Here is a 55,688-nt window from a genome sequence, read left to right on the forward strand (position 1 = left end):
AGCTGCCGATCGTTATTGTGCAAATTGGATGTCACTTCTTCCACTCTAGGAGGGCAGGAGAGATACGTGCGCGGATACGATCTTCCAGCCTTCGGGCAGCCGTATCCATAGCTGGCTCTGGCGTCCACGGACGGTCTTGCCGGGCAGTTGGCGAGTGAACTCTAAGGTGATGCTGCCGGTATCGCGGCCGAATGCGACGATATCGAGCCGGTCAATGGTGCGAGCAAGGTTCGCGCCGGGGCGCGCCTGGCGGAATGCGGCGATCTCGGCCGAGCCGTGCAGATTTTCAGTCGCGCCGAAGCGGAGAGCGTGGGGCGAATCCCAGAACATCTCGGTCAGAGTGTCTGCATCGTTCGAAACGAGCGCCTCTTCGTAACGGGGATAAAGGGCTGCAAGCTCGGCGACGACTTCCGGATCATTGATAACCATGAGGCTCCTGGCTTCGGGTTAGAAGAGACTGCGCGCAGGCAAGATCGATTTCGGCAGGGCGGCAGCGACGGTGACCATCGGCTCGTTGACCACCTGGCTGAGGCGCAGATCCATGGCGACGCTGCACAGGATATACGCGTGCTCGGGCAGTATGCCCCAGTGCGAGGCGATCAGGTCGATTATGCGTGAGGTGGCATTGCGTGCAGCGGTGGCTGCATCGGGATGCGATTCGACGACGATCCACTCTCCCTCCGGATGCGCGCGCCGCGGGGGAGCTTCGAGTATGGGGGCAGGAATCGACTTGCCTTTATGCAGGCGGAAGCGAAGCGTTGCCTCCGACGGGCACTCGATGCCGTTGATGCAGACTTCGCCGTCACCCTGCGCGGCATGCGCATCGCCGCAGGAGAAGAGAGCGCCAGCATTGAAGATTGGAAGATAGAGCTTCGCGCCGGTGCTGAGGTCGCGCACATCCATGTTGCCGCCGAAAGCGCCCGGCGGCCGGGTGCGGAATTCGCCCGGTTCGGGTGGCGCAACGCCCATCACGCCGCAGAAGGGACGCAATGGCACGATGGCAGGCGCGAGCGAATGCGAGACTTCGCCCTCGAGCTGCCAGTGAAAGAGATACGGCTGCGTGAAGCGCTCTTTCAGAAAGCCCAGGCCGGTGATGATGCTGGTCCATCCCCAACCGAGATGCCGAACCTCGAGGATGTCGACCTCGAGCACATCGCCGGGCTCTGCTCCGTGGATCGCCACCGGGCCGGTGAGCGCGTGGATCCGCGTGCGGTCAATCGCAGTGAACTCTTCGGCCGTCATGCCGGGGTGGACCTGGCCACCACTCGCGTCGGTGCAGTGAAAATGCACGGTGTCGCTAGAGTCGATGGTGAGGCGCGGCGCAAGATCGCGGTTCCAGACAGAGTGCGTAGGCTCGGCAGAGAGCGTGTATTCGGCCATCGATCAGGCCTCCGTGATCTCGACGGTCATCTGGATTTCGACGATGGCGTTGCGCGGCAGCGCAGAAACGCCGACGGCGGCGCGGACGTGCTTGCCTGCTTCGCCGAAGATGCGAATGAGCAGATCGGAAGCGCCATTGATGACCTTCGGTGAGTCTGGGAATCCGGCCACGGCATTCACATAACCATTCAGGGAAACTACCTGTTTTATGCGGTCGATCGTGCCGAGAGTGTTCTGCAGAACCGCGAGCTGTGTGAGCGCGCAGCGGCGCGCGGCCTCGTAGCCTTCCTCGATGGTGCGGTTGAGGCCGACGGTGCCGGTGAGCACGCCGGATTCATCGCTCGACACGACACCGGCGAGATAGACGAGGTTGCCGACGATCTTGGCGGAGAGATAGTTGCCTCCGGGCGCGGGTGCTGGCGGCAGCGTGTACTGGAGAGAGTGCAGCGTTCCTTCGGCGCTCATGTGGCTGACTCTATCACGCAGATGCTGCAGCGCAGGCCGTGAAGAATTTGCGTGCAATGGAAGCGGGATCGCAGGTTAGGATGGGCAGACATGATCCACCTTGTGCCCAGGGTTGCGCTGCTGCTTGCTGTGCTCACTCTTCCTGTGCCATCGCGGCTGGAGCTGCGGCAGGCGGCGAATTCGCCTGCAGATCTGAAGGTCGATGGCGTGTTGCCCGCTGTGCCTCCGGGCGCGGTGCGCTTTGTCCGGCGCAGCGATCTGGAGCAGTTGCCGATGGTCAGCTACCACGTGACCGACGATGCCAACTTCCCCAAGCCAGTGGACATTCGCGGTGTGCCGCTCGATACGCTTCTGCACGCCCTCGGCATTTCTGGTGGCGGCATAATCGTGGCCGCGGTATGTGATGACGCCTACGAGGCGCACTACAGCGACACCTATCGAGCGGCGCATCATCCGATCCTGGTGACGCAGGTGAATGGCAGGGAGATCCACGGTGGTGGCCGCTCGAGTGACGATGGCGCATATGGTCCTTATCTCGTCTCGCATGCCAGCTTTCACCCGTCGTATCGCGTGCTGGGACACGACGAGGAGGCTCAGATTCCGAATGGTGTCGTCGAGCTGCGTATTCTGCGAGAGAAAGATGTGCTGGCGGCGATCGCGCCGCGCGGGCACGAGGCTCCAGGCTCCGAGATAGAGCAAGGGTATCGGTTGGCGAGCCAGTACTGCTTCCGCTGCCATAACGCGGGTGAGTATGGCGGGCACAAGGCAAATGTGCCGTGGAGTCAGATTGCGAATGAGGCTGCGCGCGACCCGAAAAGCTTCATCCGGTGGGTCAAGAATCCGCAGGCCGTGGACGCGACGGCGGAGATGCCTGCCAGCACGGATTACAGCGACGCAATGCTGCACGCGGTGACCGCCTACTTCCAGACTTTTGCCGCGCCCGCTCAGGGGAAAAGGTGACGACACGATGATGCTTCGCCTGGGCAAGCTCGCGCTGCTGGCCGCGATTGCGTTCTTCTATACGCTTGTGGTCTTCAATAACATCACGGACTATGCCTCGAACTACCAGTTCGTGCATCACGTGCTGCTGATGGACACAACCTTTCCTGGCAACCATGGCATGTGGCGGGCTCTCCATCCGGCGATATTGCAGACGCTGTTCTACGACGGCATCATCGCCTGGGAGGCGATGACGATGGTGCTCGCGTGGGTCGCAGTTGTGAAGCTGGCGCGCGCATTGCGTGCGCCGGCTGCTGCTTTTCATCACGCCAAGACGTGGGCCTTTGCAGCGCTCACGGCGGCGGAGTTGCTATGGTTCGTGGCCTTCATCAGCGTGGGCGGGGAGTGGTTCCTTATGTGGCAGTCGAAGATATGGAACGGGCAGGACGCGGCCTTCCGCATGTTCACCTGCGTTGGCATTGTCTTCCTGCTGCTGGCGCTCCCGGAGCCAGTGACGGAACAAGAGTGAGGTATAGTCATCCATCTTACGGTGGATGACTATATAGGGAGTCGTCCATTACGCTTCGTTTTCAGGATCCGGGGAAGAGAACGATGGTGCATTTGAGCGCGTTTCAGAAGCGGGCATGGAGATTCAACCTGCTGCTGGCTGCAGTGGTGTGGGCCGGATGGCTGTTGTTTGGAGGCCAGTTTGCCTTGCACAGCATCGTGAAGAACTGGCAGGTGGCGCTCACCATGATCTTCGGCTCGCTGGTCGGCGGCGGCACGAGTGAAGGGGGAGGCGCGGTGGCTTTCCCGGTCTTTACCAAGGTGCTGCACATCCCGGCTGCAGAGGCGCGTGTCTTTGCCTTCGCCATTCAGAGCATCGGAATGACTGCTGCTTCGATCAGCATCCTCTATCTGAAGATTCCGATTGAGAAGCGCGTGCTGGCCTGGGCCGGCGGCGCGGGCATCCTCGGCCTGCTGTTGAGCACCTTCTTCATCGTGCCGCACGTGCCGGCGCCTCTGGTGAAGATTTCATTCACGGTGATGGTCTCGAGCCTCGCCGTGGCTCTGCTGGTGATGAACCGGCGCGAAGGGAACTATCGCAACCTGCTCTGCCCTGTCTGGGGCGCGCGGGAGAAGCTTCTGATCGTGGCCGCAGGCCTGATTGGCGGCTTGATGAGCGGTCTGGTGGGATGTGGCGAAAACATCGTCACCTTTATGGTGATGGTGCTGCTCTTCCGCGTCAGCGAAAAAGTGGTGACGCCGACCACGGTCATCCTGATGACGATGGTGACGCTGGTCGGCTTCGCGCTGCATGCCTTCGTGGTGAAGGATTTTCCGCCGAAGGTGGAGGGGTACTGGCTGGCCGCGGTGCCGATCGTCTGTGTTGGAGCTCCGCTTGGGGCTCTGATCTGCTCCATGCTGACGCGGCGCACGATTGCAAACATTCTCATCGGGCTGATCACGATGGAATTTGTGAGCACGATCGTACTGATCCCCATGTCGTGCGCAGTGGCTCTGACGGCAGGCGGCACACTGGTTATCTCCGGCCTGTTGAACTGGTGGATGAGCCGCGTACAGCTGTATCGCCCGAAAGACGAACCGAAACAAAGGACGAAAGACCAGGTGGGTTCGGCCTGGGCCTCCGGATCGGCTTCTTAAGGGCAAGCCAAACATCGGGCCTGGCTGGTATGCTTCCTTCGCTCAAGGATTTGTTCGAGAAAAGCGATTTTCTCGGATGTCCTGAGTAAATCCGGAACGAAACCTGGCCCATGCTGATTCGCAAGATTGCTGCCTTTCTCCTTCTGACGACGCCGCTCGCGGCGCAGAATCTGAACACACCTGCCCAGCCAGAGCGCGAGATCGTTATAGATGCGTCCCGCGTCGCGGGGCCTCACTCGGCTACTCCGCTGATGACCGTGGGCGCAGGTCGCGCCAATGAAGGCCTGCGTGCCGACTGGCAGGCGCAGCTCGCCACCGTGCAGAGGGAAATCGGCTTTCGCTATCTGCGTTTTCATGGCCTGCTGCATGACGATATGGGGGTCTATGCCGAAGACTCCGCCGGCCATCCGATGTACAACTTTCAGTACGTCGATGCGCTTTACGATGCGCTGTTGGCGCAGCATATTCGGCCCTTCGTCGAACTTTCCTTTATGCCCTCCGCGCTCGCGAGCGGGACAAAGACAGTCTTCTGGTGGAAGGGCAACATCACCCCGCCGAAGGATATGGAGAAATGGAATGGCCTGATTCGTGCGCTGATGGAGCACTGGAAAGAGCGCTACGGCGAGAGCGAGATCGCGCAGTGGTATTTCGAAGTGTGGAATGAGCCGGATCTCGATGGTTTCTGGGCCGGAACGCGCGAGCAGTATTTCGATCTCTACAAGAACACAGCCACGGATGTGAAGGCGGTTTGCGCGGCATGTCGCGTCGGTGGGCCAGCCTCTGCGCGATGGGAGATCGAGCCGGCATGGCTCGACTTCATTGCGAAGAATCATGTTCCCGCGGATTTTCTATCCACGCATACCTATGGCGTGGTGCAGGGATCGTTTGACGCCGACGGTCATGCGGGCACGGTTTTGGATACAAAGCCAGACTCGATTGTGGGCAGGGTGCGCGACTCGCGTGAGCGGATTCTCCACTCGGCAACGCCGCAGCTGGAATTGCACTACACGGAGTGGAGCACGAGTTATACGCCGGCCGATCCGATTCACGATCAGTACATCTCGGCGCCATTCATCCTGGAAAAGGTGAAGGCGACGTCCCCGCTGGCGCAGTCGATGTCCTACTGGACCTTCACGGATATCTTCGAGGAATCAGGGCCGAGGTTCACGCCTTTCCACGGTGGCTTCGGGCTGATGAATTACCAGGGCATCCGCAAGCCCTCCTACTTCGCATACAAATTTCTCGCAGAGCTGGGACCGGAAGATGTTGCGACGAACGACGCTGAGAGCTGGGCGACGCGCAGGCAGGATGGCTCGGTGCAGGCGCTCTTCTGGAACTACACGGCGATTGCTCCTCCTGGGAAAGAGACCGACCAGGTTTTCTATAAGCGTGAGCAGCCATCGCGAGCAGCCGCTCCAGTGAGTCTGAAAGTAAATGGACTGAAGGATGGCCTCTATCGGATGCAGGTCTTCCGCGTGGGTTATGAGGCGAACGATGCCTATACCGCGTACCTGCACATGGGGTCTCCGGATCAGCTCACGCGCGCGCAGGTGGCAGCACTGCAAACTGCCGCAAGCGGCGATCCGGTGAGGACAGAGACGGTAGAGGCGAAGGAAGGCAGAATCGTTGAGGGTTTTCCCATGCGGGAGAACGATGCGGTGCTGGTCACTTTGACGCCCGAATAGCCCGTTCGTTGGCAAGCAGAATTCGTAACTGTAGAAGTAGCAAAACGAGAATGACAATGCCGCCCGGCGTGAATCTCACTCCGGGCGGCATCATTTCTTAGTTCTGCATGGGACGCGGATGCAGCACCATCCAGTTGATGCCGAACTTGTCGCGAAGCATGGCGAAACGGAAGGCGAAGAATGTCTCGGCTATCGGCATAAAGACCTGGCCTCCATCGGAAAGTGCCTTGTAAATGCGCTCAGCCTCTGCGATGGAATCGACCGAGAGTGCGACGTAGGCGCTGCGCATGGGCTCGTAATGGGATGGAGCGACGTCGTTGCCCATGATGTGCGTATCTCCCAGGCTCACATGCGCGTACATGATGGATTTCGGGTCGAAGTCCGGAGGCGTGGGATTGCCCGGAGGGGCCTGGTCGAAGGTCATGGAGAAGAGAAGTTTGGCTCCGAGGTGTTCTTCGTAGTAGCGCAGAGCCTCGGCGCAGTTGCCGCCGAAATTGAGATAAGCGTTGACGTGCATGGGCATGGCGCAAATTCTCCTGGAGAGTGAGGCGTGTGCTTACGCCTGTTCGGCGCAACACGTGTGCGGCTTGGCTGCGTTCTCGTACTCATCATGGCGCCGGACAAAGTCCATGATGCTTTTCTCGTTGCGGCCTTTCGGCGCCCTGTCGAGGATCATCAGCGTTCCAATCCACTCCTCGGGACCACGAGCATAGCTGGAATAGGTGTGATAAACGCGGCCGTCGTCATCCCGGAAGAAGCTGCTCATACCCGGCAGTTCGGTGTTCTCGTCGGTGACGGCAAAGGGCGTCTCGGTGAAGTTGTAATTGACGGAGCCGTTGGCACCGGGCTTTGGCAGGAAGGACACATGATAGTCGAAGTTGAAGTCGCTGCTGTGAGATGAGACCCACGGGAAATGCCAGCCCATACGCCGCTTGTACGCTTCAATCTCGGAGAGCATTGCGCGGGATACGGCAGTGAACGTGACGTCGTGATGGTTGAGGTGTGCGAGCGTGCCGTCGAAGTGATCTGCAAGGAACGAGCAGCCGGGGCAGCCTGCGGCCCATCCGGGCGCAAGCATGAAGTGGTAAACGATAAGCTGGCTGCGGCCTTTGAAGAGTTCGGCAAGCGAGCGCCGTCCGGTCGGAGTGTCGAAGATGTATTCCTTCTCGACGAGAACCCAGGGAAGCGCGAGACGCTGGGCGTTGACGGCATCGCGCAGGTGCGTCTCTGCTTTCTCGCGGGTGAGCAGAGCCTTACGCGCGGTGAGCCATTCTTCACGGGAGACGACGGGGTGCGTATGCATGACGAGCTCTCCTTTTCTGGGACGGTATTTCACGCCGGGGAGTGGTCGGTCTTGCTTGACGGCATACGTTGATATCAACATTATGAAGAGATGTCAAAGGCCTCCGGTCCGGTTACGCGTTCGGCTCCCCGTCCTGTGCCCTTCGAGACCACACTGCTGGTCCGGGATTGCTGCCTCTGCCTGCACGTACAGAGGGCAGCGCGAGCGCTGGCTCGGCGTTTCGATGTGGCGCTGCGGCCTCTGGGGCTCACAAACGGGCAGTTCTCCCTGCTGATGTCTCTGAATCGTCCCCATCCGGCGCGGATGGCTTCGGTCGCGGAGTTGTTGGCCATGGACCGCACGACGTTGACGGCAGCCCTCAAGCTGCTGGAAACGCGCGGGCTGGTGCGAATTACTCCCGATCCCGAGGATCGGCGGAGCCGGCTGCTGGAGCTGACACGCCCCGGCGAGAAGCTGCTGGCGCGCGCCGTACCGGTGTGGGAGCGGACACACGCGGAGGTAGAGGCGCAGCTTCCCAGGGGAGGAGGGACCAGGCTGAGGAAAAATCTTCAGAAGGTCGTGTAGAAAGACGATCGCAGTTCCGTAAAAATGAGATCGGGTGACAAGAGATGGAATGGAATCAGATCGCATCTTCTGCGATACCGGCAAAGGCTCGCGTTCCTGCATCGGTGGGCGCTCTTTACTGGCTGCAGGGTATCACCATACTCTGGATGCTGACCGAGCTCGGCGTATCTACGTATGCGGCATGGTCGGCGAAGAGTTCGGCCATGCTCGCCTTCGGCGCGGACTCTCTTGTCGAGGTCCTTTCGGCCTTCATGGTGATGTTGCAGTGGGTTCCGGGCATACGGCTCTCGGAACGTAAGGCTGCGCGCGCTGCGGCGTTCCTGCTGTTCATGCTTGCGGGCGTGGTCGGTGTTACAGCCGTGGCATCGCTTGTCTTCGGAGTCGAGGCGGAGACCTGCGGCGCGGGGCTGGCGATCACCGCCGCGGCGCTGGTTGTGATGCCGCTGCTCGCTATGTGGAAACGCCGCGAGGCTCGCGCGCGCCACAATGCGGCCCTGGCAGCGGACGCGGCGCAGTCGTCGACCTGCGCGTACCTGGCCCTGACTGCGCTCCTGGGCATGGGGCTCAACCGGGCATTTCATCTGCCCTGGTTTGACAATGTTGCCGCTCTGGCCTGCTTGCCGCTGCTGGTTCGCGAGGCCCGGTCCGCTTGGAACGGCGCCGTTTGCGGTTGCTGCCGGGTCTAAATCCGGGGAGTGGACGGACCTGTAGACGTCCACGAGTACTGTTGCATAGCAAAAAGCCCTGTGGTACATATGAATCATTCAAGTTTGCTCTTAGGAGCGAGCCTGAATTTCATGAAGAGTGGCTGAGGGACGGGCCCTGTGACGCCACGACAACCGGCTCAGGCAATCTGAGACATCGGTGTCAACTCTCTCCTGGGAAACCGGGGAACATGAGATTCGGGGATGCAATGCAGTAGCGCATCTCGCCAAATCCCAAGCAGGACCGGACACGCGTCCGGGCAATTTGCAGTACCTGATGTTGCAGCAGAGTACGTCACGCATGCCCGTGCATTTGTACCCATAGGGGAAAGTCCCCGATGGGCCCTGAAGCGACTCTCGGAATCGAGGGGTTTCATGGCGCAGGCCTATGCATTGCAATGTCGGGAGTGTGGAAAGACGTATCCCAACGTCCCGCTTTCCATCTGTGATGAGTGCTTTTCTCCGCTCGAGGTGAACTGCGATCTCGAGGCGGCTCGCGGAAGCTTCACTCGCGAAAAGATCGCGCAGGGGCCGGACAGCATGTGGCGCTACAAGGCGCTGCTGCCGGTGCCGGAGGATTATGTCTCGGCAACGCCTTCCGGCTGGACTCCATTGCTCAAGGCTCCGCGGCTGGCGAAACGCATCGGCGCCACCAATCTCTACATCAAGAACGACGCGGTATGCGTGCCCACGCTGAGCTTCAAGGATCGCGTGGTGGCCACGGCACTTGCGAATGCACAGGCCTTCGGTTTCGATACGGTCGGCTGCTCCTCGACCGGCAATCTGGCGAACGCGGTGGCTGCGGGCGCTGCGCGTCTTGGTCTCAAGACCTACATCCTTGTTCCGGCAGACCTCGAGCCGGCGAAGATCCTGAATACGCAGGTCTACGGCGCGAACCTGGTGCGCATCGACGGCAACTACGACCATGTGAACCGCCTGTGCTCGCAGATTGCAGACCGCTATAACTGGGGCTTCGTGAATGTGAACCTGCGGCCTTACTACGCCGAGGGCTCGAAGACTGTCGGTTACGAGATCGCAGAGCAGCTCGGCTGGCGTCTGCCCGACAACGTCGTGGTGCCCATGGCCGGCGGCTCGCTGATCACGAAGATCCGCAAGGCCTTCAAGGAACTGGTCGCGCTCGGCCTGGTGGAAGACAAGGATGTTCGCTTCTTCGGAGCGCAAGCCACGGGCTGCTCCCCGATTTCGACCGCGGTAAAGACCGGCGCCGACCACATCGAGCCGCAGCGCCCGGCGACGATCGCGCGTTCCCTCGCGATCGGTAATCCGGCTGACGGTGTGTATGCGGCGCGAGCCATCCGCCAGAGCGGTGGCTGGGCCGAGGATGTCTCGGACATCGAGATCGTCTCGGCGATTCAGGAACTGGCTGAGACCGAAGGCATCTTCACCGAGACCGCCGGTGGCGTGACTACCGCAGTGACCGCGCGGCTCTACGCGCATGGCCGCATCAAGCCGGATGAACTGACGGTGTCAGTCATTACCGGCAACGGTCTCAAGACGACCGACGCGCTGGCCGGTGCCTATGAAGTGGAAGCAGCGGTGCGTCCGCGGCTCTCCGATTTTGAAGCGTATATCGAAGAAAAAACGGCCGCCGGTGAACTGGTTCGGGAACTGGCCGAGGAGGTTGCAAGTGTCCGTTAGAGTTTTGTTGCCCAATGCCTTTCAAAAACACACCGATGGCGCGAAGGAGCTGAAGTCGAGCGCGCAGAACCTGCCCGACCTCATCACCGACATCGAAACGAACTTCCCCGCGCTCAAAACGCATCTGCGTGACGATCAGGGCCAGGTTCGCCGCTTCATCAACTTCTACGTGAACGAAGAAGACATTCGCTTCCTCGGCAACGAGAAGTACGCATTCCAGGATGGCGACGAGGTGCTCGTGATCCCCTCGATCGCGGGCGGATCGTTCGACATCTGTCGTTGTTGTTCCTACTGTGGGCAGGAAGAGTGCGTTTGCAGTTAATTGCGATGTTCAGCAGTGAAAAAGGCCCGCTTGGGCGGGCCTTTCTCTTTGTTCAAGGGCGTGGAGCCCTCTTTTTCGGTTGTGATTCCTGCTTGTCAGGGTACAGGCGCTCAATGATTCGCGGCAGTTCGTTCTTGCGGAAGCTGCGCACATCGGAGCTGCGGAAAAAATGCAGCGCCTTGCCCTCGAGGGTCAGTGAAGCAAGCCCGTGCAGCGTGGCCATGCCGCAGAGCATGTCGGCTGAGTCTTCGAAACGGCGTGCGTCCGCATGGGGTTTGCCCTGGTAGGCGAGAAACGCGCGGGAGAGCCGCTGGCCGGATTGTTTTGTGTGCGCCGCAAAGCGTGGGTCGCTGCGATCGACGAGATCGTTGCGGAACATCAGCCGGAAGTGTCCCGGGTGCTCGAGCGCAAAGTCGATAAACGCAAGGCTTAAGGCGCGCACATCGGCCACGACATCTTCGGAGTGTCCGGCCTGTTCGATGTAGCAGTCCAGGCGCGCATAGGCGAGCAGGCCAACCTCGGTAAGAAGGCCGCGGGCATTGCCGAAATGATGCGCAGGCGCGCCGGGGCTGACGCCGGCCCGCTGTGCGGCAGCGCGCAGGGAAAAGGCCTCGATGCCGCCTTCAGCGATGATCGCGTCGGCGGCCTGGATCAGGGCGGCGCGCAGATCTCCATGATGATAGGTCGATCGTTTGCCGGATTTGCATTCTGCCTGAATCTTGACAGTGTTCAAATGTGCGAATACCTTCAGAGCTAGCTTGTTCCACGGTAGCACCTGGGAATACCGTGCTCATTATTTGAACATTGTTTAGATAAGCGGCCAACCGGCATTCAGGAGAAGAAATCGATGAGCAATAAAGTTTGGTTTATCACCGGCGCATCGCGCGGCATGGGGCGAGTCTGGGCCGAGGCGGCATTGAAGCGGGGCGACAAGGTCGCTGCGACCGCACGAAAGGCCGCCGATGTGGCCGATCTCGCGGAGACGTTCGGGGATGCGGCGCTGCCTCTGGCGCTGGAGCCGACGGATGCCGCGCAGGTACGTGCGGCCGTCGAGCAGGCGCATGCGCACTTCGGCCGGCTGGATGTCGTGCTGAACAACGCCGCGTATCCGCTGGTCGGCACCATCGAAGAGGCGAGCGAGGAAGATGTGCAGGCGCAGTTCAACACGAACGTCTTCGGTCCGCATCGCGTCATCAAGGCTGCGCTGCCGCTGCTGCGGAAACAGGGTCATGGGCACATCATCGGCGTGTCGAGCACGTTGGGGGTGATCACGATGCCGCTGATCGGCTTTTATTGCTCCTCGAAGTGGGCGCTTGAGGCGATGCACGAGAGCCTTGCGATGGAAGTTCGCAGCTTTGGCATCAAGGTCTCGATCATCGAGCCGGGAGCTTATGCGACGGAGTTTGGCGGGCCGCAGTCAGGCAAACGTTCGCAGGAGATTGAGGTATATGGCGACGTGCGTAAGCAGGTCTTTGCCGGGATGCAGACGATGGAGCGCGGCGATCCGAAGGCAACGGCCGAGGCGGTATTGAAGCTGGTAGACGCGGAGCATCCGCCGCTGCGGCTGATGCTCGGTGCGCATGGTTTGCCGCAGACGAAGCATGTGTATGCGGAGCGCATTGCGACGTGGGATGCGTGGAAGGATGTCGCAGATGCGGCGCAGGGCGTGTCGGTGCGGATGTCGGACAGCTCAAAGTAGCTGCGAGGCAATAAGGCCCGCTTCGGCGGGCCTTTACCGTTGCAGCTCTAAATGCGTGGCGCCTGCCGCCGTGGCAGATCGACGCCATAGGCGCGTTCCGAGCCTTCGCGGATGGGGAAGAAGGAAAGAAGTGTCCCCGGAAAACCGAAGAGGAATGAGAGGACGCGCCAGCCAATACTGGGGTGTGCCTGCGCTTTCATGCCGGCATAGCTGGCATTGGAGAGAATCCAGATTGCGCTGACGCCTTCGGTTGTTCCCTGGACCATAGAGACTGTTCTCCTCGACTGAAGCGAGAACAGTGTACGCGTTCGAGCGCGGATTGCGTCTTTATGCGTGGTAGCGCGGGCTCATCGGAAAAACCAGCTCGGAGACGCTTGCAACCGGAGATCCGTTGCGTGTGGCGGGATGGAAGTGCCAGCTGCGTACCGTGTCGAGCACCGACTGATCGAGAGTATTGCCGAGACCGCGAACCAGCTTCTCGTCGAGGACGATGCCGTCGGCGCTGACATCCACATCGACGACGATGTTGGTTTCATTTGAGGGTAGCAGCGAGCGGTCGTTGACCGGAGGATTGGGAGAAAAGGTCGGGAAGGCAGGCGTGGCGTCTTCATCCGAAAGACCGGTGCCGATGGCCTGGTTCTGCGACTTTGCGGCTCCTGCGGAAGCAGCCTGCTGCGGCGCCGTATTCGCCGGGATCGGCGAGGCGAGCGCAGGACGCGATTCCGTCTTTACCGGATTCTTGGGCGATTCGTGACGGGCGGGCTTGGTGATCGTCTTGCTGTTTGTCGACTGCTGCGCTGCGCCTGTGCCGATGCCGGCATTCCAGTAGAGCAGAGCCGCGTGGCCGCCCTGTGTCCGTATCTTTACGGGTTTCCAGACGGGACGCGCGACATGGAAGATTGCGATCAGGAGGAGGACGTGCGCCAGCAGCGACGCAACCGAGCCCAGGGATGGCTCAATGGTTATGCGCCGCTTGCCCGCACTGATGTGTCTCGCTTCGTTCGCGCCAGTGTCCATGCTGCTGCCTTGTCTTTCAGGATGCGGCCACAGCGCCGGGATTGCAATGGTAAAGCCTCGTCAGGCGACGCGGCGGGGAATAGTGGAAGTGGACGATGTTTCGGGGTAATTCTTGCGTTGCGAAGGCTTGGCGGGCAGCGACCCGTGCTGCGGTGATCCGCAGAGGGTGCAGGGTCCGCTCTTGGGGGTGATCTCGGCTCCGCAGCAGGCACAGAAAGCAGCCATTGGGGATGATCCTCCTGCAGTATTGGACGGAGCAGGGGAGCAAATGGATTCGCAGAGTGGATTGCTGCGATCGCAATTCTCGATCAATCGATATTAAGAAATGGCCCAAAAAGCGGACGCCGGGAAGCGAACAAAGAAACGGCCGGCGAGGTGGACTCGCCGGCCGTTTCTTTGGTTTTCAGACTGCTATTGCACCGGACGATCCGTGTAGAGCGCCTTGTCGGAGAGTTCCTGCAGCAGGTAGAGGTGGCCCTTAAGCATCTGCTCGACGTGCGGGCGGAGATCGCCGCCGACGAAGAGGAACTTGCGCGGTCCCGTGCCCCAGAGCGGCAGGAATTCCGAGTCGGTGAGGAAGATGTGCGGAGCGTCGGGATAATCCGAGCCCCAGATCATCGAGGAGCCGTAGTTGCCCTCAAAGTAGGACGACTGCCCATGCGCGAGCAGCGCCTGGCGATGCGTGTAGAAGATCACCGAGGAGCCGTCGGCCTGATCGCCGTAGATGATGAGCTGCGAGGCGTCCTTCGGCTCGCTCGCTGTCAGGCGATTGATGGTGTCGGCCATCGCCCGCGAGGAGAGCATCGGTTCGAAGCGCACCAGTGCAATGTGCGCGGCGATGAGGAAGATGGCCGAGGTGCAGGCAACGGTGACCGTCGACTCGAACCCATGACCGCGGCGGCGCAGGATCCACGAAGCCAGCGGCCCGAGCAGTAGCGCGATGGCAGCGATGAGTGCCGGCTCGCGCAGCGCCGCGAAGGATGGCCCGGTGAGGTCGAAGAGGTGCGAAGTCGCCAGCGAGTAATCGCCTACGCCGCGATGCGCCAGCAGCGTGCCGATATCGGAGACGAAGGGCAGGTTGCGGGAGCTCCAGAGACCGTAACCGAGCGCTGCGGCGGCGCTGATGCCGATGATGGCGAAGAGCGCATGCGCGCTGGTGAGCCAGCGGCTGGAGGAAGTAATCCAGCGGTTGTCGCCGGCGGGCGCATCTTCAATCGAGGCCAGTGCGCCGGTGATGATCATCAGGATCGGCACCCAGGCCGGCCAGGTGTAGTACTCCTGGTTGGTCGAGATGGAGAAGAAGACCAGGATGAAGCCTGCATAGATCGAGAGCAGCAGGTTGGTGCGGGCGCGGAAGCGCACGCTGGTCGCGAGCGACGAGGCATGGTGCGCCGTCATGCGCGGGTCGAGGAACTGGATGGTATTCGTCGCGTCGTAGCGCAGATCGTCATGGAAGATGCTGCGGTTGCGCCAGGCGCGGATGAGCGTGGCTGGCAGGAAGAGGCTCCAGGGGAAGAGCCACGCGATCTGGCCCAGCCAGAAGGCCACGAACCACTGCTTGTTGTAATCGTGCGGGTACCGCTTGCCGAGGAAGCGGAGGAAGTGCTCGTTGATGAAATAGAAGTAGAGGAAGCCGTGGACGTGGCCGGGCGAGGGAACATTGCCGATCGGGTTGCCGTGGTCCGGATTGCGCAGCGCGGCGAGTACATGCCAGGGCGCGGCGATGGCCAGAAAGAGCAGGATGCCGGTAAACGGCCGCAGCTGGCGCCAGCGCCGCCACTCGCCGCTGATGGCAAGGTAGGGCAGGAATGCGGCGAAGCAGAAGACCGGGGCGATGAGTCCTTTGGCCAGCGTGGCGACAGCCAGCGCGGCCCAGGCCATGTAGATGAGCGCGGGCTTGCGGCGCTCGAGGCCGGTGAGGAATCCGTAGAGCGCAAGCGTAATAAAGAAGGTCAGCAGCGCTTCCGGAATGAAGATGCGCGTCCACAGAAAGACGCCGACCGAGGTAAGGACAGCAAGCGCGGCGTAGAATGCGGCTCTATCGCCATAGGCGCGGCGCGACCACACCCAGGCGAGGATGGCGCAGGCCAGCACACCCAGAGTGATGGGCAGGTGCGTGGCGAAGACGTTAAAGCCGAAGACGCGGTAATCCAGCGAGGCCAGCCAATACGGCAGCGGCGGCTTCTCAAGATAACGGATGCCGTTGACATGCAGCGTGACCCAGTCGCCGGAGAGCGCCATGTGCTGGGCGGCGTTGGCGTGGGTGGCGTCGGCGTCGTCCTCGAGGGAAGGCGTGAAGAGCGCGACGAAATGGACGGCGAGAAAGACAAGGATGAGCAGCGCCCAGCTTTTGCCGGGAGAGCTGTAAAAGGATCGCTTGTCGTTGTCGACCGGAGCGTGACCGGAGAAAGGTGGATTCGTCATTGCGTTTTTTGGGGCATTCATCGGGCTCAGATGCTCAGGATACCAGCCAGAACGGCGCTTTCCGGCACAGGAATCGTCAGGATCTTGGCAGGGAAGTGACCCGTCTGCGGGCGCTTGCCGGGAAGCTTCGGGAGAATCTGGAAGCCTGCGCCCGGGATCATGAGCCCAGGGTGGGCGCAGTGCATGACGTCCGCACCAGCACACGCCGGATCGAGGCGCTGCTGGAGACCTTCTCCAGGAAAAAGAGCGGCACCCCGGCACGGGCCGGAGCCAGTGCGCAGGAGGCTCTGGACGATGTCCTGGGGCGTTGGCGCGGACTCCTGAAAAAGATCCGGCGTGCAGCCGCTCCGGTCAGGGATCTCGATGTGCATCGCAAGCTGCTGGGCGAGCTGATGAAGAACTGGGCTGCTGCGCAGAGCGAGCCGGAAAAGCGTTTATGCGAACAGGCCGTCGATCTCGATGCGTGGCTGCGCTCGCATCGGGAGAAGGCATCGAGACCGCTGCGGCGGCACGCGGAAAAGTGGGCGGCCATGCTGGTCAAGTTGACGGCCGAGACGTGCAAGGTATCGGAGGAGATTCCTCCGGAATCCGGTGTGCTGCGGCAAAGGAACACGGGTGCCCGCACGGCGCTCGAGTCCTTCGCCCATCTCTCGTCTGCAATCGAGCTGTTGCACGGCGAGAACCTTCACGATTTCCGCAAGGGTGCGAAGAAAGCGCGTTACATGGCCGAGAGCGACGGTGCGAACGCCTATGCGGGTGTCGTCAGCAGCACAATCAAGCAGGTACAGGATGCTATTGGAGACTGGCACGACTGGGAGGTCCTGGCTGAAGAGGCGCAGGAAGCGCTCGGCGATGTGGAGCTGGCCGAGTACCTCGCACGGGATCGGGACCACCGATATGCGGAAGCTCTCCGCGTAACGCAGACGATGCGCGGCCGCCTGGTGGGCGAGTGGCGGGCGAAGCTGCTATAGACGGCTTCCTGCTGCGCAGCCTCGTATCGACTCCCGGATGCCTTATTCGGCTTCGGGAAGATCCATGCGAAAGCTGTATCCGTGCCTGACGAATCCCAGCGAGTCGTAGAAGCGATGGGCGTCTGTCCGGATGAGATTGCTTGAGAGCGTCAACTTGTAGCAGTTGTTCCGGCGGCACTGCTCCAATGCGTGCTGCATCATGGCGCGGCCAACGCCTTTTCCCTGGCGATCGGGATGGACGGCAACATCTTCTACGATCCCGGACTTCAGTCCGCGCTTCGCCAGGTTGTCCATGATCATCAACTCGTAGGTGCCGGCGATGGTCTGGTCGACAATCGCGACGAAGACGCGGAGATAGGGATACGTTTCAAGCAGCGCAAAATGCGCTCTTGCCTCTTCCACGGTAAAGTTCGTCTCCCCCGTGATTCCGGAGATGAGGTAGAGGTCGAGGATCGCAGGAATATCTGCCTCCGTTGCCTCGCGGATGAACACTTCATGCATGATGCAGACAGTCTATCGCTGTGCATTGTCTGTTTCAGGCGACCGCAGGTAGCAGCCCTGAGGAAACGTGGGCTGCAATGTCGTGTATCTTCCAACTCATGCAAATGTTGTGTGAAATCCTTCCCGGAGCCGGCTCGTAGTGATGCAGACGTTTGCGGCGATTGATATTGGATCGAACTCGTGCCGGTTGAAGATTGCACGGGTGGTGCAGCATCGGCTGCGGGTGGTGCATGAAGACCGCGAAGTCACGCGGCTCGGCGGCAGCGTCTTCGAGACAGGCCTCGTCTCGCCGGAGTCGATGGCGGCGACGCTTCGCGCTCTGAAGCGGTTCTATAAAGCAGTCCAGACGCATGGGGCTGACAAGGTGCGCGCCGTGGCCACGGCTGCGATGCGTGATGCCCGTAATGGCCGCGCTTTCCTGGCGTGGGTGCGGGATGAGACCGGGTGGGAGGTCGAGATCATCTCCGGCCTCGAAGAAGGGCGCCTGATTCATCGCGGCGTCATGAGCCACGAGCCTGGCACGTCGGGTCGCTGCATCCTTATCGATGTGGGCGGCGGCAGTTGCGAGGTTTCGCTCTCCGAGCACAAACGGCTGATCGAGACCATGAGTCTGCCGCTCGGCGCGGTGCGACTGACAGAGGAGTTCCTTAAGACCGATTCGCCGACCAAGGAAGAGATCGGACGGATGAAGCAGTTCATCGCCCGCGAGCTGCGCCGCGCGTCGCGCAAAATCAGTGGCGAGCGGGTGCCGCTGGTGATCGCGACCTCGGGCACGGCGGCAGCGCTCTCTGAGGCCAGCCGGACGCTCATAGCCAAGGGCACAGTCAAGACAAAGGTCTCTGCCGCTTCCGAAATGACGCCGGTACGCGATGTGCGCAGGCTCACCGAAAAGCTGACCAAGATGACCAACGAACAGCGCAGCGCGGTCGAAGGCATCGGGCCGCGACGCTCGGAGATCATCATTGCCGGTGCGCACGTGTACGCGCAGCTGCTCGAGCACTTCGCCTTGCCGGGCTTTCGCTATTCGGCGATGGGGCTGCGCGATGGCATCCTCGCCCAGATGCTGGCCGAGCAGGATGCTCGCACCACCGTTCACCGCCAGTTCGAGGAGGATCGCTGGGAGGCGGTCCTAGAGACCTGCCGCCGTTACGGTGTAGAACCGAAGACGGCCGAGCCGGTGCGCCAGCACGCCGCGCAGCTCTTTCACGATCTGGCGACGGTTCATCATCTTCCCGCCGAGTATGAAACCTGGCTGGAATCGGCGGCGATGCTGCGCGATATCGGGAAGTTCATGAACTACCAGGGACACCACCGGCACGCGCAGTACATCATCGCCAACTCGGAAATCTACGGCTTCAACCCGGCGCAGCGGGTCGTCACCTCGGCGATCGCGCGTTATATCGGCAAGAGCCGGCCGGAGCCGCAGGGCAGAACCATGCGGCAGGTGCCTCCGGAAGAGCATGAAAATGTGAAGCGAGCGGTGGTGCTGCTGCGGCTGGCCGTCGCCCTGAACCAGGACCGCGCCAGCGACGTGCTGAAGGTCCGGGTACGGGTCTATCCGAAGAGGATCCTGCTGGAGCTGAGCCCGGGAAGAACGGGCGCGGAGCTGGAACTGTGGTCCCTGCGGAAGGAAGCCGACTACTTCCGCGAGATCTTCCGGCGGGAGCTCTTTGTAACCCTGGTGTAGACGCCCCGCAGGATGCGTGGGTCGACCAGCCAGTGCAGGGTGCCGGGACGGCGCGTGTAGTCCACGCGGGCAATGGCGCCCTTGCGCAGACGGATATTCGGACGGCCCGAGCCGAGCAGCGAACCCAACAGCTGCGGCAGGTTCGGGTTGTGGCCCACCAGCAGGACATTCTCATGACCCTGCAGGCCGGCGATCATGGCCTCGAATTCGGCCAGAGTGGCGTCGGGCGCCAGCTCGTCGGCTACCTGGATGCCGGCTTCATAGCCGGTTTCGTTGCCAACCAGTGCGGCGGTCTGGAGCGCGCGCTTCAGCGGGCTCGAAATAATCAGGTCAAAGTGGACGCGGAGCGCGTTGAGATACGCGCCGACGAGGATGCACTGCTGCTTGCCTTCCTTGTCGATGGGGCGTTTTACGTCAATGAGAGGATTTGCGCGGCGTGTGCCTGCGCTGGCATGGCGAAGGATGTACAGGTTCACGGGGGTCTTTCCGTCGTTAGAGGGCGTCGTTGGAGGAAATGTTCGGCGGCGCGACGGCCTGCCGCATTCACAAAATTGTAACAATCAAACGAGCGCCCGAATGTTAATTTTTCAAACCGCTATCTCGTTCTTTATGTAATGTTTACGGGATCGGGAACTGGCAGCGGGCCGGGTGGAAGCGGTGGTTCCGGTTCCGGCTCAGGATCCGGCATGGGGTCTGGATCGAGTGGCGGCAGCGGGATGGGGCCGGGATCGATGCCGGGCGGTGTGCTCGCCCTAAGGCCTGTCGGATGCCAGGGGATGCGTTTTACTTCGTCTTGCAGAAGAGAGATTAGCGAGACGTCCATGATGGATGGGAGCGTGGCGACGAGTCCTGAGTTGCCCATACCTCGCTCACCAGCAGCCCAGCCAGCCAGGTGCGGCGGTCACGGAGGAAGAAGCCGGCGCGGTGCAGGGCTCCGCCATGATCCGGCAGAGAGCGGGCGCGAAGCCCGGTCATCAGCCCGAAGGCCAGGTAAAGTCCTCGGACGATAAAGCGGCTGGGCAGTTGAGCGATGCCGGATGGTATGGCGAATTCTGAGACGATCCAGACCGGATTCTGGGCGGGGTTGCGGCCCGGACCTACCGCGAGGCAGGGACGCATGCGGCTGGCGAGGGCCTCGACTTCAGCAGTCGAGAGGCAATCGAGAAGGAAATGGGTGGTGATGAGGTCGTAGCGGCCGGAGGGCTGGAAGCTGCGAATCTCCTGGCAGCGGGTGGTGAGGCGCGGGATCACACCCTTTTCGGCCGCGCGTTGGCGCTGGCGCGCGAGCATGCCGTGGCTTCCATCGATGGAGAGCGCCCGCAGGTCGGGATTCCAGCGCAGCAGCCGGGTAAGGAAGCGGCCATCGCCGTCGCCGAGGATGAGCGCGTGGCGGGCTGCGGCCACGGACGGATGGCGCAGCCGAGCATTGCGGCAAAGCGTGAGCCAGGGGCCGAAGCTCAGATATTCGAGCCAGCGATAAAGGCGGGCCAGCCGGCCGAAGCCGTCGGGGCGGGAGCGGAGGATGGCAGCGCGTTCGGAGATGGCAATTGCGGGTGGCATGAGCTCTATCGGAGTATCGGCAGGACCAGCAGTGGCGTCAGCAGCGCTGCGTCTGCGGCGATGCGCAGAGGCAGTGCTGGGAGATGGGTGTGGCGGCGATCGAGTACCGCGAGGAGAACAGCCGCGAGGGAGAGAGCAAGAAAGAGCGCGGCTGCCGCATCGGCTTCACGCGGAATGCAGAGTGCGGCTGCGATGAGCCCGGTGGTGGCCAGTGCAATCGAGACCACCGTGAGGCGGCGCTGGAGCCATTGCGTTGTGGGGTGAGAGGACTGTTGCCGCAGGAGTGCCGGGTTCTCCCACTTGCCCTGTTCCCATTTGTCCTGTTCCCACTTTTCAATCGCCGCGCAGTTCAGCCAGCAGAGCACGGCAAAGAGCGCGGTAGCGGTGCCCAGCAAGGCTGTGGAGAAAGGGACATGTGGAATCCGCGCCCATGCGGGAACGGCTGCGGCAAGGGCAAAGAGGATGCCTACGGCCATCTCCTTGGGCAGAAAAATTCTGCGCCCGGCTCCGCGAGGCCAGTGAACAGCCGCGAAATACGCCAGCGTGAGCGCGAAGAGCGCCGTGTCGTCACGACGGGCGGCAGGGCTCATGCGGAAAGCGATCAGCCAGAGGAGCAGCGCTGTAATGGGGATCGTAGCAGTCAGAAAGCTCCGCCGATGACGATAACTGAAATGGTGGCGCTCGCGGAGATGTGCCGCAGGGCTGCGGGCATCGAGCAGGCGGACATCAAGCAGACGATCGGCGACGTAGAGCAGCCATGTCCCAGTGGCCAGCAGCAGGGGAGCTGTTACGGGCAGGCGCGCGCCGAGGCTGCGGGCCAGACTCCAAGACCAGAGAGCTGCGACTGTAGGCGCGTCGAGCGAGAGCAGGTGCCACCACGAGGGCAGCGCGCCCAGAAGGGAGCGGCGACGGATGAGCGCAGGCGCGGCAGTCGTCGAAGGCACGGGGAAATACTACAGGGGCGCATGGAAAAGGGGATAGAGCGCGAAATTCTCCAGCTGAAACGCCTGGGGCCTCTCCGCTCGAAGTGGCCCCAGGCGTTTCAGCTGGAATCGGAGCTAGTCTGCTGCGGTCTTCGCTCTTTTGGCAGCCGGTTTGCGATGAACGGCGCCATTCGCGGGCTTTGTCGCCTTGCGTTCTTCGGCGGCAACGGCGGCGATCTCTGCCGGGCTTTCCACGGGGGGAATGTCCGCAGCCGTGGCCTTGTTTTCCGCGACCTTGATGAAAAAGTCCTGCGCGCTGAAGGGAGCCGCGTCCGGGGTAAGGTCACGGACGTGCGGGTAGTCGCCTGAGGGCTGCAGACGACGTGCCTTCACCGTGTCGGCCAGGTAGGCGGAAAGGATTTCATAGCGCAGGCGGTTACGGATCTGCGCGTCGCGGATGGGGAAGACCACCTCGCAGCGCTCGAAGAGGTTGCGGGGCATCCAGTCGGCGCTGCCGCAATAGACCTCTTCCTCACCGCCGTTGGCGAAGAAGAAGATACGGCTGTGCTCGAGGAAGCGGCCGACAATCGAGGTGATGCGGATGTTCTCGCTGAGTCCCTTGACGCCGGGGCGCAGCGAGCAGATGCCGCGCACGATCACGTCGATCTGGACCCCCGCTTTCGATGCTTCGTAGAGCGCATTGATCACGGAGGGCTCGAGCAGCGAGTTCATCTTGGCAATAATGCGCGCCGGGCGGCCGCCGAGCGCGTGCTCGGTCTCGCGATGGATGAGAGTAATCATGCCCTGCGCGAGGGTGAGCGGGGCGACGAGCAGCGGCGTGTAGTCGTCAGACTCAGAGTGCGCGGTGAGATAGTTGAAGACCGAGTGCATCCCGGCGGTAATGTCGGGGTCGGCAGTCAGCAGACTGATGTCGGTGTAGAAGCGCGAGGTCACCGGGTTGTAGTTGCCCGTGCCCAGGTGGCCGTAGCGGCGCATCACGCCGTCGGGATCGCGGCGGACCATCAGCGCCAGCTTGCAGTGTGTCTTGAGTCCGACGATGCCGTGGAAGACCTGTACGCCGGCGTCTTCCATCTCGCGTGCCCAGCGGATGTTCGAGGCCTCGTCGAAGCGCGCGGTCAGCTCGACGACGACCGTCACTTCCTTGGTCTGCGCGGCTTCCACCAGCGCCTGGAAGATTGGCGAGTCGGCGCTGGTGCGATAGAGCGTCTGCTTGATCGAGACGACGTTCGGGTCCTTGGCCGCGGCCTGGATGAAGCCGACCACGCCGTCATAGGAGTCGTACGGATGATGCATCAGGATGTCGCGATGGCGCAGCTCGTCGAAGATGTCCTCGGACTTGCGGTTCAGGCGCAGCTCGCGGGCGGCGAAGGGCTGATCCTTGAGGTCCGGGCGCGGCGTGGCGCTGTAGAGGTTCATCAGCCGTGAGAGGTTGACCGGGTGGTCGGTAAGGAAGACCTGGCTGTCATCGAGCTCGAAGTTGACGCGCAGCCGTTCGATGATCTCCGGTTCGGCATTCTGGTCGATTTCGAGTCGGACGGCGTCGCCTTTGCGGCGGTTGTGCAGCTCGCCGCGAACCGTTTCGAGCAGGTTGCGCGACTCTTCTTCCTGGAAATAGAGGTTGCTGTTGCGGGTGACGCGGAAGGCGGTGCGGGCAAGGATTTCGTAGCCCCGATACATGCCTCCGGCATTGCGCTCGATCAGATCGTGCAGGAAGACGAAGTCGTGTGTGCCGGAGTTTGAAGGCAGCGGCACCAGACGCGGCAGGGCGCGGGGTACGGTGATGACGCCCAGGACCGGTCCGGTCGAAGATTTGCTGCGCTTGGAGCGCAGCAGCAGCGCGATGCAAAGCGCCTTGTTCAGCACGCGCGGGAAGGGATGGCGCGGATCGATGGTGATGGGGGTAAGCAGTGGGTCGGCTTCACGCTGGTAGAACTCGGTCGCAGCCTTGCGGGCGGCATCGTCCATCTCATCCCAGCCGAGGACGCGGATACCGGCCTTGCGCAGCGCCGGCTGAAGCTGGGTGTTCCAGCAGCGGCCCTGCTCGGCGACGAACTCGTGCATGTCCTCGTTGATGGCGGCGAGGGTCTGCTGCAGGGTGGTGCCGTCGGGCGCGGTCTCGGCGTAGCCATCTTCAATGCGCTGCAGCATGCTGGCGACGCGGATTTCCACGAACTCGTCCAGGTTGCTGGCGGTGATGGCCAGAAACTTGATGCGCTCGAGCAGGGGATTGGACTCATCCTGCGCTTCTTCGAGGACGCGGCGATTGAAGCCGAGCCAGGATTCGTCCCGTCCGAAGAAAAGGCTCTGTTGGGTTTCGCGTGCTTTTGGCATGAAGCTATGTCCTTGCGCGGTCGAAGTTTGTACGACCAGCTATACATCAGCCTTGGATGCGGGCGGGTAAACAGGATGCGAAAAGTGAATGCCATTCAAGCACGGATTCTCGCCGTTCACTTCATTCCTGGTTGACTGGCCCCCGCGGCTCGGTAAGGATAAAGGGTACGCTGGAGGTGCTATCGATGATCGACAACGACTGTTCCGGATCGGGTTTGGCCAAGGCGCAGGATGCGGCTGTGGAGCTCTACCAACTGGCGGCCTTGTTGCTGGGCAAGCAGACGGATGCGCTGACGCTGGTGGAAGAAGTTCTCGCCGGGGTGGAGATCGACCCCTGCGCGCAGCAGGAAGCGGCAGAAGGGCTGGTGCGTGAGCGGCTGCTGGCTTCAGTGATCACGCGGCTGGCTGCCGAAGACCCGAAGGGTTTCGCTGCTCCGGCAGCGAGCGTTCAGGATGTCTGCATTGAAGACGACGATCTCTCGGCCGCCGGCCTTACCGCGGCGCAGCTGAGCGAGATGATCGGCGGCTCCGGCCGCGAAGAGATGCGCGCATGGCTGGAGCAGCTTCCCGCGGCACAGCGGGCCATCTTTATTCAGCGCGCGGTGCTCGGCCGTGACAACGCAACCACGGCGGCCAGCCTGCCCGGCGGCAGCGGATGGTCGGCGCAGCAGGTGAGTGACAGCTACCGCCAGGCGCTGTGCTCGCTGGCCAACTCGCTGGTGCATGCGGCGGTCCGGGTGTCCGCGTAACCCCATATTTCCGATAAACAAAGGACCGGCTTCCCTGTGGAAAGCCGGTCCTTTACTGTGTAGGGGCGGTTTCTTCCTGAGTTTTCCGAACCGGAACGGCCGGTTCCCCGTTCCCGCCGGGCCAACCGGGAAGCAAGCGCAGTGGAATCAAACGCAATTTGTCGTTAATTCTGAATATTTTCCGCAGTGGCCGCATCCAAAAGCTCGTAGCCTTTTCCCGTAATATTTCGGGTAAGTAACAACCATTTTTTCTGGAGTCATGTGTGGCAAGAGCCCTTCTTCCTGGGCAGGGAAAAGCTGTCTTGTGTTCGGTGCTGACCGCCGGAGTGCTGGCGCTCGCGCCTTCTGGAGCGTACGCATTTCAGCTCGGAGGGGGTGGTGGCGGTGGCGTCGTTCAGCCTTCGTCTCCCATTCAGATCCAGCAGCCGGTCATTAATAGCCAGACCTACCAGGGTTCCGAGACGACGGACAAGGCGACCGACGTGGTTCTGGACCTGACTTTGGCCGATGCGGTCGCGCGTGGTCTCAAGCACAATCTGGGCCTGATCCTGACCACACAGAGCACGACGAGCTCGCACGGCTCGCAGCTCGAAGAATTGCAGTCGCTGCTGCCGACGGTTACCGGCAAGATCACGGAGTCGGTCCAGCAGACCGATCTGCAGGCCCTCGGCCTGCGCGGCGAAGGCTTCCCGGCAATCATTGGTCCCTATGGCTATACCGACCTGCGGGCATCGCTCAAGTGGTCGCTATTGGATCTCTCCTCGCTGCAGAATTACCTGGCCTCGAAGCACAACTTCGCCGCCTCGAAGCTCTCCGCTACCGACGCGCGGGACATGGTGGTGCTGACGGTGGGCAACGCCTACCTGCTCTGCATTGCCGACAAGTCGCGCATCGATTCCGTGCAGGCGCAGGTGGATACGTCGAAGGTTTCACTCGATCAGGCGGTCTCAAACCATCAGGCCGGAACGGCTCCGCTGCTCGACGAGTTGCGCGCCCGCGTCGATTACCAGACGCAGGAACAGACGCTGATCAGCACCAAGAACACCTACGAGAAGGATAAGATCGCGCTGGCCCGCGTCATCGGCCTGCCACTCGAGCAGAAGTTCCAGCTAGTCGATCAGGAGCCCTATGCGGCCCTCGATCATGTGGAAGCGGACGACGCGGTGAAGCAGGCTCTCGGCGCACGCCAGGATCTGGCGGCTGCGAAGGAGCAGCAGACGGCGGCCGAGCATGCGCGGCATGCGGCCACCGATGAGCGTCTGCCGGTCATCAGCTTTTCCGGTGATTACGGCGACATCGGTGTGAACGTGGGGACATCCCGCTCGACCTTCGATGCGACCGGGTCGATCGATTTCCCGATTTTTGAAGAAGCAAAACTGCGCGGCGATGCCAAAACTGCGCAAAGCCAGCTGGAGCAGGCGAAGGCCAAGGCCAGCGACATGCAGGGCCAGATCGGCGCCGATGTGCGCGACAGCCTGCTCGATCTCGAGTCGGCGGCCAAGCAGGTGGAAGTAGCCCGCAGCAATGTGGAGCTGGCGAAGGAAGCGCTGAGCGAAGCGCAGCAGCGGTACAAGGCCGGGGTCTCTGACAACCTGGCGGTATCGCAGGCGCTGCAGTCGATGGCGCAGGCCGACGATCAGTATGTAAGCAGCCTATACCAGCACAATGTCGCGAAGCTTTCGCTGGCGCGCGCGCTGGGAGTGGCGGATCAGAAGTATCAGGTTTATTTGGGAGGAAAGTAGCGGTGGCGGACGAGAAGCCCGAACAGCAAAACGGAAACGGCGGAAAACAGCCTGAACAGCCTGAGCAGAAGGCGCGGCGCCGGTTCATCATCGTAGGCGTGGTGTTGATCCTCTTGGTGGGCGCGCTGCTGTTCTGGTGGCACTCCACGTATTACGAGGACACCGACGACGCACAGGTGAACGGCCACCTGATCCAGGTGAGTTCGCGTATTGCCGGCAACGTGATCAAGGTCAACGTGGACGAGAACCAGTTCGTGGAAAAAGGCACGGTACTGGTCGAGCTCGACCCCAAGGACTTTGAGACCGCGGTGCAGCAGGACGAAGCCAACCTGCAGGCGGCCGAGGCTGCCTATGAAGCGGCGAAGGTCAACGTGCCGGTCATCAATATCAACACGGGCACGAACCTCCGCACGGCAGGCGTAGACGTTTCGACGGCCAGCGCCCAGGTGGCGCAGTCGGAGAAGCAGCTTGAGGCTTCGCAGGCGGCAGTCCTCCAGGCCGAGGCGAACAACACCAAGGCGCAGCTCGATCTGCAGCGCTACACCCCGCTGGTCGAGAAGGATGTGATCTCGAAGCAGCAGTTCGATGCGGCGGTAGCCACGGCGAATGGTGACAAGGCGGCTCTCGCGCAGGCGCAGGCCCAGGTGTTGGCCTCGCAGGATGCGGTGCGTGTCGCGAAGGATCGTGTAGCGCAGACGCAGCAGGCCCTGAAGTACGCGGAAACCGCGCCGCAGCAGGTTGCTATCCAGAAGGCGAAGGCCGACCAGGCCGCGGCTCAGGTGGAGCAGTCGCGTGCAGAGTTGGCCCAGGCGCAGCTGAACCTCAGCTACACGAAGCTCGTGGCTCCGGAAGCCGGCATCATCACGCGCAAGAGCGTGGAAGTGGGACAGAACGTGAGCGTCGGCCAGAACATGGCAACGCTGGTCTCGCTTGACGACATCTGGATCACCGCGAACTTCAAGGAAACCCAGCTCGAAAACATGCGCGCTGGTCAGCACGTCGAGATCAGCGTGGATGCCTACGGCGGTCGTAAGTACGACGGCAAAATCACGCAGATCGGCGGCGCAACGGGCTCAGTTCTTAGCCTCTTCCCGCCGGAGAACGCGACCGGTAACTACGTAAAGGTGGTGCAGCGCGTCCCGGTAAGAATCGACCTGACGGACATGAAGGAAGATTCCGACCATCTGCTCCGGCCCGGCCTCTCGGTCGAGCCGAAGGTCCGGGTCAAGGACTAACTGCTCCGCTGGCATAAACAGGAGGCGCCCTTCGGGGCGCCTCCTTTGTTTATCCATAACGGCGGCAACATTTTCTGCGTAGTGTGAAGGAGTGCTATTTCTGTAGCTAGTCAGTTTCTGGAGACTTCTGCGTAGTGTGAAGGAGTGCTATTTCTGTAGCTAGTCAGTTTCTGGAGACAGGACGATGGAATCCGGCAGACAGCGAACTCTCAATGTGCTGAAGAGATCCGGGCTCTGGTTCGGCTGCGTATTGACCGCCATGGCGCTGTTCAGCGCCTGCATGATGTTGGCTCCTCCATTCCATTGGGACTGGGATGGCTACGTGCTGGTTTATCGAATCACGTCGATCCTGGCTTTGCCGGTCGCCCTGTTGTTTTTGCCGGCCGTTCTGCGGTTCCGCCAAGCGAGCGCACCGCAAATGCTGGCTATTCTTTCGTCCGGAGTGCTAGTCGGACCGGTTGCTCTTGTCCTCTGGTCTCAGGTGATGATCTGGCATGGTGCAAATGCCGACATGGTATGGCACGGAGATCCGGAGGTAGGTTTCGGTATCTGGGGTGAGGCAAAGTATGCTGCGCTCGTCGGCTTTCTTTCGACCACTCTATACATCCTCTCTTTTCGCGCTCTAGGAGTAGCGAAGAATTCGAGGTAGCCCGGGCCCTGCTCCGTGCATCCAATCAGCACAAGGAGAGGGAAAATGAGCACTGCAGCTTTGAAGGAAGTTTCGAAGAGCACCGGCACGGATCTGATCACCCCGCATTGGCACCAGACCGCCAAGGAAATCCAAAAGTTCGGCTCGGTCATCAAGGATCTGCCGATCGGCATCAAGGAAGATGCGCGGCGTGAGGTGTGCGAGCGCCTGAACCTTCTGCTGGCGGACACCGCGAGCCTGCGCGACCTCTACAAAAAATCCCATTGGCACGTCGGCGGCCCTACCTTCTATCAGCTGCATCTCCTTTTTGATAAACACTTTGAGCAGCAGGTAGAGCTGGTGGATCTTCTCGCCGAGCGTATCCAGATTCTGGGCGGCGTGAGCGTGGCGATGGCGCACGACATTGCCGAGTTGACGCGCCTGCAACGGCCTCCGCGTGGTCGGGAAGAAGTGCCTGTCATCATCTCGCGGCTGCTCGAAGCGCATGCGCTCATCCTCAAGGATGCGCGTGAGCTGGCTAAGAAGGCCTCGGATCTGGGAGATGACGGCTCGAACGATCTGTTAATCAGCGATGTGGTGCGCACCAATGAAATGCAGGTATGGTTCCTGAGCGAGCATTTGGTCGAGATGCCTCTGGTGCACGCGAAGTAGTTCCATCTACAGGATGGCGCGGCCGGAACCAGCGGGATTCGGTAGTGCGCAGCGAAGAGCCGCAGGCCGGGCAGACCTGCGGCCTTCGTGCGTCTGGAGGGCTACGGCATGGCCGGGTGAATCGTTTGCCGGTTGCAGGGCATCCATGAATCACTGACAATCAATCGGTGACAGTGATCGCTGCTCGCCGGTTTCTCTGATCGCTGCAATCTTTCGGTTTTGGATTCGAGGCTCGTGGTGCCGGTCGCGCTGGATTTCTTCCTGAAATACGGATACTGGATTCTGTTCCTGTGGGTGATGACGGAGCAGCTCGGGGTGCCGATCCCGAGCGTGCCCGTGCTGCTCACCGCGGGCACGCTGACCGCTACGCACAAGCTGAACCTGCCGCTGGTGCTGGTCTCCGTCATGCTCGGTAGCCTGGTGAGTGACAGCCTCTGGTACCTGATGGGCAAGAAGTATGGCGGCGCCGTCGTAAAGCTGCTTTGCCGGCTTTCGATGGAAAGTTCGACCTGCGTTCGCAAGACCGAAAACTACTTCACCAAGCACGGCCCGGCGGCCCTGCTGGTGGCCAAATTTATTCCCGGCCTGGGTAGCGTGGCCGCACCGATCGCGGGGCAGACTTCGATGCCTTACAGCTCGTTCGTCATCTTCGATTGCGCCGGTATCCTGATCTGGGCATTGACCTTCACCCTCGGCGGTCGCTTCTTCGGTGACGTGCTCAAGAAACATCCCGGCGCGCTGAGCTGGGTGGCGCACTTCGCCGTGCTGCTCTTCGTGCTGCTGCTGCTGGCCTTCCTCTTCTATCGTTTCCTGCGCCAGCGCGCCTTCCTCAAGGAGATCCGCACGCAACGCATCTCTCCGCAGGAGTTGAAAGAGATGCTCGACGAAGACCAGCCGGTGTACATCGTGGATCTGCGGCATCCGCTGGACTACCTGCCGGACCCGCGCACCCTGCCCGGGGCTGTCATGCTGACCCCGGACAAGCTGGTGCTCGAGAGCGAGCAGATCCCCCGCGACCGCGATGTGGTGCTCTTCTGCACCTGCCCGAGCGAGGCGACGGCGGCCAAGATGGCGCTGGCTATCCGCAAGCTGGGTGTGTATCGCGTGCGGCCGCTGCTGGGGGGGTATGACGAGTGGAAGAAGCTCGGTTTTCCTCTGGTGCAGATTCCCGCAACGGGCGAAGTGGACAGGGCCTTTGTGCCCGCCGACCAGATTGCCTGATATCGCATTTGATCCAGCTGTGCATCCGCTGTGCTAAGTTGAGCAGAAGTACACCACAGTTGAGGATGCCATGGCCTGGGTAGAGACATACCACTGCGACGTTTGCGGGAAGCGCAAGACTGAAGAGGCGACCGACTGGTGGCTGGCTTGGACCGAAGGGACGTCTCCGCTCCCCGGCGGGGATTGCCAGCCGGTGCTGCGGCTGACGCCGTGGCACGTTTTCCTCTCCCATGACGCAGGCGTAAAGCATCTCTGCGGCGGCCGCTGCGCGCAGACGCTCATGGATCGCTGGATGCACACGCAGACCGGGTGCGTAACGGATTAAGTCAGGTAGCAGCTAGTTGTCAGTTCTAAGAACGGCCAGCGGGGATCTCTCCTGTTGGCCGTTTTTGCGCCTGGCTGCTGGACGGGCGCAGAGCGCACGTCTCACTTTCCGCCGCAGGCACACACCGCCCATTAAGATAGAACGTTACGCCCGCAGACGGGCGTGCGAGGAGTGAGCTTGGCATACGACGACCTGCGGGACTGGATCAAGGCAATGGAAAAGGCTGGCGAACTGAAGCGCGTACGCGCGGAGGTGGACCCGATCCTGGAGATGACGGAGATCGCTGACCGTGCCTCGAAGGCAGGCAAAAAGGGCGGTGCGAAGGGATGGGCGCCCGGCGGTCCGGCTCTGCTCTTCGAGAATGTGAAAGGCTATCCCGGAGCCCGCGTGCTGATGAACCAGTTCGGCAGCGAGAGCCGCATGAAGCTGGCTCTGAATGTCGACTCGCTCGACGAAATCGCCGGACGCATCCGCACCTTCATGGAGATCAAGTCGCCTGAAGGCCTGCTCGAAAAGTTCAAGATGCTGCCCATGCTCGCCGAGGTGGGAAAGTTCTTCCCCAAGGTGATTTCGGCCAGGGACGCGGCCTGCAAGCAGGTGATCCGGCGCGAGAACTTCAGCGTGCTCGATTTTCCCGTGCTCAAGACCTGGCCCTTTGATGGCGGCCGCTTCATTACGCTGCCCTGCGTGATCACCCGCGATCCGAAGACCGGCAAGCGCAACGTGGGCATGTATCGCATGCAGGTGTACGACGGCCAGACGACCGGCATGCACTGGCAGCGCCAGAAGAATGCGGCCGAGCATCTCCGCGAACGGGTGCGGGCATCCGTAGGCACCTCGCCCGCGGCGCATGTTGCGGCGATGGCCGAGACCGCAGGCGCGACCACCAACATCGCTGGGATGACAAACACCATCTCCGGACCCGTGACGCCGGGTGCTCCGCAGGTGGCCTTCGGCAAGGAGAAGGACGGCCGGCTTGAGGTCGCCGTGGCCATCGGCACCGATCCGGCGACGACCTTTGCTGCCATTGTGCCCGCGCCGCCCGAGGTCGAGGAGTTCATGATCGCGGGTTTCCTGCGGCAGAAGCCGGTGGAGCTGGTGAAGTGTGAGACGGTGGACCTCGAGGTGCCTGCACATGCCGAGATCGTGCTCGAGGGCTATGTGAACCTCTCCGAACTGCGCACCGAGGGGCCGTTCGGCGACCACACCGGCTACTACACCATGGAAGACGAGTATCCGGTCTTCCACATCACCTGCATCACGCACCGCAAAGATCCGGTCTACGCGGCGACCATCGTCGGCAAGCCTCCCATGGAGGATGCATGGATGGGCAAGGCGGTCGAGCGCATCTTCCTGCCGCTGATGAAGCTGACCATGCCGGAGATTGTCGACATCAACCTTCCGGCGGAAGGCGTTTTCCATAACCTGATGATCGTGTCCATCCGCAAGAGCTATGCGGGGCAGGCGCGCAAGGTGATGAACGGCATCTGGTCGATGGGGCAGGCGATGTTCACCAAGTGTGTCATCGTTGTCGACGAAGACTGCGATGTGCAGGACCTGGGCGAGGTGACTCTGCGCGTCACGAATAACATCGACCCGGAGCGCGATATCGCCTTCACGCTGGGGCCGGTCGACTCGCTCGATCACGCCTCGCGGCTGCCGAACTTCGGCAGCAAGATGGGCATAGACGGCACGCGCAAGTGGGCAGCCGAGGGCTTCACACGCCAGTGGCCGCCGATGATCGAAATGGATCAGGCGACCAAGTCGCGCGTGGATGCGATCTGGTCCTCGCTCGGCATCGACGGACGGGAGAAATAGATCTTCCGGATCTGCGCAGGCGTGAGAGCTATCCGTCAGCGGTTAGCCAGAAATGGGAGCCCACCCATGACAAGCGTTTCGTCGTGGGTGGGTTCCGAGGATTTCGCCATTCCTTTTGTCACTCGCTGCTTGAAGAGAACAGCAGGTTCCTCCACTTCGCGAGACGAAAACGTCTCGCTTCGGTCGGAATGACAAATCTGCTTTGAATTTCGTGCTTCTCTACTCCAGCCAAAACCGGGCTTGAATGGGCCACCGTCGAGGTCGAGGCCCTATCTGAGGCCTGAGTGAATGGCGAAAAGGCCGCGCAGGTTGTCTCACCCAGGAGACAAAATATGTGAGTTTTCTCACAATTACGCTGATGTGTAACCTTCTTATCTGCAATGACTTAATGGATTTATTGACCGAGTGCTGGATTTGCCCGTGCCGGAGGTATATAACGGTGGGCATGTCGATCGTGCGCAACATTGCCGGAATTGCGAAGGGAATGAGCATCACCTTTGGTGAGATGTTCCAACCTACCGAGGTCGAGAATTATCCGGATGGACCGGGACCGCTTCGGGGAGCTGTTTTCCAAGAGCGCTTCCGTGGAGCGCACGTGCTGCAGCGCGACGAGCATGGTCTGGAGAAGTGCGTAGCCTGCTTCCTGTGTGCAGCCGCCTGTCCTTCCAACTGCATTTACATCGAGGCTGCTGAGAACACCGCCGAGCAGCGTATCTCGAGCGCCGAGCGTTATGCGAAGGTCTACAACATTGACTACAACCGGTGCATCTTCTGCGGCTATTGCGTGGAGGCCTGCCCGACTGATGCGATCACGCATGGCCATGGCTTCGAGCTGGCCACGCTGAACGCCACCAATCTGGTCATGCGCAAGGAAGACATGCTGGTTCCCACCGTCGCCATGCCGGGTGAACTGGCCGCGCACTCCGACTCCGTCAAATAAGACGAAGCAGTAAAAAGCAGGAAAGAGAACAGAATCTTCTTTCCCTTCATCCAAGCAGGCAGGTGCTTCGCGCCGTATCTATGCTGGTTTGCGATGTGAGGAGAGAGGATGCGAAAGATACTCTGGGCCGCGGGGATCGCGGCCTTCTGCTTTTCTGCTGCGGGATGGTCTCAATCTGTGACCATCGGTACGCCTGTGGAGGTTTCTCCAAAAACCATTAAGCCCTCCGGCTCTGCGCCGCGGATGAAGGTGCAGCTGCTGTCTTCGAACCGTGACGTGAAGGAGTACGCGGTGATCTTCTACACCGGCGATGAGGCCTTCAGCGGTCTTGCCCGGTTCGCGCAGGAGTATCACGTGACCAGCGCGCACTTTACCGCGATCGGAGCCATCGCCGCGGCAAAACTGGGCTGGTTCGATGCGGCAAAGAAGATCTATCGCATCACGCCCTACACCGGGCAGATGGAAGTCGCCTCGATGAGCGGCGATATTGCCGAGTACCAGGGCAAACCTGCTGTGCATGCGCATGCCGTGCTGGGAATGCCCGACGGCTCCGCGCGCGCCGGACACGTGGTGGAGATGCAGGTCAGGCCCACGCTGGAGGTGATGGTTACGGTCGACCCCATCGGCATGCAAAAGCGCTTCGATCCGGATACGGATCTCACGCTCATCGATCCGAAACCAGAGTGAAGCCAGGCGTATCGCCCGAGGAGTAGAATGGGCCAACGACCCTCTATGACTGACTCGGGCCCCACAATACTTCACGTGTGCAGTAGGGAGACGATCCTAGGACTGCGCGATCAGATTTTGCGTCTTCATGGCTACCAGGTGGACTCCACTCTGGGTCCCGAGGAGGCACTCGAACTGGCGCGACGGCGTGTCTACGATCTGGCTGTGATTGACGTGGAGGGCGACGGACGCATCCCTGTGGCCGAGCATCTCTGCCAGCAGCTCAAGGAGCAGAGGCCCGGGCAGGATGTGCTCTTTATCTGCAACTATCGGGTCTCGCACGAGAGCGAGTGCCCGGATGAGGTGATCCGCGCCGAGTTCAATCCGAAAGCCATGGTCGAGGGGATCGAGAGTTTCCTCCGCAAGCGGACGGAGTGACCGATAGCCTGCAGTGGGCGTAATTGAAGAGCAGATGGGCAGCCTCTACAGGCTGCCCATCTGCGTTTACAGCGGTTTCGGAGCCGGAACCGGCGTGGCGGCGGGGTTCGGCACCAGCGCAGGCAGTGGATCGATCGCCCATACATAGACGAAGAGCTCGCGGCTGTAATGGAGCACCGGAGGAATATCCGGCAGCTGAATGCCGTGCGCCGCGGGCAGCTCATTGATCTCAAATTCTGCCTCGGCCCGCTCGAGCGGCCAGGGCAGGTGGTGGATATTGCCTTTGAAGATGGCGTCGCGTTCGCCGGCTTTGCCCGGACCGGCGGTGTAGAGGGCATAGCGCTCGGTCAGGAACTGCTCCAGCCCCTGTTTGTCGGAGGCTTGCCCGAGCGAACGGTAGCGGGCCCGGAAGCGGGCGCGGTTGTCGGTAAAACGGCGCTCGCTCGAATAGGCGAATTCGCGATTGCCGCAGTGCTCGATCTTCATCTTCGACCAGTAGTAGGGCAGCCGGTAGAAGGTGCGGGCGAAGGTGACGGCGATGGGGTTGCCGGCGTCGAGTGAGAAGAAATAGACGCCGCCGAGGTTGGTATGCGGCTCGCGCACGTAGGTGCGCAGGTTGAGCTCGGGAAAGCGGCTGAGACCGGGAATGGCGGGCAGGCCGCGCAACCGGATCTGATCCATCCAGAATGGAACGACGCCCACCCAGGCGGAGCCGTCGAAGGTGTCCACGGTGAGGCCGGAGGGGATCAGAGAGGCAATCTGCGAGGCCGGAACCGGCCAGTGCGCAAACAGCAGGTCGTTCCAGCGCTGGGTCATGCTCCAGTGGGCGGAGGGGAGTGGCCAGGGCCGATGACTGGTGTCCGAAAGAATATCGCGCATGCGGGAGGAAGGGCGCGACTGCGGCAACCGCTTCATGGTAGATAGACCCGGGGCAGACGAAGAGAGTTGCTGCGGAAGCTCAGGGATTTGGGCTCTGCTCACGTTGCTTTCCTTGGATTCCTACTGCGTCATAAAAGACCATCCGGCAAATGGGGGAGGGCCGAATGGGGCGCGAGTAACTCACAGCTCAGGACACAACAATAGAGCTGAGGATACCGTATCCTGTAGCAGATGCAGGTCAAGGAAGAAGGCCGGGAGGCCAAAGGAATCATGGAAGCGGAGCAGCCAAGGAATCGGACAGAGGTGTTTGCAGTGCACGGGGCGGACCCCGAGGTGCTGGCCTACGCCATGGCCAAGTACTCGCGCTCGGCGCTCTCCATGAAAGAGTCGCTCAGGGAGATCTCGAGCCAGCGGGCCGAGCAGTTCCTGAATACCTTTTATTTTCAGTACGGGCACCGCTCCATTGCGGACCTGGCGCACCTGGCGTTCGCCATCGAGCGGCTGTCGCTGCTGGCAGCGATCGTGCTGGTGGACGAGCAGCGCTGGGACGGGCAGGAGCGCTCGACGCGCTACCAGAACTTCCGCACCAGTGGCTGGTATCTGCCGCACTTCACGGGCGATATCGCCTCGGAGACGGAATTCAAGGCGGGGATCGAATCCCTCTTTGCCGCCTATCACGAGGTCGCCGAGGGCGTTACGGAGAGCCTGAAGAGCTCGATCGCGAAGCCTGAGGAGATGAAGCCGGAGGCTTACGAGCGCACCCTCAAGGCTCGGGCCTTCGACGTTGCCCGCTACCTTCTGCCGCTGGCGACCAACACGTCGCTCGGCCAGATCGTAAACGCCCGCACCCTGGAGACGCAGGTCTCGCGGCTGCTGTCGAGCCCGTTTGCCGAGATTCGCGAGCTGGGGGAGAAGCTGCGCGAAGCCGCCAGCGGCTCAGCCTGGAACGTGCGCGCGGAAGAAATGGCTGCGGTACAGCACGAGATCCGCAAGGTGGACGTGGAGCTGGGAGAGCGGACCTCGGAGATTCTGACGCGTCCGGTGCATGTGGCTCCCACGCTGGTGAAATACGCCGCGCCGAACGAGTACGAGATCCGCACGCGCGCCGAGCTGAAACAGGCTGCCGCGGAACTGATGGGCTCGGAGCTGATCGATGCGGCTCCGGTCGTAGACCTGGTCGAGGCCGATCCGAGCCTCGAAGTGGAGCTGGCTACGACGCTGCTCTACGGCGCCTGCCACTATCCTTACCGGCAGATTCAGCAGCGGGTGGCCTCGCTCGACGAGGTGCGCCGCAACGAGATTATTGAGCTGGGAATTCGCCATCGTGGCCGTCACGACGAGCTGCTGCGCGAGTTCTCGGCAGGGCAGGCACTCAAGTTCGACATCCTGATGGATATCGGCGGCTTCCGCGATATGCACCGCCATCGCAAGTGCACGCAGATCATGCAGCCCTTCACCTCGCTGCACGGTTTCGATGTGCCCGAGGGGCTGGCCGAGGCTGGTCTTGAGGCCCGCTATACCGAAGCGATGACGGCAGCGCATGAGGTCTACGCAAAGCTGGCTGCGGGCGCAACGCCCGAGGCCGCCGAGCGGGCACAATACCTGCTGCCACTGGGCACGCGGAACCGTTCGCTCTTCAAAATGGACTTCGCCGAGGCGCTCTATATCTCTGAGCTGCGCTCGGCTCCGCAGGGACACTTCTCCTACCGCCGCGTGGCGTGGGAGATGTACAAGGCTGTCGAGGCCCGGCATCCGGCGCTGGCGCGGTACTTCCGCGTCACCAACGTAAACGAGCCAGTAGACCTCCTCAAACGCTAGCCACTGCGCGTGGCGCGAATCGCCTTCGGCTCCCGCTCCCGTTGGTCGCGAGTTGGGTGCCGTGCAAGACAAGAAGGGCCGGAAGCTGCGTGCTTCCGGCCCTTCTTTCTGTGAAAGGTGCGCTTATTTCGCAGCCAGTGCCTTATCGAGCGCGGCTTCGAGCCCTAAAAAATCGGATTCAGTGTAGCCGACGCTCTGGAAGACGATCACACCGTGCCGGTCGATGACGTAGGAGCGCGGAATGCCCACGTCGGCAAAATGCTTGTACACCTCGCGCTGCGGATCGTAGGCGAGCGGGAAGGTATAGGCGGCGTGCTTGGCTGCGAAGCCGGCGACGACGTCCTTGGTCTGCTCACGGGCGATGGCCACCATGGCGAAGTTCGGGTTTGCCTTGTACTTCTCCCAGACCTCTTTTTCGAGGCGGGGCATCTCCACCTGGCAGGGGCCGCACCACGTCGCCCAGAAGTTCACGACCACGACTTTGCCCTTCTCGTGAGCGAGGTTAAAAGTGCCACCGGACAGCTCGTCCACCGAGATTGCGGGCGAGGTATCACCGACCTTGGTATGCGTGCCTTTGACGAAGGCGTCGGCCTCTTTGGCGTCCGTGGCCTGGTCCGCGGCATGGGCGGAGAGTCCGAGGGTGAAGGCAAGGGCGAGCGGAACGAGTGCTTTGAGTGGGCGCATGGTTGGAAATTAGGATAGCGCAGAATACTCGCTGCGATTTCTGCGCTCATAAGTGTAGTGCGGAGCGAGTTATGCTTTTTCCATGCTCGCGATGATTAGAGATTGGATCAAGAGTTCGCTCACTGCTTGGGGAGTCTTCGTGATGTTCATTTGCTTCTGGAGTGGTCTGGCCGCGCTGATGCTTGGAATCGGCTTTACGGGCTACAGGGCGTGGTGGTGTGCCAATAGTATTGAGGCAGATGGTATTGTGGCGGCGCTGGTTCAGCGTGTAGACACTGAAGATGGTGTGACCGCGACGTCATATGCACCTGAGTTTCGGTTTCAGGCAAAGGACGGCTCCGAGCATCGGGTTCAGTCCGACACGTATTCGAACCCTTCTGTATATGCAGTAGGTGATCGGGTGCGCATACTCTATCGTCCGGAGAAGCCTGCTTCTGCGCGTATCAAGAGCTTTCTTCAGCTCTGGCTATTGCCGTTGGTGTTCGGCATCTTGGGCGTCCTCTTTTCTTTGGCCGCCTCCGCGATTCGTAGAGTCTGGTTCGGATATTGGTTCTATTGGAGCAAGCCGCTCTCGATTGCGGCATAAACCTTCCCACGTCTCAGAGTCGAGACGTGGGGCACCCGGTGATTTTTTCCGGAAGGCGCTTTAGCGGCCGGCGGCGCGGTGCTTTTCGATACGCGCGAGGATGCCGTCCCACAGCGCGATCCGGGAACGCAGAGCAGACTCGGCAGCCTTTGCGGCTTCTTCCCAGCGCTCGTGCGAGTCGCCGCAGAGATCGGCGACCAGGCCGAGCGAGAGCGGGCCGTGATCTTCGCCATCGACCTCGATATGGCGCTCGAGATACCAGACGAAGCGGTCGAGCCGTCCGCTGAGTTCGCGGTTCAGGTCGCGCACCAGCGCGCGGAACATGGCCGGGATGAGGTCTTCGCGTCCGAAGGCGAAGGCGCCTGCCTGCGCTGCGGGCGTGCCGCGTTCAATGATGCGGAAGGTATCGCCGACAAAGGCGCGGGCCTCGGCGGGCGTGTCTGCGGCGAAGATTACATTGCCGGTCGGCGCGTGGCCGATGAGCGCGTCGATCGCCGAGGTCGAGGCTCCGGCCTGCCGCATAGCGGCGAGGTACATTTCGAAGTGGCTCGCGGGCTGGCCGTCGTAGACGTCGCTCTCTTCGCCGAGAACGATCTCATTGATGAAGCGGCGGCTCGCGGGGAAACGCGTGGGCACCCAGGGCACGGTCACCGAGGTGAGTGTGCGTTGCAGGCTCTTGAGCAGGCTCATGAAGTCCCATACCGCGAAGACGTGCGACTCCATGAAGAGGCGCAGCTCGGCGACGGTGCGGATCTCGAGATAGAGCGGGTGCGCGGCGAGCTTTTCGCGGAGCGGAGCGATGCGGGCTTCGATGTCGACGGCGGCAGCGTGCGGGGCAGGGATCGCGGTATTCACTCTCCATTATCGCGCAGGGGAAGTCCGCAGGGGACGGCGCTGGCATTTCCAGCTTGCGGGTGTGTCGTTTCGGGAGTACAGTCGTTTATCGATATATCGATAAACGAGGTTGCGATGCCGAAACGAAAGCTTGACCCACTCCCGGCAGCTGCTTTCCAGATTCTTGTCGCGCTGGCCGGTGAGGATTTGCACGGGTACGCGATCATGCGGCAAGTGGAGGAGCAGACGGGCGGCCGCATGCGCATGGGACCGGGAACGCTCTATGGCTCGATTCAGACACTGCTGGAAGAGTCGCTGATCGAAGAGGTGAGCCGCGCGGACGATGAGGATAGCCGGCGCAGGCTCTATCGGCTGACGGCGGAGGGGCGGCAGGTGGCGCGGCACGAGGCCGATCGGATGGCATATCTGCTGCGTGCGGCGCGGGTAAACAAGATCTTCCGGGGGGACTATGTCTGAGCGGATATTTGCATTGCTTTTGCGGCTCTATCCGGCCCGCTTTCGCCGGGAGTTCGGAGACGAGGCGTTGCAGTTGGTGCGTGAGCGTCTGCATGCGGAGCATGGATTGGCGCGGTTATGGCTGTGGTTCGAGCTTGCAGGCGATCTCGTGCTATCGCTGCCACGCGAGCATGTGCGCAACCTGAGGCGTCCACGTGTGGCGCAACCGCAGGTCGCGGGCGGCGGCATGTTCTGGATGGTCGAAGAGCGCCCGCCGCAGCCAGGGAGCTTCATCATCGGTGCAGTCTTTGCGTTGCTGGCATTGAGCCTGTTCCTTTTTCTCCTGAACCACGGCGGTGTGGCGCGCTCGGGTGGTTGGCAAGGCACGTTGCAGGGCCTGGATGCGGCTTACGCATCGCAGGCGACCGCTGGTCAAGGCGTGAGCGGCGTGCCGGAGATCGATGCGGCGGAGCGCGAACGGGTGATCCGTGGGGTGATCGAGAATGTTCGCGCGAATTATTTCGACAAAGATAAAGCGCAGCAGGTGACGACAGCGCTGCGCGAGCATCTGCGTGCCGGGGATTACGACACGATGGATACGGGGAATCTCTTCAGCGCAACGCTGAACCGGCAGCTGCGCGCCGTGACGCACGATGAGGGGCTGATGGTGCTCTTTCGCGCGGATGGACTTTCGACCTCGCACGCCTTTGCCACGCTGCACGTGATCGATACGCGCTTTGGCGTTCTTGTTCCGTGAACTCATCGCGGGAATAAGAAAGACCGGCCCGCAGGCCGGTCTTTGCATTTGCGAAGGAACAGGTTTAGCGCAGCAGGTCTTCGAGCGTCGCGCTGAGGTCGGTCTTTTCGTCGCGATACTTCACGATGACCGGCGTGTAGACGCTGAGGCCCCACTCGGCGGCCTTGCCTTTCTGGATAGAGCGCGAGCCGGCGACGACGACGGCGTTCTCGGGGATGATGAGCGGCGTTTCGGAGGTAGCGCGCAGGACGGTGCCGTTCACGGTGTCGTACACCGGTGTGCCGCGGGTGAGGATGGTGCCGGCCGCGAGCACGGCGCGCTTGCGCACGATAGTGCCTTCGTACACGCCGCAGTTGCCGCCAACGAGCACATCGTCTTCCAGGATGACGGGGCTGGCGTTGACCGGCTCAAGGACGCCGCCGACCTGGGCTGCAGCGCTCAGGTGCACGCGCTTGCCGATCTGGGCGCAGCTGCCGACCAGGGCATGCGAGTCGACCATGGTGCCTTCGTCGATGTAGGCACCCACGTTGACGTACATCGGGGGCATGCAGACGACCGACTTCGCCAGATAGGCTCCGGCGCGGACCGAAGACCCGCCGGGGACCACGCGGACGCCCTGCTCGGCGGTGAAGGTACGAGCGGGGTAGGTGTGTTTGTCGACGAAGGAGAGATCGGTGCCCGCGGCCTCGAGCGTGCCGAGGCGGAAGCCGAGCAGGATACCCTGTTTGACCCAGGCATTCACGCGCCAGCCGGTAGGCTGGGTCGCGTCGGGTTCGGCAGAGCGCAGAGTGCCGGCTTCAAGGGCCGAGCGAAGCTCGAGGAAGGCGGCCATCGCGGCCGGATCGCCGATGACTGCTGCGCCGGCGGCAAAATAGTGCTGAATCTGGGACTGAAGCGTGCTTTCGGACATTTGTTCATAGTCTAAAGGCGGTTAGCAGTCAGCCACAAAGACGGCTAGCCGCTATGTGGCCGGGATATCATGGGCGCGCGATGGATGAGATGGCGGAGTTCGACCTGGCGACTGCAAAGGCAGCGGCGCATAGAACCTGGACGGCAGGGGACTTCGGGCAGATCGCCCGCTACGCGGCAAATGAGGGAGAGGCCTTCGTCGAGCGGCTGGGGCTCGGTCCGGGGATAGATGTTCTGGATGTTGCCTGCGGCACCGGGAATCTGGCGATCCCGGCGGCGCGGACCGGAGCGTGGGTCACGGGCGTGGATATCGCGCCGAACCTGCTGGAGCAGGCGCGGAGGCGAGCAGCTGAAGAAAGCCTGGATGTGGCCTTCGACGAAGGCGACGCCGAGGCGCTGCCCTACCCTGACGGACGTTTCGATGTGGTGATGAGCATGTTCGGGGCGATGTTCGCGCCGAGGCCGGAGGTTGTGGCGCGCGAACTGGCGCGGGTGTGCCGCGCCGGAGGCCGCGTGGCGATGGCCAACTGGAATCCTGCCGGAGGCGCAGGGAGGATGTCGGCCATTGCACGGAAGTATCTGCCGCCGCCAGAGGGCATTCCTTCGCCTGCGCTATGGGGCAATCCGGCTGTCGCTACGGCGCGGCTTGAGGCGGTGGGATTTCGCGTAACCACGGCGATGCGGGCGGTGGAGTTGGACTTTCCGTTCTCCCCGAGGGAGACGGTTGCGTTCTTTCGCGAATACTTCGGTCCGGTCAGGATGATTTTCGAGCGGCTCGATGAGGAAGCGCAGGCCGGCTATGCGGCCGATCTCGAAGCCTTCTGGAATGAAAGCAACAGCGGAGGCCCGGGCCGGACACAGGTGGTGAATGAGTATCTGGAGGTGGTTGGGGTGAAGAACTAGGCTTGTCATTCAGTGGCCGAACAGCCAGACACTGGGCAAACTTTCTACCACGAGGAGACATCCGTCCTCTGGCCCCAGCGTTTAACCCGAGCTGTTAGTTGCACCCGATGCGGAGGGCGCTAAGGATGATGAGGGGTAGCCATAAGAGGAGGGCTATCGCGGCATATCCTTTTTTCCTGTCCAAGAAGCAAGCGGGAATTGAAATCAAGGGTGACCAAATCATTGCTTGAACAGCAACCTGCCATACATGGTAGTAGCTTGTATGCAACACGGCGGAGTACGTCGTATATGGCCGATGAGCGAAGCAGTCCATCTCTGGTCGTCCGCCGATAACCCATGTAATCGTGAACCCAGTCAGGAGCATCAGTAGTGCTGACATTCCTGTCCATGCACGGCTCGGCCTGATTACGTTCATGCTCGCTATGCTACTGCATCGCGCAGAGGTCTCTAAGGCTTGAATATGCGGCGCGCACGTGCAAGCCTTCCCTGCGGCACTCTACGCATCTAGTCGGGGAATCGTGCCTGGATCGTAGATTTATGTGAGACCCACCCGTGACCAGCTGCCTGTCATGGGTGGGGCACCCGGATTTCGTGTGATAAGAGAACTGCGGGTTCTTCCGCTTCGCTCACTTCCTCCGCTCCGGTTGGAATGACATCTCTTGAAAAGAGCCGAGGCTAAAACAGCCCCAGGTCCCCTTCCGGCTGCGGTCCGTGTACCAGCAGGCCGAGTTCGCCGGCGATGCGTTCGAGCTTGGCGCGGGTCGAGGGTGCGACCGGCACGATCGGCAGGCGGTAGTGTTCTTCGAGCTTGCCCATCATGGCCATCACGGCCTTCACCGGGCCGGGACTGGTCTCCCAGAAGTTGGCCTGCAGCAGGCGGAAGTACTTGCGGTTGAGGCGACGCGCTGTGGTCCAGTCGTTGGCCAGGGCGGCGTGCATCATCGCGGTCATGTCCGTCGGGATCTGGTTCGATGCGACCGAGACGAGCCCGGCGCCTCCGAGCGCGATGGTGCCGAGGGCCATGTTGTCATCTCCGGCGTAGACGTGGAAGCTGCGCGGCACCAGCGTGAGCAGCTCGGTGATTTGCGGCAGGCTGCCGCTCGATTCCTTGACTCCGGCAATGTTCGGCTCGGCATCGATGAGCCGCAGCACGGTTGCCGGCTCGAGATTGGTGCCGGTGCGGCCGGGGATGTTGTAGAGGACGACGGGCAGATCCGAAACCTGCGCGGTCGCCTGTGCGACGGCGCGGAAGTGCTGGAACTGGCCTTCCTGATTGGGCTTGTTGTAGTAGGGGTTCGCCGTAAGGATGGCGGTAACGCCGGGGATCTTGGCGGCGAGGGCGGCGCGCTGCGCGGCTTCGCGCGTGGAGTTATGCGTGGCTCCGGCCCAGACGGGGATACGTCCGGCCACGGCCTCGGTAATGATGCGGATCACCCGCAGCCATTCCTCGTCGGTCAGGGTCGGCGTTTCGGCGGTCGTGCCGCAGGCAACGAGCCAGTCGATGCCGCTTTCCACCTGCCATTGCGCAAGGTTGTAAAGAGTAGGTTCGTCGAGGCTCCCATCGGCGCGGAAGGGAGTGACGAGGGCAGTACCACAGCCAGTCGGTGCATCCATCACGATAGTGAGTTTACAGGGGGCGGCGCGCAAAAGAGAAACGCGGCGATCCATGGTGGGGAGCCGGTGAGTCTCTAAAATAGCCCTATGATTTCGGTGCTCATCCTGACGAAGAACGAAGAGCAGGACCTGCCGGGCTGCCTCGAAAGCGTGGCCTGGTGTGACGACGTGCATGTTTTCGATTCGATGAGCACGGATCGCACCGAGGAAATAGCCGTTGCGCATGGCGCTGTCTTTACGCAGCGCCTCTTTGACGGCTATGCGAGGCAGCGAAACGCAGCTCTCGAAGAACTCGCCTTCCGGCACGAGTGGATCTTCATCCTCGACGCCGATGAGCGCCCCACGCCGGAGCTTGTGGCGGAGATGCAGCGCGTTGCGACGTTGACCGAGGCAGGGGTGAATGGCTACCGGCTGCGCCGTCGCGACTTCTTCATGGGGACGTGGCTGAAGCATGCGCAGATCTCGCCGTACTACATCCGGCTGGTGCGCCGTGGACGGGCGCATTACACGCGGGAGATCAACGAGGTGCTGGAGGTGGACGGCGCAATCGGCGACCTGGCCGCGCCGCTCGATCATTACCCGTTTTCGAAGGGAATCCGGCACTGGATCGATAAGCACAATGTCTATTCGACGATGGAGGCGCGCGTAGTGGCCGATGGGCTCTCTCTTGCGCAGGCCTCGTGGAGGGAGGCCTTTTTCGGCAGGGATTTCCACTCCCGCAGAGTGGCGCAGAAGGCGCTCTTCTACCGTATGCCGGCTCGTCCGCTGCTTAAGTGGGCCTACATGATGTTTGCGCGGCGTGCGGTGCTGGACGGTGCTGCAGGCGTCGCCTATGCGACGCTGCAGTCGATCTACGAATACTTCATTGTGTTGAAGACCCGCGAGATCGAGCGGGAACGTGCGACTGGCGTGCACGGTAGCTGAGTCTGCTTACGGATACAGTGAACCGTGCCGCGTCAGCAAGCATGTGCGGCAATCCGTTCACCGAGCAGCTCTGCGAGGCTGGCAGCCTGCGCGCGAATCTCCGGTACGGCCGTCGACTCGAACAGGGTTCCGATGCGGCTGGGTCCCAGAGTGAAGAGTGTGGACGAGGGCATGCCGTCTGGGCCGATCAGCGCGCCTTCGGGCGTGCTGGCAAAGCCGAAGCCGAGTGCGCCGGTTGTGGCCAGGCCCTGATGGAAAAGGTCATGCAGTAACGGCGAGGGAACTCGGCGATAGTCGATGTTCGGACTGGTGCAGTGGATGACACGGGCGGCCGCGAGCTTTTCCTGGCCGGAAACAGTGCGCAGGGTGAGGTGCAAGGCTTGCCCGTTCTGCTCAAGTTCGATGGCGATGACGCGGCCTCTCCGCAGAAGCAACGTGCCGGCAGCAAGCTCGTCCTGGATCGCGGCATCAGCCTCGGGAGCCATACGATGCCGGGCGATATCCCAACGGCGCTGCAGGTGACGACGAAAACGACGCTGCTCGGCGGCGGGAAGGCGCTGCCATAAGGTGTTGCTGTGTGGGCGCAGGCTGTCGACTGCGGCGCGCCACGGTGCACCGTCACGGATGGCCTGGCGCAGGACACGCGTGTAGGTAGCGCAGGTCGGCTGAGTTCCGGCTGCGATGGCGGATTCTGGAAGCGGATTCGTTGGCGCGTGAGCAGCGGGCAAAAGTCCGTGCCGAGAGATGGCGACTACCGTGCCGCGATGACCGATCTCACGAAGGCGAAGCAGCGCATCCACGGCGGTGAGGCCGCTGCCGATGAGAGCGACGGTCGCCTCGGGAGCCATGGCCTCTGTGGCGCGCGGGTGCCAGGCGTGAGGACTGTAAAGGCCGGAGGCTTCCGCTGCGGGATCAAGGCCGGACGGCGGCGCGGGATGGAAGTTGCCCAGGGCCAGGATGACGAAATCTGCATCGAGGAGCTGCCCATTATCCAGAGCAAGACGATGGCCTGCACCGTAAGGCCGGCACTCAAGTACCGAGCCGCGGATCGCCTGGAGTCCCGGGCTGCTTTCGAGAAGCGAAGAGACGTAGTTGCCGAAGAGAAAGCGCGGGGCAAACGTGCCTGGTGTGGCTGCGGTGTCATGATGTGCGCGGAGCCAGTTGAGGAAATGATCGGGCTGATCGGGCAAGGCACTGATTTTGCCTGCGGGTACGTTCAGCAGATGGCGCGGACTGGGTGTGGAGTGAGCGAGTCCCAGTCCCAGGCGTGGACCGGGATCGATGATGACGACACACGGGGCCGCGGGTTGGCGGAGAAGGTGAAACGCCGTGAGTGCACCGCTGACGCCTCCACCGACGATCGCGATAGTGGGAACACCAGCCAACTTCACGCGCAATGCGATACCGCCAAAACAGTCATACGAAACATGGACGCAAAAATAAAGACGCAGAAATGAGCGTGGAAGCTTACAGCAGCCCAATATATCCGTGATCGCCCGGGGAATACTTCTTTCATCCTGCTGTTTCCCTATTCCGATTCTTTGTCTCGATCTTTCAGGAACTGTTCCTTCGCAAGCCTCGTATCGTCATGCATACGCGGAGGCAAAGCAATGAAGATCTTTACTGACACGAAGAAGTGGATGGTACGTATTCTGCCTGTGGTCGCACTGCTTGTGCTGTCTGGCAACTGCCTGCATGCTCAGACAGACGCGAAGAGTCAGACTCCGCCTGCGGAATCTCCCGACGCGCTTTTTTCGACCATTCAAGCGCTCGATACGCAGCTCTTCGATGCTTACAACCATTGCGATCTGGAGAAGTTCGGTTCTTTTCTGGCCGAAGATCTCGAGTTCTACCATGATCGCGGCGGTCTCAGCCGTGGGCGCGCGGCTACGGTCGAAGCCGTGAAGAAAAACATCTGCGGCAAGGCCACGCGAGAGCTCGTTCCCGGCACGCTCGAGGTCTACCCCATCGCAAACTATGGCGCGATCGAGGTCGGTGTGCACCGCTTCCATCATCCAGGGCATGACGATACGGAGCCGCTGGGTGAGGCGAAGTTTCTGCATATCTGGCAATACAGCGGAGGCACGTGGAAGATAACCCGCGTCGTCAGCTACGACCACCATACGCTGGCAAAGTGATCGGAGCGGCGAAGGCTTACCTGCGGGGAGCCTTCGCCTGCGCACGCCGGCGTGGGCGTGGCGCGCTCTCGAGCGCGGCATTACGCAGAAAGGCGCGAAACGCGCCTATGTTGCCGGCCGGCTCCGGGCCCGCAACATACGCCATGGAAAACCGTCGTGACAGCTGCAGACCGCGTATCCGCGCCACTTTGAGTGTGCCGAGCGCCAGCGGATAGCGTGCCGCCCATCGCGAGATGAAGGTGACACCCAGCCCGGCTTCAACCGCATTGAGCAGGCCTTCATTCGTATCGAGCTCCATGGGCACGTTCAATTCGCGTGGCTTGAGGCCAGCTGCCATTAGCGCCTGTTCGACGACACGCCGCAGTCCTGAACCGAATTCGCGGAACAACACCGGTTGCGAGCGAAGCTGTTCAAGGTCGATCTCTGCATCGGCCCATTCATGCGCCGCGGGCACGACCAGTATCAGATGATCCTCCATAAATGGTTCGATATGGATGTCCTTCCGCTGTTCAGGACCTTCGACGAGCGCCATCTGAATCTCGCGGCGTAGCAGCGATTCAAGCACCTGATCGGTATTGCCGCTGCGCGCATGCACGCGGACGCGAGGATAGGCGCGCAGAAAGCCGGCGATAAAGTTCGGCAGCAGGTATTGGCCGATGGTCTGCGAGGCTCCAAGGAGCAGTTCGCCCGTGTTGTTGCCCGCAGCCGCGGAGACTGCGGCGATCGCATCGTCACCGAGTATCTTGATCTGCTCGGCGAAGGGTAGCAGCGCGACTCCGCCGGGTGTAAGCGAGATGCGTCCGCCGGAACGGTCGAAGAGCGAAACTCCGAACTCGTCTTCGAGCGCCTTGATCTGTTGCGTAACCGCGGGCTGCGTGAGTAGCAGTTCCTCGGCGGCACGGCTGAAGTTGAGATGGTGCGCGACGGCGCGAAAAACACGGAGGCGGAAGTTTTCAATCATGGCGTAGGTGGAGACCTGTCGCTTTATTGTTGCAGGCCGGGCGGTGGAGCGTGCGAGCGCAGCTTATAGGGCATCACAATTCCTGCTTGGACGTGGGGTGTGCGGCAGGTCGAGACTTGATCTTGTAAAGGAGAAACACCCATGAATGACTTGTCCGTTCGGAACTTGAGCCTGATTCGGGCTCTGACTTTTGGAGTGGCCATAATCGCGATCCCCCAGCTGAGCGAGGCGAAGCATGTTGCCGCGAGCCAGGATGTGGCAGTAGTGACGCCGGCCAGTCTTCCAGAGGAGGCGCAGGCTCCGGGCGAGGCGATGATGCTGCACAGCGATGGAGCCGGAAGCACGTATCTCTACGTGGAACAGAAGCGGGGAGCGCACCTGCTGGTGCTGGACGTGAGCAATCCTTCGCGTATTCACGTGGTGACGCGGCAGGCCGTTGCGGCGCAGGGAGCGTATGACTTTGTGGAGCCTGCGGGAGTCGATCGCGAACTGATTCGTTATCGCGACAACGGAGCCACGGCTCTGCTGAACCTGCGCAAGGCCGCCAAGCCTACGCTTGAAGCGGTCTCGCTTCCCGGCCCTGTGGAGATGCTTGGAGCGCATGCTTTGCTGGCTACGGAGACGGCTTCCTCACCGGTTCGGACAACTCCGGCTCACAGTCTCGATGTTGTAGCCCTCGAGAATCATGGAGGTGAGGAGGTGCTGGCGAAGATTCCAGCTGTTACCCAGCGGCTCGTCAATGATGAGACGGGTACGCTCTTCCTGCTGAATGAGCAGGGGCTCACAGTCATTCGCCAGTTGGATGCCGAGCGTCAGCATGAAGTGGACGAGTTAAGTGTGCGCGGCAACTGAGCCGGGCTAAATCGTTGCAAAGACAGCCGCCGTCCCAACTGGGGATGGCGGCTTTTGCATTTTTAGCCATTCTTTGAATACCCTTGGGGGGTATAGGCATCTTGAGTGTGAGGAGAAATGTTGGCAATGGCTGAAAACACGGTAAAGCTGGCAATCGAAGGCATGCACTGCGGGGCGTGCGTGCGGCGCGTTACGCAGGCACTGGAAGGGGTGGTCGGCGCGAAGGTGAAATCGGTCGAGGTTGGTTCGGCGGAAGTGGTGCTGAGCGCAGGCGCGACACCGGAAGAGGCGGCTGCTGCGGTAAACCAGATCGGCTTCCCAGCGCGCGTGGCGCAGTAAGAGGGCGCGATGGCAGGCAGCACAATCGAGACAAAGCCGGGCGGCATTGAGCGCGTGAGTTTCCCTGTGACGGGGATGACCTGCGCGGCCTGCCAGGCCTTCGTGCAGAAGGCGCTTGGGGCCGAGCGTGGTGTGCACGAGGCGACGGTGAATCTCATGCTGCACCAGGCCACGGTCAGCTTCGATCCATCGGCAACCTCAATTGCCGCACTGGTGGAGAAGGTGCGAAGCACCGGCTACGGCGCGGAGATGCCCGTGGATGACGCTTCGGCTGTCGCGACGCAGGATCGTGAAAGCAAGGCCCAGGCCGCGGAGTATCGTGCCTTGCGGTTGAAAGCGATCGTCACTGTGACGGCGGGCGTTGTGGCGATGATTCTGTCGATGCCTCTGATGTCGTCTGGACATGCGTCGAGCGCGATGCATGATCCGGTGCTGCACTGGTCCATGGGTGTTCTCGATCCAGCGATGAAGGCTGTCGCGCCGTGGCTCTTTGCCGTGCCGCCGCAGGCTCTTCGCTGGAGCATGCTGCTGCTGTCGGCTGTCATCGTCGGGTGGACGGGGCGCCGTTTTTATATCAAGGCATGGAGCGCTCTCCGCCATCGCACTGCGGACATGAACACGCTGGTCGCGCTGGGTACAGGTACGGCCTTTCTCGATTCCGCCGCGGCGACCGTGGCTCCGCACTGGTTTGCCGCTCATGGAGTTGCACCGGATGTGTATTACGAGGCCGGGCTGCTGATTCTTGGCTTCGTGCTCACGGGCAACACGCTCGAAGCGCGGGCGAAAGGGCAGGCCGTGGCTGCGTTGCATCGGCTGGCAGCTCTGCGGCCGGAGACGGCGCGCGTGGTGCGTAACGGTTCGCAGTTGGATGTACCGGTTGCGGAGATCCAGGCGGGCGAGGTTGTGATTGTCCGGCCAGGCGAGCGCGTGCCTTCCGATGGGGAAGTCCTCGCAGGGCACAGCAGCGTGGATGAATCGATGCTTACCGGTGAAGCGATGCCGGTTGAAAAGATGGCTGGCAGCGGTCTGCTTGGCGGCACGATGAATCAACGCGGCGTGTTGCGCTATCGTGCGACGGCGGTTGGCGCAGAGAGCACGCTGGAACAGATTGTGCGCCTGTTGCGCGAAGCGCAGGGGTCGCGTGCGCCGATCCAGAATCTGGCCGACCGCATGAGCGCAGTATTTGTGCCAGTGGTATTGGCTATCGCCGTTGTTACATTTGCCGCCTGGAGCTGGTTCGATCCTGCGGCAGGAGTGGCGCAGGCGCTTGCCGCAGCAGTGACTGTGCTGGTCATCGCATGCCCCTGCGCGATGGGTCTCGCCGTGCCGACGGCGGTCATGGTAGCCACCGGGCGCGGTGCGGGGGAAGGTCTGCTCATCAAAGGGGGCGTGCCACTCGAACGCCTGGCGAAGGTGGATACCGTTGTCTTCGATAAGACTGGAACGCTCACCATGGGGCGTCCGGAGGTGGTCGATATCGTCACCGCGGATGCTACAAATAGCGCGGGAGTGCTGCGCATGGCGGCGTCGCTCGAGCGGGCCAGTGAACATCCGCTGGCCGGTGCGCTGTTGCGCCATGCCGGAGAAGGCATGCCGGAAGCCGAGCAATTTGAGGCGCTCACTGGACTTGGCGTCAGCGGTATCGTCGAAGGCCATGCGGTGCTGGTGGGCAATCGCACACTCATGGAGAAGTACAGTGTAAGAACAGTGGCCCTGGCCGATGCCGCCGATCGGGCTGCGGATGCAGGACAGACAGCCCTGTGGGTTGCGGTCGATGGCGTCGTGAAGGGAATTGTCACCGTGGCGGATACAATCAAGCCGGATGCGGTCGAAGCCGTAAGGGGGCTTGGCGACTTAGGGCTTCGCGTCGTGATGCTGACGGGCGACAACGAACGCACCGCGCTTGCCATGTCGCGGGGTATTGGCCTGGATGAAGTGGTCGCCGGCGTTCTGCCTGAAGGCAAAGTGGACGCGGTGCGAAGCCTGCAGCGAGAGGGTCGCGTGGTTGCGATGGTGGGCGATGGCGTCAACGATGCCCCGGCGCTGGCGCAATCCGATGTGGGCGTGACTATGGCCACGGGCTCGGATGTAGCGCTCGAGGCCGGTGAGGTGACGTTGATGCGCAGCGACGTGAAGTCAGTTGCGATTGCGCTTGCTCTTTCCCGCGCTACCATGCGTGTGATGCGGCAGAATCTTTTCTGGGCGCTGGTGTTTAATGCGGTGGGAATCCCGGTAGCGGCGGGAGTGCTCTATCCGACGTTCGGCATCCTGCTGAGCCCGGTGCTGGCGAGCGCAGCGATGGCGATGAGTTCGTTCAGCGTAGTGATGAACAGTGTGCGGCTCAGCCGGATGCGGCTGGGGTGAGGGAGAGAATGACGGCGAAAAAAAAGAGCGCGACAAAGCCGGATGCGGTGCATGCCTGCGCGGTGCACGGTGTGGAGGAGGGCGGCCGCAAGGCTATTGGCGTGGATGCTGAGATCCGCGCCTCGAACCTGCGTCGTCTCAGTCGCATCGAGGGACAGGTTCGCGGCATTCGCAAGATGGTGGAAGACGACCGGTACTGCGCGGACATTCTCATGCAGGTTTCCTCCGCGCAGGAGGCGCTGCGGGCGGTGGCTCGCGCCCTGATGCGCAATCATCTTGCGCACTGCGCAACGCATGCCATTGAGACAGGCACGTCGCAGGAAAAAGAGGCGATGTACGACGAATTGCTGGAGATGATCTACCGTAACGCGCGGTAATGTGTAGTCGTATCTGTGGCAAAAGCGGGATGCCGGATATGGCATCCCGCTTTTTAATTATTCCGACCGCAGAGCCTGCACAGGATTGATGGATGCTGCGCGGCGCGAGGGAAGATAGCAGGCAAGCCATGCGGCAACGATCACCGCAAGGCTAATGGCTACATACGTCAGAGGATCCACAGGGCTGACATTGAAGAGCAGCGAAGACATCAGCCGCATCGAGAGAAAGGCTGTAATCAGGCCACAGGCCACGCCAATGCCGGTGAGCAGAAGTCCCTGGCGAACGAAGAGAGCGGTCAGCGATTCGCGTTGCGCGCCCAAGGCCATGCGGATGCCAATCTCGCGGGTGCGCTGCGAGATCGAATAGGCGATGACGCCGTAGATGCCGATGACGCCCAACAGTAGCGCCATCGAGCCGGAAACACAGAGCATGACCAGCGTGAAGGAGGTGCGGGCCATCGACTGGGTCAGGTATTCCGCCTCGGTGCGCACGTTTGAGAGCGGAACCTGATTCTCCAGGGACCAGGCCTGTTGCTGCAATTCGTGAATGAAGCTTTGTGATCCGGCGCGCGGGCTGCGCACGATGTAAGTCACATAGCGCTGGACCTCCGTCGGGTTGCCTTCGAGCCGGTCGAGCAGCATTGGCCAGTAGACAGTGGACTCAGCCGGCTTATCAACTCCGTCGGAATAAACATCTTCGACGACGCCGATGATCTCGCGCCAGTCATCGGAGGTGCCTACGCGAATGTGCTTGCCCAGCGCATTCGCCGGAGTCTTCCAGTACTCGCGGGCAAACTGCTCCGAGATTACGGCCACAGGATGCTTGTCGTAGTTATCGCTCCAGGTGAAGTCTCGCCCTGCCACGATGCGTGTGCCGAGGGTGTCGAAGGTTCCTGGCGATACGTACATGAACTTGCGTATGGGCGGCAGTTCCCCTGTGCCGTAGGTGTGGTCCTGGGCGAAGACGGGATCCATGGAGTGGCGGCCATCCATCGGGACCGAGCTGGCTATCGCCGCGGCGGAGACGCCGGGAAGTGCGGCGAGCTTGTCGCGGATTTCCTGCTCCATGCGGATGACTTTGTCGCCCTGCGAATCCGGAATCTGGCTTTCCGGGATGAAGAAGCGGAAGGTCTGCAGCGCCTCCGGATGCGTGAAACCAGGTGAGACATGCGAAAGCGCGAGGAAGGTGCGGATCATCAGCCCGGAGCAGATGAGCAGCACCAGAGCAAGCGCCACCTGCACGACCACGAGAGTCTTGCGCGCGCGATGCCGCTCGCGGCTCTGGCTAATGGAGCGGCCACCTTCGCGCAGCGTTGCATTGATGCCCGCGCCTGCATACTTGAAGACCGGGATCACACCGATCAGCAGGCTGGTGAAAAGAGCGAGTCCAAAGGTGAAGAGCAGCACCGGCAGATCGATGCCGATCTCCTGCACGCGGGGCAGTCCTTCAGGCGCGATGGCGAGCAGTGCGTGCAGGCCTCCCCATGCCAGGGCGAGGCCCAGCAGGCTTCCTGCGATCCCGAGCACGAAGCTCTCAACCAGCAGCTCCCGCGTGATCTGCATCCAGCCCGCTCCGAGCGCGGAGCGCACGGCCAGTTCCTGGCGGCGGCCTTCCACGCGGACCAGCAGAAGGTTCGCAACGTTCGCGCAGGCCACCAGCAGCACCATCGCGATCGAACCCATCAACACCCACAGTACGTTGCCGATATCGCCGACTACGTCTTTCTTGAAGGACCATGCGAGCGGCTGGAAGTGCGCCTTTTCAAAGAGGTCCATGCTGAAGCCCGGCGGCGTGGGGAAGGATCGCAGGACAACCGGACCCAACCGGCCGAGGTCGGCCTGTACCTGCTGGATGGTCACGCCCGGCTTCATACGGGCGATGGCATTGTCATTGAAGTTGCCGAGGTGGACCTTCGAGCGATCGATCTGCATCGGTGCGTAGATGTCCGCTGAGGTGAGATCGCCGATGGCAAAGCCCTTGGGCAGTACCCCGATGATCTGGCGCGTCTGGCCATCGGCAACGAAGGTGCTGCCAATGACCGACTGCGATCCGCCGAATTTGCGCTGCCAGTAGCCGTAGGAGATGAGAACGGTGTGAGGGCCATTCGGGGAATCGTCCTGCCGGTTGAAAAGCCGGCCGAGGACAGGCTTCACTCCAAGGATCGGCAGCACGCCTTCGGTGACATCGGCGCCATTCACATGCTCAGGCGCGCCTGAGCCCGTTACGTTGAAAGCGTCGCCGTCATACGTTCCGATATCTTCGAGCGTCGTATTCTGCTCGCGATAGGTGAAGTAATAGGACGGAGCCATGTTGAGCTTCGGAATATTGATGCCTTCGGCCCGGATCCATACGCTGATGATCTGCTCGGGATGAGGATAGGGCAGCGGCTTGAGCAGGATGCCGTTCACCACGCTGAAAATAACTGTGTTCGCGCCTACACCGATGGCGAGGGTGAGCAGCGTAATGATCGTGAACAGCGGTGCGCGGCCAAGGCGGCGGAATACCTGTTGCAGCTGCGTTCCGAACAGCGTCATACGGCCTCCCGTAAGGGACAGGAATGTGGGGGCGCAGAGCGCCGTATTTCGGGATACGCAAATGGATCGCGAGCGGTTCCGATGAAAACGGGGTGAGATTGATAAATTGGTCGGGATGGTGCCGGTCCTTAGAACCTTTCGTATGCAACTGCAGCCTTTGCGTCTTGAGGACGCGGAGCAGGCGCAGCCTCTCTTCGCTCGCTGGGAGATCGTGCAGTACCTGAACAGCCGCGTGCCTTGGCCATTTCCGGACAATGGCTGCTTTGCTTTTTATCGCGATTCGGCATTGCCGGCGATGGCTGAGGGCCGGGAGTGGCATTGGACACTTCGCTTGAACGATGCGCCCGATACGATCATCGGCTCGATCTGCCTGGTGAAGGGCGACAAGACCAATCGCGGCTTCTGGCTGGGCACGGCATGGCATGGGCGCGGATTGATGACCGAAGCCGTTGCCGCGGTGAATGACTTCTGGTTCGAGGTGCTGGGCGAGCCGCGGCTGCGTGCGCCCAAGGCGATCAGGAATGCGGAGTCTCGCCGCATCTCGGAAAAGACGGGGATGCGCGTGGTGGAGCGCATGGAAGACTCGTACGTCGGCGGCGTGATGTTCGCGGAAGTGTGGGAGCAGACGGCAGAAGAGTGGAGAGCCTGCCGCGGGCGTGTGCTCGAGGACATCGAGCGCGGGATCAACCGCGAAGAGCGCGCAGTCTGACGGGCGCTTCAACGGGTGCTATGATCGCCGCGATCTTTTATTCCTCGCCGTGAGGTTCGAATGTCTCGAGTGAAGCGGAAAATGCTGGTAGTGTGCACCCTTGCCGCTGCCTGGAGTGCAAGTGTTGCGGCGGTCGCGCAACTGGGAAATCCCGCTGCGGATAAGACCGTGCAGACGAGTAACGGTCCGCAACCGGTAGTGCATGCGGATGGCTCGGTCGCCTTTCGTCTTGCGATGCCGAATGCGCAGAGTGTGGGGTTGCGCCTGGAAGGCTACAAAGAGCCGATTCCGATGACGAAGGGAAGCGACGGGGTGTGGACGACGACGGTGAACGGTCTCGCTCCCGAGTATTACAGCTATAGCTACGCGGTCGATGGGACGAACATCCTCGATCCCTTCAATACATCGGTGAAGACCAGTTACTTCACCAACTCCAATGTCTTTCTGGTGCCGGGGCACCCGGCGATGCCATGGGAGCCGGCAGATGTGCCGCATGGCGTGGTGCATCACCACTTTTACGAATCGCAGATTGTGGGCATCCACAGCGAATATTACGTCTATACCCCGCCGGGGTTCGACCCGCATAGTGGGAAGAAGTATCCGGTGCTGTACCTGCTGCATGGTTTCAGCGATGACGCGAGCGCGTGGACGGAGATGGGCAAGGCCAACGTCATTCTCGATAACCTCATCGCAGCGGGCAAGGCAAAACCGATGATCGTGGTGATGCCGCTTGGTTATGGAGACATGCGGGTCATCGCAGACGGCTGGTCGCCGCACCGCGATCCTGCCATCTCG

57 protein-coding genes and 1 riboswitch (1 of these 58 only partly in view) are annotated in these 55,688 nt (G+C 61.6%); of the genes, 35 read left to right on the plus strand and 22 right to left on the minus strand.

Features of this window, described 5'->3' with window-relative positions; genetic code table 11:
• Positions 1-45: 45 nt before the first annotated feature.
• The 3 genes from hpxZ to QM649_RS03070 are packed head-to-tail and all read right to left on the minus strand — an operon-like array spanning position 46 to position 1,845.
• Entirely contained in the window at positions 46-429 is a 384-nt protein-coding gene (gene hpxZ, locus QM649_RS03060) for an oxalurate catabolism protein HpxZ (protein WP_415197536.1), read from the minus strand.
• 18 nt (positions 430-447) lie between these two features.
• On the minus strand, positions 448-1,380 hold the full coding sequence (locus tag QM649_RS03065) for an acetamidase/formamidase family protein (protein ID WP_415197537.1): 933 nt from the start codon (positions 1,378-1,380) through the stop codon (positions 448-450).
• Between the two features lie 3 nt (positions 1,381-1,383).
• Positions 1,384-1,845 (minus strand): RidA family protein, encoded by a 462-nt coding sequence (locus tag QM649_RS03070; RefSeq protein WP_415197538.1) that lies wholly within the window; start codon positions 1,843-1,845, stop codon positions 1,384-1,386.
• Between the two features lie 90 nt (positions 1,846-1,935).
• Between QM649_RS03070 and QM649_RS03075 the strand changes: the two genes are divergently transcribed.
• The 4 genes from QM649_RS03075 to QM649_RS03090 all read left to right on the plus strand — a co-directional run bounded on the left by QM649_RS03075 (position 1,936) and on the right by QM649_RS03090 (position 6,134).
• The gene (locus QM649_RS03075) at positions 1,936-2,805 is read left to right on the plus strand and encodes a hypothetical protein (RefSeq protein ID WP_415197539.1); all 870 of its coding nucleotides are present in this window, start codon (positions 1,936-1,938) and stop codon (positions 2,803-2,805) included.
• A 7-nt stretch (positions 2,806-2,812) separates the two neighbouring features.
• On the plus strand, positions 2,813-3,313 hold the full coding sequence (locus tag QM649_RS03080; RefSeq protein WP_415197540.1) for a DUF2165 family protein: 501 nt from the start codon (positions 2,813-2,815) through the stop codon (positions 3,311-3,313).
• A 92-nt stretch (positions 3,314-3,405) separates the two neighbouring features.
• Complete coding sequence (locus tag QM649_RS03085; protein WP_415197541.1) at positions 3,406-4,449, plus strand: sulfite exporter TauE/SafE family protein; 1,044 nt, start codon at positions 3,406-3,408, stop codon at positions 4,447-4,449.
• Between the two features lie 110 nt (positions 4,450-4,559).
• Positions 4,560-6,134: a GH39 family glycosyl hydrolase gene (locus QM649_RS03090; protein ID WP_415197542.1), complete on the plus strand. Its 1,575-nt coding sequence runs from the start codon at positions 4,560-4,562 to the stop codon at positions 6,132-6,134.
• Positions 6,135-6,231: 97 nt separating this feature from the next.
• On the opposite strand, the gene QM649_RS03095 is transcribed toward QM649_RS03090, so the two are convergent.
• Both QM649_RS03095 and QM649_RS03100 read right to left on the minus strand, forming a co-directional pair.
• Positions 6,232-6,657 carry a VOC family protein gene (locus QM649_RS03095; protein ID WP_415197543.1) on the minus strand — a complete coding sequence of 142 codons (426 nt, stop codon included), beginning with the start codon at positions 6,655-6,657 and terminating at the stop codon, positions 6,232-6,234.
• Positions 6,658-6,690: 33 nt separating this feature from the next.
• Positions 6,691-7,437 (minus strand): DUF899 domain-containing protein, encoded by a 747-nt coding sequence (locus tag QM649_RS03100; RefSeq protein WP_415197544.1) that lies wholly within the window; start codon positions 7,435-7,437, stop codon positions 6,691-6,693.
• Positions 7,438-7,527: 90 nt separating this feature from the next.
• Here QM649_RS03100 and QM649_RS03105 point away from each other — a divergent pair, with 90 nt between their 5' ends.
• The 4 genes from QM649_RS03105 (at position 7,528) to QM649_RS03120 (ending at position 10,686) form a co-directional block, all read left to right on the plus strand.
• Positions 7,528-8,001 carry a MarR family winged helix-turn-helix transcriptional regulator gene (locus QM649_RS03105; protein ID WP_415197545.1) on the plus strand — a complete coding sequence of 158 codons (474 nt, stop codon included), beginning with the start codon at positions 7,528-7,530 and terminating at the stop codon, positions 7,999-8,001.
• 44 nt (positions 8,002-8,045) lie between these two features.
• Positions 8,046-8,687, plus strand: coding sequence for a cation transporter (locus tag QM649_RS03110; RefSeq protein ID WP_415197546.1), 642 nt, complete (start codon positions 8,046-8,048; stop codon positions 8,685-8,687).
• A gap of 106 nt (positions 8,688-8,793) precedes the next feature.
• A riboswitch (SAM riboswitch) is annotated at positions 8,794-8,903 on the plus strand.
• A gap of 177 nt (positions 8,904-9,080) precedes the next feature.
• Complete coding sequence (thrC, locus tag QM649_RS03115; RefSeq protein ID WP_415197547.1) at positions 9,081-10,364, plus strand: threonine synthase; 1,284 nt, start codon at positions 9,081-9,083, stop codon at positions 10,362-10,364.
• Positions 10,354-10,686, plus strand: a complete 333-nt coding sequence (locus QM649_RS03120; protein ID WP_415197548.1) for a MoaD/ThiS family protein — start codon at positions 10,354-10,356, stop codon at positions 10,684-10,686. The genes thrC and QM649_RS03120 overlap by 11 nt, the downstream gene beginning before the upstream one ends.
• A 52-nt stretch (positions 10,687-10,738) precedes the next feature.
• Here QM649_RS03120 and QM649_RS03125 read toward each other — a convergent pair whose 3' ends face one another.
• Positions 10,739-11,419, minus strand: a complete 681-nt coding sequence (locus tag QM649_RS03125) for a TetR/AcrR family transcriptional regulator (RefSeq protein ID WP_415197549.1) — start codon at positions 11,417-11,419, stop codon at positions 10,739-10,741.
• Between the two features lie 114 nt (positions 11,420-11,533).
• On the opposite strand from QM649_RS03125, the gene QM649_RS03130 reads away from it, so the two are divergent.
• On the plus strand, positions 11,534-12,385 hold the full coding sequence (locus tag QM649_RS03130) for an SDR family NAD(P)-dependent oxidoreductase (protein WP_415197550.1): 852 nt from the start codon (positions 11,534-11,536) through the stop codon (positions 12,383-12,385).
• 47 nt (positions 12,386-12,432) lie between these two features.
• Here the strand turns inward: QM649_RS03130 and QM649_RS03135 are convergent, their stop codons facing one another.
• The 3 genes from QM649_RS03135 to QM649_RS03145 all read right to left on the minus strand — a co-directional run bounded on the left by QM649_RS03135 (position 12,433) and on the right by QM649_RS03145 (position 15,826).
• Entirely contained in the window at positions 12,433-12,651 is a 219-nt protein-coding gene (locus tag QM649_RS03135; protein WP_415197551.1) for a hypothetical protein, read from the minus strand.
• A gap of 61 nt (positions 12,652-12,712) precedes the next feature.
• Positions 12,713-13,402, minus strand: coding sequence for an energy transducer TonB (locus tag QM649_RS03140; RefSeq protein WP_415197552.1), 690 nt, complete (start codon positions 13,400-13,402; stop codon positions 12,713-12,715).
• A 411-nt stretch (positions 13,403-13,813) separates the two neighbouring features.
• Positions 13,814-15,826 (minus strand): ArnT family glycosyltransferase, encoded by a 2,013-nt coding sequence (locus tag QM649_RS03145; protein ID WP_415197553.1) that lies wholly within the window; start codon positions 15,824-15,826, stop codon positions 13,814-13,816.
• 95 nt (positions 15,827-15,921) lie between these two features.
• Here QM649_RS03145 and QM649_RS03150 point away from each other — a divergent pair, with 95 nt between their 5' ends.
• Positions 15,922-16,797 (plus strand): CHAD domain-containing protein, encoded by an 876-nt coding sequence (locus tag QM649_RS03150; RefSeq protein WP_415197554.1) that lies wholly within the window; start codon positions 15,922-15,924, stop codon positions 16,795-16,797.
• Positions 16,798-16,839: 42 nt separating this feature from the next.
• Here the strand turns inward: QM649_RS03150 and QM649_RS03155 are convergent, their stop codons facing one another.
• Entirely contained in the window at positions 16,840-17,298 is a 459-nt protein-coding gene (locus QM649_RS03155; protein WP_415197555.1) for a GNAT family N-acetyltransferase, read from the minus strand.
• Between the two features lie 142 nt (positions 17,299-17,440).
• Here QM649_RS03155 and QM649_RS03160 point away from each other — a divergent pair, with 142 nt between their 5' ends.
• Positions 17,441-18,985, plus strand: a complete 1,545-nt coding sequence (locus QM649_RS03160; protein ID WP_415197600.1) for a Ppx/GppA phosphatase family protein — start codon at positions 17,441-17,443, stop codon at positions 18,983-18,985.
• Here the strand turns inward: QM649_RS03160 and sixA are convergent.
• The 4 genes from sixA to ppk1 form a co-directional block, all read right to left on the minus strand.
• Positions 18,937-19,461: a phosphohistidine phosphatase SixA gene (gene sixA, locus QM649_RS03165; protein WP_415197556.1), complete on the minus strand. Its 525-nt coding sequence runs from the start codon at positions 19,459-19,461 to the stop codon at positions 18,937-18,939. The genes QM649_RS03160 and sixA overlap by 49 nt on opposite strands.
• Positions 19,462-19,792: 331 nt before the next feature.
• Positions 19,793-20,545, minus strand: coding sequence for a class I SAM-dependent methyltransferase (locus QM649_RS03170; protein ID WP_415197557.1), 753 nt, complete (start codon positions 20,543-20,545; stop codon positions 19,793-19,795).
• Positions 20,546-20,550: 5 nt separating this feature from the next.
• Positions 20,551-21,489, minus strand: coding sequence for a hypothetical protein (locus tag QM649_RS03175; RefSeq protein WP_415197558.1), 939 nt, complete (start codon positions 21,487-21,489; stop codon positions 20,551-20,553).
• A gap of 114 nt (positions 21,490-21,603) precedes the next feature.
• Positions 21,604-23,820: a polyphosphate kinase 1 gene (gene ppk1, locus QM649_RS03180; protein ID WP_415197559.1), complete on the minus strand. Its 2,217-nt coding sequence runs from the start codon at positions 23,818-23,820 to the stop codon at positions 21,604-21,606.
• 185 nt (positions 23,821-24,005) lie between these two features.
• On the opposite strand from ppk1, the gene QM649_RS03185 reads away from it, so the two are divergent.
• From QM649_RS03185 to QM649_RS03235, 11 genes are all read left to right on the plus strand, one after another.
• Positions 24,006-24,569 (plus strand): hypothetical protein, encoded by a 564-nt coding sequence (locus QM649_RS03185; RefSeq protein ID WP_415197560.1) that lies wholly within the window; start codon positions 24,006-24,008, stop codon positions 24,567-24,569.
• Between the two features lie 311 nt (positions 24,570-24,880).
• Complete coding sequence (locus QM649_RS03190) at positions 24,881-26,311, plus strand: TolC family protein (protein WP_415197601.1); 1,431 nt, start codon at positions 24,881-24,883, stop codon at positions 26,309-26,311.
• 2 nt (positions 26,312-26,313) lie between these two features.
• The gene (locus tag QM649_RS03195) at positions 26,314-27,546 is read left to right on the plus strand and encodes an efflux RND transporter periplasmic adaptor subunit (protein ID WP_415197561.1); all 1,233 of its coding nucleotides are present in this window, start codon (positions 26,314-26,316) and stop codon (positions 27,544-27,546) included.
• Between the two features lie 184 nt (positions 27,547-27,730).
• On the plus strand, positions 27,731-28,195 hold the full coding sequence (locus QM649_RS03200; protein ID WP_415197562.1) for a hypothetical protein: 465 nt from the start codon (positions 27,731-27,733) through the stop codon (positions 28,193-28,195).
• 45 nt (positions 28,196-28,240) lie between these two features.
• A complete protein-coding gene (locus QM649_RS03205; protein WP_415197563.1) occupies positions 28,241-28,846 on the plus strand; it encodes a Dps family protein in 606 nt (201 codons plus the stop codon).
• A 219-nt stretch (positions 28,847-29,065) separates the two neighbouring features.
• The gene (locus tag QM649_RS03210) at positions 29,066-30,067 is read left to right on the plus strand and encodes a VTT domain-containing protein (RefSeq protein ID WP_415197564.1); all 1,002 of its coding nucleotides are present in this window, start codon (positions 29,066-29,068) and stop codon (positions 30,065-30,067) included.
• A gap of 70 nt (positions 30,068-30,137) precedes the next feature.
• Positions 30,138-30,392 carry a hypothetical protein gene (locus QM649_RS03215; protein ID WP_415197565.1) on the plus strand — a complete coding sequence of 85 codons (255 nt, stop codon included), beginning with the start codon at positions 30,138-30,140 and terminating at the stop codon, positions 30,390-30,392.
• A gap of 177 nt (positions 30,393-30,569) precedes the next feature.
• Positions 30,570-32,210 (plus strand): UbiD family decarboxylase, encoded by a 1,641-nt coding sequence (locus tag QM649_RS03220; protein WP_415197566.1) that lies wholly within the window; start codon positions 30,570-30,572, stop codon positions 32,208-32,210.
• A 445-nt stretch (positions 32,211-32,655) separates the two neighbouring features.
• Entirely contained in the window at positions 32,656-33,150 is a 495-nt protein-coding gene (gene nuoI, locus QM649_RS03225) for an NADH-quinone oxidoreductase subunit NuoI (protein WP_415197602.1), read from the plus strand.
• A 108-nt stretch (positions 33,151-33,258) separates the two neighbouring features.
• A complete protein-coding gene (locus QM649_RS03230; RefSeq protein WP_415197567.1) occupies positions 33,259-33,837 on the plus strand; it encodes a PPC domain-containing DNA-binding protein in 579 nt (192 codons plus the stop codon).
• A 138-nt stretch (positions 33,838-33,975) separates the two neighbouring features.
• Positions 33,976-34,254, plus strand: a complete 279-nt coding sequence (locus QM649_RS03235; RefSeq protein WP_415197568.1) for a hypothetical protein — start codon at positions 33,976-33,978, stop codon at positions 34,252-34,254.
• Between the two features lie 66 nt (positions 34,255-34,320).
• Here the strand turns inward: QM649_RS03235 and QM649_RS03240 are convergent, their stop codons facing one another.
• Positions 34,321-35,070, minus strand: coding sequence for a YqjF family protein (locus tag QM649_RS03240; RefSeq protein ID WP_415197569.1), 750 nt, complete (start codon positions 35,068-35,070; stop codon positions 34,321-34,323).
• Positions 35,071-35,403: 333 nt separating this feature from the next.
• On the opposite strand from QM649_RS03240, the gene QM649_RS03245 reads away from it, so the two are divergent.
• Positions 35,404-36,951, plus strand: coding sequence for an FAD-dependent thymidylate synthase (locus tag QM649_RS03245; protein WP_415197570.1), 1,548 nt, complete (start codon positions 35,404-35,406; stop codon positions 36,949-36,951).
• Positions 36,952-37,074: 123 nt separating this feature from the next.
• Here the strand turns inward: QM649_RS03245 and QM649_RS03250 are convergent, their stop codons facing one another.
• Entirely contained in the window at positions 37,075-37,635 is a 561-nt protein-coding gene (locus tag QM649_RS03250; RefSeq protein WP_415197571.1) for a TlpA family protein disulfide reductase, read from the minus strand.
• Positions 37,636-37,717: 82 nt separating this feature from the next.
• Here QM649_RS03250 and QM649_RS03255 point away from each other — a divergent pair, with 82 nt between their 5' ends.
• On the plus strand, positions 37,718-38,221 hold the full coding sequence (locus tag QM649_RS03255) for a DUF3592 domain-containing protein (RefSeq protein WP_415197572.1): 504 nt from the start codon (positions 37,718-37,720) through the stop codon (positions 38,219-38,221).
• Between the two features lie 60 nt (positions 38,222-38,281).
• On the opposite strand, the gene QM649_RS03260 is transcribed toward QM649_RS03255, so the two are convergent.
• On the minus strand, positions 38,282-39,076 hold the full coding sequence (locus QM649_RS03260; RefSeq protein WP_415197573.1) for a DUF3050 domain-containing protein: 795 nt from the start codon (positions 39,074-39,076) through the stop codon (positions 38,282-38,284).
• A gap of 114 nt (positions 39,077-39,190) precedes the next feature.
• Here QM649_RS03260 and QM649_RS03265 point away from each other — a divergent pair, with 114 nt between their 5' ends.
• Together QM649_RS03265 and QM649_RS03270 are read left to right on the plus strand one after the other, a co-directional pair.
• Complete coding sequence (locus QM649_RS03265) at positions 39,191-39,532, plus strand: PadR family transcriptional regulator (protein ID WP_415197574.1); 342 nt, start codon at positions 39,191-39,193, stop codon at positions 39,530-39,532.
• Positions 39,525-40,268: a hypothetical protein gene (locus QM649_RS03270; RefSeq protein WP_415197575.1), complete on the plus strand. Its 744-nt coding sequence runs from the start codon at positions 39,525-39,527 to the stop codon at positions 40,266-40,268. Before QM649_RS03265 ends, QM649_RS03270 begins: the two co-directional genes overlap by 8 nt.
• A gap of 64 nt (positions 40,269-40,332) precedes the next feature.
• Here QM649_RS03270 and QM649_RS03275 read toward each other — a convergent pair whose 3' ends face one another.
• A complete protein-coding gene (locus QM649_RS03275; RefSeq protein ID WP_415197576.1) occupies positions 40,333-41,178 on the minus strand; it encodes a 2,3,4,5-tetrahydropyridine-2,6-dicarboxylate N-succinyltransferase in 846 nt (281 codons plus the stop codon).
• Positions 41,179-41,258: 80 nt separating this feature from the next.
• Here QM649_RS03275 and QM649_RS03280 point away from each other — a divergent pair, with 80 nt between their 5' ends.
• Positions 41,259-42,080 (plus strand): class I SAM-dependent methyltransferase, encoded by an 822-nt coding sequence (locus QM649_RS03280; RefSeq protein ID WP_415197577.1) that lies wholly within the window; start codon positions 41,259-41,261, stop codon positions 42,078-42,080.
• Positions 42,081-42,755: 675 nt separating this feature from the next.
• Here QM649_RS03280 and dapA read toward each other — a convergent pair.
• Positions 42,756-43,694, minus strand: coding sequence for a 4-hydroxy-tetrahydrodipicolinate synthase (gene dapA, locus QM649_RS03285; RefSeq protein ID WP_415197603.1), 939 nt, complete (start codon positions 43,692-43,694; stop codon positions 42,756-42,758).
• Between the two features lie 87 nt (positions 43,695-43,781).
• Here dapA and QM649_RS03290 point away from each other — a divergent pair, with 87 nt between their 5' ends.
• The gene (locus tag QM649_RS03290; RefSeq protein WP_415197578.1) at positions 43,782-44,618 is read left to right on the plus strand and encodes a glycosyltransferase family 2 protein; all 837 of its coding nucleotides are present in this window, start codon (positions 43,782-43,784) and stop codon (positions 44,616-44,618) included.
• Positions 44,619-44,650: 32 nt separating this feature from the next.
• On the opposite strand, the gene QM649_RS03295 is transcribed toward QM649_RS03290, so the two are convergent.
• A complete protein-coding gene (locus QM649_RS03295; RefSeq protein ID WP_415197579.1) occupies positions 44,651-46,009 on the minus strand; it encodes an FAD/NAD(P)-binding protein in 1,359 nt (452 codons plus the stop codon).
• A gap of 219 nt (positions 46,010-46,228) precedes the next feature.
• Between QM649_RS03295 and QM649_RS03300 the strand changes: the two genes are divergently transcribed.
• A complete protein-coding gene (locus tag QM649_RS03300; protein WP_415197580.1) occupies positions 46,229-46,756 on the plus strand; it encodes a nuclear transport factor 2 family protein in 528 nt (175 codons plus the stop codon).
• Between the two features lie 16 nt (positions 46,757-46,772).
• Here QM649_RS03300 and QM649_RS03305 read toward each other — a convergent pair whose 3' ends face one another.
• A complete protein-coding gene (locus QM649_RS03305) occupies positions 46,773-47,717 on the minus strand; it encodes a LysR substrate-binding domain-containing protein (RefSeq protein WP_415197581.1) in 945 nt (314 codons plus the stop codon).
• 141 nt (positions 47,718-47,858) lie between these two features.
• Between QM649_RS03305 and QM649_RS03310 the strand changes: the two genes are divergently transcribed.
• The 4 genes from QM649_RS03310 (at position 47,859) to QM649_RS03325 (ending at position 51,649) form a co-directional block, all read left to right on the plus strand.
• A complete protein-coding gene (locus QM649_RS03310; protein ID WP_415197582.1) occupies positions 47,859-48,569 on the plus strand; it encodes a hypothetical protein in 711 nt (236 codons plus the stop codon).
• Between the two features lie 126 nt (positions 48,570-48,695).
• The gene (locus QM649_RS03315) at positions 48,696-48,908 is read left to right on the plus strand and encodes a heavy-metal-associated domain-containing protein (RefSeq protein ID WP_415197583.1); all 213 of its coding nucleotides are present in this window, start codon (positions 48,696-48,698) and stop codon (positions 48,906-48,908) included.
• 9 nt (positions 48,909-48,917) lie between these two features.
• Positions 48,918-51,272, plus strand: coding sequence for a heavy metal translocating P-type ATPase (locus QM649_RS03320; protein ID WP_415197584.1), 2,355 nt, complete (start codon positions 48,918-48,920; stop codon positions 51,270-51,272).
• A gap of 8 nt (positions 51,273-51,280) precedes the next feature.
• Complete coding sequence (locus QM649_RS03325) at positions 51,281-51,649, plus strand: metal-sensitive transcriptional regulator (protein WP_415197585.1); 369 nt, start codon at positions 51,281-51,283, stop codon at positions 51,647-51,649.
• Positions 51,650-51,706: 57 nt separating this feature from the next.
• On the opposite strand, the gene QM649_RS03330 is transcribed toward QM649_RS03325, so the two are convergent.
• Positions 51,707-54,184, minus strand: coding sequence for an ABC transporter permease (locus tag QM649_RS03330; RefSeq protein WP_415197586.1), 2,478 nt, complete (start codon positions 54,182-54,184; stop codon positions 51,707-51,709).
• Between the two features lie 142 nt (positions 54,185-54,326).
• On the opposite strand from QM649_RS03330, the gene QM649_RS03335 reads away from it, so the two are divergent.
• Both QM649_RS03335 and QM649_RS03340 read left to right on the plus strand, forming a co-directional pair.
• Positions 54,327-54,893, plus strand: coding sequence for a GNAT family N-acetyltransferase (locus QM649_RS03335; RefSeq protein ID WP_415197587.1), 567 nt, complete (start codon positions 54,327-54,329; stop codon positions 54,891-54,893).
• 81 nt (positions 54,894-54,974) lie between these two features.
• Positions 54,975-55,688: the 5' portion of an esterase gene (locus QM649_RS03340; protein WP_415197588.1), read on the plus strand. The gene runs 447 nt beyond the window's last position; 714 of the gene's 1,161 nt are visible here — the first part of the coding sequence; its start codon is at positions 54,975-54,977; its stop codon lies beyond the right edge, outside the window.

Origin of the sequence: Silvibacterium sp., from assembly GCF_047605705.1 — a bacterium.
Classification (GTDB): domain Bacteria; phylum Acidobacteriota; class Terriglobia; order Terriglobales; family Acidobacteriaceae; genus Silvibacterium.

What these genes read in the sequence shown, in the direction of transcription:
- thrC (WP_415197547.1), top strand. Translation starts at nt 9,081, where the DNA reads ATGGCGCAGGCCTATGCATTGCAATGTCGGGAGTGTGGAAAGACGTAT.
- hpxZ (WP_415197536.1), bottom strand. Translation starts at nt 429, where the DNA reads ATGGTTATCAATGATCCGGAAGTCGTCGCCGAGCTTGCAGCCCTTTAT.
- QM649_RS03270 (WP_415197575.1), top strand. Translation starts at nt 39,525, where the DNA reads ATGTCTGAGCGGATATTTGCATTGCTTTTGCGGCTCTATCCGGCCCGC.
- QM649_RS03305 (WP_415197581.1), bottom strand. Translation starts at nt 47,717, where the DNA reads ATGATTGAAAACTTCCGCCTCCGTGTTTTTCGCGCCGTCGCGCACCAT.
- QM649_RS03255 (WP_415197572.1), top strand. Translation starts at nt 37,718, where the DNA reads ATGCTCGCGATGATTAGAGATTGGATCAAGAGTTCGCTCACTGCTTGG.
- QM649_RS03140 (WP_415197552.1), bottom strand. Translation starts at nt 13,402, where the DNA reads ATGGACACTGGCGCGAACGAAGCGAGACACATCAGTGCGGGCAAGCGG.
- QM649_RS03300 (WP_415197580.1), top strand. Translation starts at nt 46,229, where the DNA reads ATGAAGATCTTTACTGACACGAAGAAGTGGATGGTACGTATTCTGCCT.
- QM649_RS03315 (WP_415197583.1), top strand. Translation starts at nt 48,696, where the DNA reads ATGGCTGAAAACACGGTAAAGCTGGCAATCGAAGGCATGCACTGCGGG.
- QM649_RS03170 (WP_415197557.1), bottom strand. Translation starts at nt 20,545, where the DNA reads ATGCCACCCGCAATTGCCATCTCCGAACGCGCTGCCATCCTCCGCTCC.
- QM649_RS03325 (WP_415197585.1), top strand. Translation starts at nt 51,281, where the DNA reads ATGACGGCGAAAAAAAAGAGCGCGACAAAGCCGGATGCGGTGCATGCC.
- QM649_RS03290 (WP_415197578.1), top strand. Translation starts at nt 43,782, where the DNA reads ATGATTTCGGTGCTCATCCTGACGAAGAACGAAGAGCAGGACCTGCCG.
- QM649_RS03275 (WP_415197576.1), bottom strand. Translation starts at nt 41,178, where the DNA reads ATGTCCGAAAGCACGCTTCAGTCCCAGATTCAGCACTATTTTGCCGCC.
- QM649_RS03130 (WP_415197550.1), top strand. Translation starts at nt 11,534, where the DNA reads ATGAGCAATAAAGTTTGGTTTATCACCGGCGCATCGCGCGGCATGGGG.
- QM649_RS03160 (WP_415197600.1), top strand. Translation starts at nt 17,441, where the DNA reads ATGCAGACGTTTGCGGCGATTGATATTGGATCGAACTCGTGCCGGTTG.
- QM649_RS03265 (WP_415197574.1), top strand. Translation starts at nt 39,191, where the DNA reads ATGCCGAAACGAAAGCTTGACCCACTCCCGGCAGCTGCTTTCCAGATT.
- QM649_RS03110 (WP_415197546.1), top strand. Translation starts at nt 8,046, where the DNA reads ATGGAATGGAATCAGATCGCATCTTCTGCGATACCGGCAAAGGCTCGC.
- QM649_RS03240 (WP_415197569.1), bottom strand. Translation starts at nt 35,070, where the DNA reads ATGACCCAGCGCTGGAACGACCTGCTGTTTGCGCACTGGCCGGTTCCG.
- QM649_RS03145 (WP_415197553.1), bottom strand. Translation starts at nt 15,826, where the DNA reads ATGACGAATCCACCTTTCTCCGGTCACGCTCCGGTCGACAACGACAAG.
- QM649_RS03135 (WP_415197551.1), bottom strand. Translation starts at nt 12,651, where the DNA reads ATGGTCCAGGGAACAACCGAAGGCGTCAGCGCAATCTGGATTCTCTCC.
- QM649_RS03155 (WP_415197555.1), bottom strand. Translation starts at nt 17,298, where the DNA reads ATGCATGAAGTGTTCATCCGCGAGGCAACGGAGGCAGATATTCCTGCG.
- QM649_RS03075 (WP_415197539.1), top strand. Translation starts at nt 1,936, where the DNA reads ATGATCCACCTTGTGCCCAGGGTTGCGCTGCTGCTTGCTGTGCTCACT.
- QM649_RS03245 (WP_415197570.1), top strand. Translation starts at nt 35,404, where the DNA reads ATGGAAGCGGAGCAGCCAAGGAATCGGACAGAGGTGTTTGCAGTGCAC.
- QM649_RS03090 (WP_415197542.1), top strand. Translation starts at nt 4,560, where the DNA reads ATGCTGATTCGCAAGATTGCTGCCTTTCTCCTTCTGACGACGCCGCTC.
- QM649_RS03205 (WP_415197563.1), top strand. Translation starts at nt 28,241, where the DNA reads ATGAGCACTGCAGCTTTGAAGGAAGTTTCGAAGAGCACCGGCACGGAT.
- QM649_RS03280 (WP_415197577.1), top strand. Translation starts at nt 41,259, where the DNA reads ATGGATGAGATGGCGGAGTTCGACCTGGCGACTGCAAAGGCAGCGGCG.
- QM649_RS03230 (WP_415197567.1), top strand. Translation starts at nt 33,259, where the DNA reads ATGCGAAAGATACTCTGGGCCGCGGGGATCGCGGCCTTCTGCTTTTCT.
- QM649_RS03095 (WP_415197543.1), bottom strand. Translation starts at nt 6,657, where the DNA reads ATGCCCATGCACGTCAACGCTTATCTCAATTTCGGCGGCAACTGCGCC.
- QM649_RS03320 (WP_415197584.1), top strand. Translation starts at nt 48,918, where the DNA reads ATGGCAGGCAGCACAATCGAGACAAAGCCGGGCGGCATTGAGCGCGTG.
- nuoI (WP_415197602.1), top strand. Translation starts at nt 32,656, where the DNA reads ATGTCGATCGTGCGCAACATTGCCGGAATTGCGAAGGGAATGAGCATC.
- QM649_RS03185 (WP_415197560.1), top strand. Translation starts at nt 24,006, where the DNA reads ATGATCGACAACGACTGTTCCGGATCGGGTTTGGCCAAGGCGCAGGAT.
- QM649_RS03070 (WP_415197538.1), bottom strand. Translation starts at nt 1,845, where the DNA reads ATGAGCGCCGAAGGAACGCTGCACTCTCTCCAGTACACGCTGCCGCCA.
- QM649_RS03105 (WP_415197545.1), top strand. Translation starts at nt 7,528, where the DNA reads ATGTCAAAGGCCTCCGGTCCGGTTACGCGTTCGGCTCCCCGTCCTGTG.
- QM649_RS03335 (WP_415197587.1), top strand. Translation starts at nt 54,327, where the DNA reads ATGCAACTGCAGCCTTTGCGTCTTGAGGACGCGGAGCAGGCGCAGCCT.
- QM649_RS03200 (WP_415197562.1), top strand. Translation starts at nt 27,731, where the DNA reads ATGGAATCCGGCAGACAGCGAACTCTCAATGTGCTGAAGAGATCCGGG.
- dapA (WP_415197603.1), bottom strand. Translation starts at nt 43,694, where the DNA reads ATGGATGCACCGACTGGCTGTGGTACTGCCCTCGTCACTCCCTTCCGC.
- QM649_RS03310 (WP_415197582.1), top strand. Translation starts at nt 47,859, where the DNA reads ATGAATGACTTGTCCGTTCGGAACTTGAGCCTGATTCGGGCTCTGACT.
- QM649_RS03100 (WP_415197544.1), bottom strand. Translation starts at nt 7,437, where the DNA reads ATGCATACGCACCCCGTCGTCTCCCGTGAAGAATGGCTCACCGCGCGT.
- QM649_RS03215 (WP_415197565.1), top strand. Translation starts at nt 30,138, where the DNA reads ATGGCCTGGGTAGAGACATACCACTGCGACGTTTGCGGGAAGCGCAAG.
- QM649_RS03250 (WP_415197571.1), bottom strand. Translation starts at nt 37,635, where the DNA reads ATGCGCCCACTCAAAGCACTCGTTCCGCTCGCCCTTGCCTTCACCCTC.
- QM649_RS03080 (WP_415197540.1), top strand. Translation starts at nt 2,813, where the DNA reads ATGATGCTTCGCCTGGGCAAGCTCGCGCTGCTGGCCGCGATTGCGTTC.
- QM649_RS03065 (WP_415197537.1), bottom strand. Translation starts at nt 1,380, where the DNA reads ATGGCCGAATACACGCTCTCTGCCGAGCCTACGCACTCTGTCTGGAAC.
- ppk1 (WP_415197559.1), bottom strand. Translation starts at nt 23,820, where the DNA reads ATGCCAAAAGCACGCGAAACCCAACAGAGCCTTTTCTTCGGACGGGAC.
- QM649_RS03330 (WP_415197586.1), bottom strand. Translation starts at nt 54,184, where the DNA reads ATGACGCTGTTCGGAACGCAGCTGCAACAGGTATTCCGCCGCCTTGGC.